This window comes from Marmoricola sp. RAF53 (genome assembly GCF_052114005.1).
In the GTDB taxonomy this organism is placed as follows: Bacteria; Actinomycetota; Actinomycetes; order Propionibacteriales; family Nocardioidaceae; genus Marmoricola.
This window is the reverse complement of record NZ_JBFRDX010000029.1, coordinates 1-44,041: the sequence shown is the minus strand read 5'-3', so window position 1 is coordinate 44,041 and position 44,041 is coordinate 1. Positions and strand designations below refer to the sequence as shown.

The following is a 44,041-nucleotide window of genomic DNA, read 5'->3' as shown; positions in this document are numbered from 1 at the left end:
CGTCCGGTGCGCTCACCGGGTGCCGTCCAGCAGCGCCGCCTCCCCGGCCGCGCGCATCGCGGCCAGCGGGCCCGGCGCCCCGGTCATCAGCGCGACCTGCAGCGCCGCCTGGTGGACCAGCAGGTCGAGCCCCCCGACGACCGTGGCGCCGCGGCGCCGGGCCTCGGTCACCAGCGGGGTCGGCCACGGGTCGTAGAGGACCTCGAAGACCACCGGCGCCGTGACCGTGGCGAGGAGCTCCGGGGTCTGCGCGTCCGCCGGCACGGTCGAGACCAGGACGTCCCCGGTCGCGGGTTCGCCGAGCAGCCCGACCGTGACCGGGAGCTGCGGCGCGTGCCGGTGGACCGCCGCGAGGGTCTCGGCGGCCCGGTCCGGGTTGCGCACCAGCAGCCGCGCCCGGTGGGTCCCGAGCTCGGCCAGGGCGAGCAGCACGGACGCGGCGGTGGCACCGCCGCCGAGCACGACCGCCTCGGTCCAGGGCCCGGAGGACCGCTCGGTGAGCGCCGCGACCGCGCCGGGCACGTCGGTGTTGTGCCCGACCCGGTGGTCGCCGTCGAGGACCACCGTGTTGGCTGCGCCGGAGACCGCGGCCCACGGGTCGAGGTCGGTGAGCAGCGGAAGCACCGCGCGCTTGAGCGGCATCGTCAGGGAGAGCCCGCGCCAGGTCCCGTCGAGGCCCGCCACGAAGTCGGCGAGCCCGTCCTCGGTGACCTCGACGGCCTCGTAGGACCAGTCGAGCCCGCGGGCGGCGTACGCGGCGCGGTGCAGGACCGGGGACAACGAGTGCGCGATCGGCGACCCGAGGACGGCGCAGCGGCGCCCGGTGACGGCCATGGCCCTAGTCGCAGTTCGGCGAGTTCGTCCGGGCGCACCAGGCCCTGAGCTTGGCCACGTTCTGCTGGTGCTCGGCGTAGGTGGCCGCGAACGCGGTCTCCCCGGTCTCGAGGTCGATCGGGACGAAGTAGAGCCAGTCGCCGTCGGCCGGGTTCAGGGCCGCCTCGATCGTCTCCTTGCCGGGCGAGCCGATCGGCCCCGGCGGCAGGCCGGTGTGCACGTAGGTGTTGTACGGCGACGGGTTGTCGCGCTGCGCCTGGGTCGTCCAGACGGTCCCGGAGAGGTTGTTGGCGTAGGCGACGGTGGCGTCGGACTGCAGCGGCATGCCCTGCTCGAGCCGGTTGTAGAAGACCCGGGCGATCTTCGGGTAGTCGGCGCTGCGGGCGCCCTCGTACTCCAGGACGCTGGCCATCGTCATCACCTGCTCGGGGGTGTAGCCGAGCGCCTGGGCGCGCGCGTCCAGGTCGAGGTCGGCCTGGACCTCCTTGGTCTTCGCGACCATCTGGCTGAGCAGGCTCTTGGCGGTCTGCCCGGGCACGACCGTGTACGTCGCCGGGTAGAGATAGCCCTCGAGCTTGCCCTCCGCCTCGGCCGGCAGCCCGAGAGCGGCCGGGTTCTTCAGGGCCGCGCTGACCTGGGCCGCGGTGATGTCGGTGTTCTTGACGATCGCCTTCGTGACGTCCTTGACCCGGGCGCCCTCGGGCAYGGTCACCCGTGCCTGGATCAGGTTGTCGTGGTCGACGAGCACGTCGAGCGCGTCGGAGGCCTTCATCTCCTTCTTCAGCGGGTAGAAGCCGACCTGGATGTCGCGGGACGCCTCGTTGGCCGTCGCGGCGTCGGTGAAGGCGCCGACGCTCTTCACCACGCCGGCCTCCTTGAGGGTCCGGCCGATCGCCGCGGAGGTGTCGCCCTGGTGGACCTCGACGGTGACGCTGCCGTTCCCCGGGCCCGGATAGTCCGGGCTCTCCCCGAGCGCCGACTTCACCCTGTCGACCGCCCAGCCGCCGCCGAACCAGGCCGCCGCCAGCAGCACCACGGCGACCACGAGCAGCGGCAGACAGCCGCGCCAGGAGCTGCGCCGCTTCTCGCCACGGCGGCTGCCGTGCGCGCGCGGGGTGCCGGCTCCGGGCCCGGAGTCACCCACGGGGGCGGGCTGCTCGGGCGCGGGGGCCTCGGACGCCGGGTCCACCAGGACGTGCTCGTCCTCCGGGCCGGTGCCCAGTCCGAACTCGCTCACTGCACTCCTACTCCTCGGCCGTGTCCTGCGGCACGTCGACGGGCTCGCCGGCCACGGCCCCCCGGGCGTGCTCGCTGTCGAGCGCTGCCTGCAGGATCACCACGGCCGCGGCCTGGTCGACCACCGCACGACGCTTCTTGCCCTTCTTACCCCGCTCACGGAGCACCGACTCGGCGGTGACCGTGCTCAGGCGTTCGTCGACCAGGCGGACCGGGAGCGGGGCGACCCGCCGCGCGAGCGCCTGCGCGAACTCTCGCACCCTACCCGCCGCCGGTCCCTCGCCCCCGCTCAACGACCGCGGCAGCCCCACGTAGACGAGCACCGCGTCCAGCTCCGCGGCGATCGCCGCGATCCGGTCCAGGTCCGCGGCCGGCGCCGGTGGATCGGCCGGCGGCACCCGCGGGACTGTCTCCACCGGGCTCGCCAGGATCCGTGACGGGTCGCACGAGGCGACCCCGATCCGGGCGTCGCCGGGGTCGATCCCGAGGCGGACTCCGTGCAGGGGGTCGGTCATCGTGTGCTCGCGGTCAGGACGCGGTGAGCTCGCGGCGGGCCGCGGCCAGCGCCTCGTCGACCTGCGACGCGTCGGTGCCGCCACCCTGCGCGACGTCGTCCTTCCCGCCGCCCTTGCCACCGAGCAGCGTGGCGGCCGCCCGGACCAGCGCGTTCGCGGACACCCCGGCCGCGCGGCCGGCGTCGTTGACGGCGGCGACCAGCGACGGCTTGCCGTCCTGCACGCCGATCACCAGGACGGCGCCCGGACGGTCGGCGGGCAGCCGGCCGCGGACGTCGAGCGCCAGCGTGCGGACGTCGCCACCGCCGGCCCCGTCGACGACCTTGCCGACGAACAGGGTCCCGCCGAGGTCCTCGGCCGCGGCGGCGAGCTCACCGGCGCCGGCCAGGAGCTGGGCCAGGCGGATCCGCTCGACCTCCTTCTCCGCGACCCGCAGCCGGTCGACCAGGTCGCCGACGCGGTCGACCAGGTCGCCGGGCTGGGTCTTGAGCAGACCGGTCAGCTGGGCGACCACGTCGCGCTCCCGGGCCAGGTAGGCGAAGCCCTCCAGGCCGGTCAGCGCCTCCACGCGCCGGTTTCCGGAGCCGACCGAGGACTCGCCGGTCAGCACGATGGTCCCGATCTGCGAGGAGTGGTCGACGTGCGTGCCGCCGCAGAGCTCGCGCGACCACGGGCCGCCGATCTCGACGACGCGCACCTTGGTGTCGTCGTAGGTCTCGCCGAAGAGCGCGATCGCGCCCCATTCCTTCGCCTGGTCCAGGGTCATGTAGTCCCAGGCGACCGGCAGGTCGGCGCGCAGCGCGTTGTTCGCGACCTGCTCCAGGTCGGCGTACTGCTGCGGGCTGAGCGCCTTGGTCCAGCCGAAGTCCAGGCGGAGGTAGCCGGGGCGGTTGTAGGAGCCGGACTGCAGTGCGGTCGGGCCGAGCACCTCGCGGAGCGCGGCGTGCACGACGTGGGTGCCGGAGTGGGCCTGGCGCGCGCCGATCCGCCACTGCGGGTCGACCTTGGCGTGCAGCGGCGCGCCGGAACCCGCCGCGAGCTCGCCGTCGACGACGCGGACCTGGTGGACGACCAGGCCGCGGACCGGGCGCTGCACGTCGAGGACCTCGAGCACGCCGCCGTCGAACTCGATCGTGCCGGCGTCGGCGACCTGACCGCCCGACTCGGCGTAGAACGGGGTCCGGTCGAGCACGAGCTCACCGATCTCGCCGGCGCGCAGCGCCGGTGCCGGCACGCCGCCGGAGAGCAGCGCGAGCGGCTTCGACTCGGTCTCCAGGGCCTCGTAGGCGAGCCACTCGGTCGGACCGTGCTCGTCCAGGATCCCGCGGTAGACGCTGGTGTCGGCGTGCTGGCCCTTCTTCGCCCGGGCGTCGGCCTTGGCGCGCGAGCGCTGCTCGGCCATCAGGGCGCGGAAGCCCTCCTCGTCGACCGCGAGGCCCTTCTCGGCGGCCATCTCCAGGGTCAGGTCGATCGGGAAGCCGTAGGTGTCGTGCAGCGCGAACGCCTTGTCGCCGGTGAGCGTGGTCCGGCCGGCCGACTTCGCCTCGTCCGCGGCCACGTCGAAGATCGTCGTACCGGTCTGCAGTGTCTTGCGGAACGCGTCCTCCTCGGCGTACGCGACCTGGGCGATCCGGTCCCAGTCGCTGGCCAGGTCCGGGTAGCCCGGGGCCATCTTGTCCCGGCTGACCGGGAGCAGCTCCGGCAGCGCCCGGTCCTCGAAGCCGAGCAGGCGCATCGACCGGACCGCACGGCGCAGCAGCCGGCGCAGGACGTAGCCGCGGGACTCGTTGCCCGGGGTGACGCCGTCACCGATCAGCATCATCGAGCTGCGGACGTGGTCGGCGACCACGCGGAACCGGACGTCGTCGACCGGGTCGGCGCCGTACCGGCGGCCGGTCAGCTCCTGGGCGCGCTCGATCACCGGGAACATCGTGTCGATCTCGTACATGTTCGCCTTCTCCTGCAGCAGGAAGGCGACCCGCTCGAGACCCAGGCCGGTGTCGATGTTCTGCTTCGGCAGCGACCCGGCGATGTCGAAGTCCTCCTTGCTCCGGACGGCGCTGAGCTCGTCCTGCATGAAGACCAGGTTCCAGATCTCGAGGTAGCGGTCCTCGGCGCCGAAGTCACCGTCGGCGCCGTACGCCGGCCCGCGGTCGTAGAGGATCTCCGAGCACGGGCCGCCGGGGCCCGGGACGCCCATCGACCAGTAGTTCTCGGTCTTGCCGAGCCGGATGATCCGGTCGTCGGGCAGGCCGGTGGCCTTGCGCCACAGGTCGACCGCCTCCGGGTCGTCGACGTAGACGCTCGGGTAGAGCCGGCTCTCCTCCAGGCCGAAGCCGCCGTCGGCGAGCGGCTTGGTGACCAGGTCCCAGGCGAGCTCGATCGCGCCGGCCTTGAAGTAGTCGCCGAAGGAGAAGTTGCCGCACATCTCGAAGAAGGTGCCGTGCCGGGTGGTCTTGCCGACGTCCTCGATGTCGGGGGTGCGCACGCACTTCTGCACGCTCACCGCGCGGCTGAACGGCGGGGTCTCCTGGCCCAGGAAGTACGGCTTGAACGGCACCATGCCCGCGTTGACGAAGAGCAGGTTCGGGTCGTCGACGAGCAGCGGCGCCGACGGCACGGCCGTGTGGCCGGCTGCTTCGAAGTGCGCGACGAAGCGGCGTCGGATGTCGGCCGAGTTGTACTCCGGGTCCATCAACGGGTGCCTTCCAGTGCAGGGGGGACGGGAGGAGCGGGAGTGTCGACCGGAGCGCCGACCTCGGGGACGGCCGGTTCGGCCGCGTTGAGCTGGAGGGGGCCGTCGAGTGCGTACCCGAGCCGGGCCCGCAGCTCGGTCTCGCGCTCGACCATGCCGGTGCGGACCTCGTCGGCGAAGAGCTGGGCGCCGACACCGAGGCCGGCCACGCGGTCGCGGAAGCCCTCGGGCGTGAACGCCTCGGCGATCCGGCGTACCCGGACCATGGCGTAGACGCCGGCGCCGGCTCCGGCGACGAACCAGAAGCCGCGCCTCATCGGACGGCCTCCTCGCCGACGCGGGCGCGCTCCTCGGCGCGGACGTCGCGGAGGTGCTCGCGGACCAGGCGGCGACGGCGCTTGCGGGCGGCGCGCACCTCGCGCCGCATCTCGAACCAGATCCGGTTGCGCGACTCGGCGGAGAGCGCCCGGCGGACGCCGTGCGAGAACGCCGCGACCTTGACGAGCGGGGCGCCGACGGTGGCGCTCAGGACCAGGCGGTCCGGCACCGCGACCGGATCGGCGGGCAGGTCGGCGTCGAGGACCGACGGGACGCTGCCCGCGTCGGTGATCACGTACGCCGGGACCTCGCGCCGGGTCTTCCGCTGGGCCGGGACCGGGCTCTTCGGGGCCTGCTTCTCGACCGCCTCCCGGGCCGCCAGCCGGGCGTTGGCCTCGTCGAGCCGGGTGCGCAGGTCGTCAGCCTCCCGCTGGGCGGCGTCGAGGAGCTGCACGAGGTCGGCACGGTGCCGGCTGCGGCGCCGGAGCAGCACGACCAGGCCGACGAGCACCAGCATCGCCAGTGCGCCGGCCGCGCCTGCCAGGATCGCCCCGGGGAACTCACCGCCCATGAGAGGTGACCCTACCTGCCGCGGATCCGCCGCCGGATCCGCTCCCAGCGCTCGCGGAAGCCGGCCTCGGCGCCGAGCGCGGTCGGCCGGTAGTACTCGGCGTCGACGACCGGGTCGGGTGCGTACTGCTGCTCGGCGATCCCGAACGGCTCGTCGTGCGAGTACCGGTACGACGTCCCGTGCCCGAGGTCCTTCGACCCCGGGTAGTGCGCGTCCCGCAGGTGCGCCGGGACGGCCCCGATCTTCCCGGACCGGACGTCGGCGATGGCCGCGTCGACGGCCTTGATGACCGAGTTGGACTTCGGGGCCAGGGCGAGCTCGATGGTCGCCTGGGCGAGGTTCAGCCGGGCCTCGGGCATCCCGATGAGCTGCACCGCCTGCGCGGCGGCCACCGCCGTGGTCAGGCCCGACGGGTGCGCCAGGCCGACGTCCTCGCTGGCCAGGATCACCAGCCGGCGGGCGATGAAGCGGGGGTCCTCCCCCGCCTCGATCATCCGGGCCAGGTAGTGCAGCGCCGCGTCGACGTCGGAACCGCGCACCGACTTGATGAACGCGCTGATCACGTCGTAGTGCTGGTCACCCTGGCGGTCGTACCGGACCGCCGCCCGGTCGACCGCGGTCTCCGTGGTGGCCAGGTCGATCTCGACCGGGCCGCCCTCGACACCGGACGCCCCGCGGGACAGGGCTGCCCCGGCGGCCGCCTCCAGGTAGGTCAGCGAGCGGCGGGCGTCGCCGCCGGCCAGCCGGACCAGGTGGTCGCGGGCGTCCTCGTCCAGCGTCACCGCCCCGCCGAGGCCGCGCTCGTCCTTGAGGGCGGCGTCGACCACCGCCCGGATGTCGTCGTCGGTGAGCGGCTCCAGGGTCAGCAGCAGCGACCGGGACAGCAGCGGCGAGATCACCGAGAAGAACGGGTTCTCCGTGGTCGCCGCGACCAGCGTCACCCACCGGTTCTCGACCCCGGGCAGCAGGGCGTCCTGCTGCGCCTTGGTGAACCGGTGCACCTCGTCGACGAAGAGCACCGTCTCCTGCCCGCTCGCGACCAGGCGGGAGCGGGCCGCGTCGATGGCCGCCCGCACCTCCTTGACTCCGGCGGCGACCGCGGAGACCTCGACGAAGACCCGGTTGGTCTGACCGGAGACGATCGCCGCGATGGTCGTCTTGCCCGTCCCCGGCGGTCCCCACAGGAGCAGCGACATCGGCTGGTCGCCCTCGATCAGCCGGCGCAGCGGCGATCCGGTGGCCAGCAGGTGCTGCTGCCCGACGAGCTCGTCGAGCGTGCGCGGACGCATCCGCACCGCGAGCGGTGCGGACGCGTGCGTGTTCCCCGCCAGCGTGCCTCCGCCGGCGGGCGCCGCCGGGGCGGTCTCGAACAACGCGTCGTCCACGAGTCGAGGCTACCGAGCGCCCGAGCTTGCTCGAGGCCGAGTGGCCGAGAACTCGTTGAGGAGCGAAGCGACGATCACGAGTCGAGGCTACCGAGCGCCCGAGCTTGCTCGGGGCCGAGCCCTCAGGAGGTGCCGGTCAGCTTGCCCGTCTTGAGGTCGAGCCAGGTGTCGTCGTACCCGGGCTTGTTGAGCTGGATGTCCGCGACGGCGCCCGGGACGGGTGCGCCCTGCGCGTCCACGCCGCAGACCTCCAGGGTCACCGGGGTGGCCGGGTGCGCGCCGAGCTCGCCGGCGAAGTGGCAGGCGACCTTGTGGCGCGGGCCGATCTGCAGCAGCGGCGGCTCGACCTTCGCGCAGATGTCCTGCGCGAACGAGCAGCGGGTCCGGAACCGGCAGCCCGACGGCGGGTTGATCGGGCTGGGGACGTCGCCCTCCAGCCGGATCCGCTCGCGCCGCCCGCCGATCTGCGCCTGCTTCACGTCCGGGGCCGCCGACAGCAGCGCCTGGGTGTACGGATGGTGCGGGCGCGCGTACAGCGTCTCCCGGTCCGCGATCTCGACGATCTTGCCCAGGTACATGACCGCGATCTCCGGGCAGAAGTGCCGGACGATGGCGAGGTCGTGGGCGATGAAGAGGAAGGCGATGTCGAACTCGCGCTGCAGGTCCTGGAGCAGGTTGATCACCTGCGCCTGGATCGAGACGTCGAGCGCGGAGACCGGCTCGTCGGCGACCAGGAGCTTCGGCTGCAGGGTCAGCGCCCGGGCGATGCCGATGCGCTGGCGCTGACCGCCGGAGAACTCGTGCGGGTAGCGGTTGTAGTGCTCCGGGTTGAGACCGACGATCTCGAGGAGCTCCTTGACCCGGTCCTTGATCTTGTCCTTGGGCATGACGTCGTGGATCAGCAGCGGGGCCGCGACGATCGCGCCGACCGAGTGCCGCGGGTTCAGCGACGTCGCCGGGTCCTGGAAGATCATCTGGATGTCGCGCCGCAGCGGCAGCATCTGGCGCTGCGAGATGTGCGCGATGTCCCGGCCCTCGAACTTGATCGAGCCGCCGGTCGGGTCGTACAGCCGGGTGATCAACCGGCCGGTGGTCGACTTGCCGCACCCGGACTCACCGACGAGGCCGAGCGAGTTGCCGGCCCCGACCTGGAACGACACCCCGTCGACCGCCTGCACGTGCCCGACGGTGCGGTTGATGATCCCGCCCGACTTCACCGGGAAGTACATCTTGAGGTTGTCGACCTCGAGGATCGTCTGCGCGTTCGGGTCCAGCCTGGTCGCCGCGTGGCCCTCGATCACGGGGGCCACGGGCGGGGTCACGTCGGTCTCGACGTCGGTGGTCATCTCGGCCTCGCTCATCGGTTCTCCCCCGGGGTCGTCGCCGCAGCATCCTCGACCAGGTCGGGAGCGATCTCGGGCAGGATCTCCGTCTGGTAGACCGTGGCCGGGTCGGGCAGGTGGCAGCGCTTCACGTGCTCGCCGCCGCTGCTCGCGGGGGTGAGCTCGGGCAGCTGGGTGGTGCACAGGTCGCCGGGCACCTTGGCCCGGTGCGGGCAGCGCGGGTGGAACGCGCAACCGGTCGGCGGGTTGAGCAGGCTCGGCGGGTTGCCCGGGATCGGGATCAGCCGGGCGTCGGTGTCGCCCTCGAGGTCCGGCACGCTGGAGAGCAGGCCCCAGGTGTACGGCATCTCGGGGTGGGTGAGGATCTCCTTGCACGGGCCGTACTCGACGGCGCGGCCCGCGTACATGACCAGCACGTCGTCGGCCATCTCCGCGACGACGCCGAGGTCGTGGGTGATGATCATGATCGCCGAGTTGAACTCGCGCTGCAGGTCCTGGAGCAGGTCCAGGATCTGCGCCTGCACCGTCACGTCCAGGGCCGTGGTCGGCTCGTCGGCGATGAGCAGGCTCGGGTTGTTGATCAGGCTCATCGCGATCATCGCGCGCTGCCGCATGCCGCCGGAGAACTGGTGCGGGTACGCGTCCACGCGGCGGTCCGGCTGCGGGATGCCGACCCGGTCGAGCATCTCGATGGTGCGCGCGCGAGCGGCCTTCTTGCTCACGTCGTTGTGGACCAGGTACGCCTCGCCGATCTGGTCGCCGACGGTGTAGTACGGGTGCATCGCCGACAGCGGGTCCTGGAAGATCATCGCGACGTCGCGACCGCGACGCCAGCGCATCTCCTCGTCGCTGAGCTGGAGCAGGTCGGTCCCCTCGAACATGATCTCGCCGCTGACCTGGGCGTTCGTCCCGCGGTGCAGGCCGAGGATCGTCGAGCTGGACACCGACTTGCCGGAGCCGGACTCGCCGACGATGCCCAGCGTGCTGCCGCCGGAGAGATCGAAGGAGAGGCCGTCGGTGGCCTTCACGATGCCGTCGTCGGTCGGGAAGTGGACCTTCAGGTCCCTGACCGAGAGCAGGGTGTCAGGTTCGGACATGTGAGTCATGGGGTCCCCTCAGCCGACTCGAACGCGCGGGTCGATGAACGCGTAGAGCACGTCCACGATGATGTTGGCCACGATCACGAAGGTGGCGAGCACGACCACCAGGCCGACGAGCAGCGGCAGGTCCTTGTTCACGCTCGCGCTCACCGCCAGGTAGCCGAGGCCGGCGAAGTTGAAGACCGTCTCGGTGATGATCGCGCCACCGAGAAGTCCGGCCAGGTCGAGACCGGCCATCGTGACGAGCGGGGTGAGCGCCGCGCGCATCGTGTGCTTGGAGACCACCTTGCGCTGCGCCAGACCCTTGGCCTTCGCGGTGCGGATGTAGTCCTCGCTGGAGGACTCCAGCACGAAGGCGCGCGTCATCCGGACGTAGCCCGCCATGAAGAACAGCGCGAGCGTGATCGCGGGCAGGATCAGGCCGGTCAGCCAGGACCACGGGTTCTCGGTGAACGGGATGTACTCGGGCGTCGGCACGAGCCCCCACTTGATCGCGACGAACTTGTAGAGGAACAGGCCGACGAAGAAGGTAGGGAACGCGTAGAAGATCAGCGAGACCCCGACGACGCCGCGGTCGATGATCGTGCCCTTCTTGAGGGCCGCCAGAACGCCGAACGCGATACCTCCGGTGATCCAGAGGATGAACGCGACGATCGCCAGCGAGGCCGAGATCGGCAGCGATTTCTTGATCAGGTTCGTGACGGTGTCGTTGAAGTACTTGGAGTAGCCCAGGCACGGGGCCGGGCACTCGACGACGAGCTCGGGGTGGGCCTTGGCCAGCGCCTCGTCCTCGGGGAAGGTGCGGCCCTTGACGACGCCGACGACGAAGTCCTTCCACTGCACGACGATCGGCTTGTCGTACCCCAGGGACTTGTTGGTCTGCTCGATCAGCGCCGGCGAGCAGATCTTGCCGCAGGACTGCCGACCGGGGTCTCCCGGCCCGGAGAAGAACAGCAGGATCGTCACGAAACTCATGACCAGCAGGAGGATGATTCCTGCGAAGCTGCGCCGGACGATGTAGGCGAACACGGTTGCTCCCACCTAGCGGGGACCGGTAGGTCCCGCTGTCGAGATGTTATCTCCGGCGCTGGCCGGACGTAAGGACGTGCGACGTGCCCGGGGTGGGGGTTCGCACCCCCACCCCGGCTGACGGGTGGCTCACTCGTGGTGAGCCACCCGCCTCACGTGTCGGACTTGTCCGATCTAGATCACTTGCTGACGGCGATGGCACCCAGCTCCGGGTAACCGTTCGACGCCGGGCTCTGGATGTAGTCAGCAACCTTCGAGCCGTGCAGGAAGTAGAACCGGGTGATCTCCAGCGGGACGTAGGCAACGTCCTTGCCCAGCTGGTCGTCGAGCTCGGCGTACTTGGCAGCCTGCTCGTTGACGTCGCCCAGAGCGGCGGCCTCGTCGATCAGCTTGTTCGCAGCGTCGCTCTTGTAGTTGCCGTAGTCCTGGCCGTTCGACTCCTTGGTCAGGTTGATCCGGCTGTCGAACAGCGGCGGGATGACCGTCGCGATCGACGGCCAGTCAGCACCCCAGCCACCCCACGTCACGTCGAAGTCCGCGGACGGCTTCTGCACGATGTCGTAGTAGGTGTCGGTCAGCGGGTCCAGGGTGACCTTGAAGCCGGCCTTGTCCCAGCCGTCCTTCAGCGCAGCGGCCTGCTTGTCGGAGGTCGGGGTACCACCGTTGTAGGTGAACTTGATCGGGTACGGCAGCTTCTCGCCCGACTCGGCGAGCAGCTTCTTGGCGCCCTCGATGTCACCGGCCGGCGGCGCGGTGAAGTTCGGGTTGTCCTTGTAACCGATCAGAGCCGGGTTCACGATCGACTTGGCCGGCTTGTAGGCCTTGTCGCCACCACCAGCTGTGATCCAGCCCTCGACGTTGGTCGAGAGCATGAGGGCCTGCCGGACCTTCAGGTTCTTCATCTTGTTGAAGTTCGGCAGCACGTAGTCCACGAACGGCGAGTCGGTCAGCGTGGAGCGCTTCTCGACCTCACCGGTGATCTGCGAGTAGTAGGCCGGCGGGACCACGCGGTCGGTGACGGCGTACTTGTCGTTACCGGCGTCGGCGATCATGCGGTCGGCGATGATCTCGTTGGTCAGACCCTGGGTGAAGACGAACTTGTCCGGCTTCGCGGTGCGGATCTCGTCGGTCGACTTGTCCCACGCGGTGTTGCGCACGAAGGTGCCGCCCTTGGCGACGTCCCACTTGCCCTCGAGCTTGTACGGGCCGCTCGAGAAGACCTCGTAGTTGGACTTGTCGCCCTGGTCCTGGTCCTTGCGGTACGGACCGAAGGAGTTCAGCGACGCGATCGCCAGCGGGAAGTCCGGGAACGGCTTCTTGAAGTTGTAGGTGATCGTGTTGCCGTCGCAGGTGATCGCCTTGTCGAAGTCGGCCGCGTTGTTGTTCTTGTACGGACCGTCGTAGGTCGGCAGACCGGTCTTGGCGTCGGTCGGGACGTCGAGGTAGCCGAGCACGTAGTTCGGGCCACCGATGATGACGTCGGTCGCGAAGGTGCGGGAGACGCCGTACTTGAAGTCCTCACACGTGATCGCCTTGCCGTCCTGCCACTTCACGCCGTCCTTGATCGTGAACTTCCACGTCTTGGCGTCGTTGCTGGACGTACCGGTGTCGGTCGCCAGGTCGGCCTGCGGCTCGACAGCCTTCTGCGGGTCGTCGGTGACCGGGAAGCTGACCAGCTGCCGGTAGACCAGGCGGTTCATGTCGGCGAGGTCGCGCCCGATGTACGTGCGCTGGGGGTCGAGGTGCTCCGCCGGGCGCTTGGTCAGGTAGTAGATGGTGCCACCCGACGACGCGCTCGAGCTGCCTCCGTCGCTGCTGCTGCCGCACGCCGAGAGCGTGCCGGCGACGACAGCGGTCGCCGCGAGAGCGACGGCTGCCTTTCGATACCTGCGCATGTGTTGTCTCCTCCTCTGTGACGCGCCGCAGTCCGGCGTCCACTTCCGGCAACGTTGTGCTGCCGAAGCTTTGGGTGTGGTCCCCGTACGGGACCGGCTATCGATTGCTCTTCGGGTCCAGCGCGTCGCGCAGCCCGTCTCCCAGCAGGTTGAAGCTGACGACGATGACGGCGATCAGCAGTGCTGGGAAGAAGAAGAACGTGAAGTCCGAGACCGAGTAGGCGATGGAGTCGGTGAGGACGTTGCCCAGGGTCGGGGTGGGCGGCTTGACGCTGACGCCGAGGAAGGCGAGAGCAGCCTCGGCCGACACGTAGGCCGGCATGGTCAGCGTGAAGTACACCAGGATCGGCGCCCACAGGTTGGGCAGCAGCTCCTTGAAGTAGATGCGGCGCTTGGAGGCGCCGAGCGCGCGGGCCGCCTCCACGAACTCGCGCTCGCGGATCGAGAGCACCTGACCGCGGACGACGCGGGCGATCGGCGGCCAGCCGAAGAGGCCGAGCACCAGGATCACGTAGACCGACTGCGCGGTGTTGCCCGGCGGGATGTGCAGCGTGTGGGTCAGGAAGTAGATCGCGGTGCCGGACAGCGCGAGCAGCATCAGGGTCTGCGGGAACGACAGCGTCAGGTCGATCGACCGGCCGATCACGCCGTCGACGAACCCGCCGCGGAACCCGGAGATGATGCCGAGCACCGTGCCGAGCACGACCGCGATGATCGTCGCCGCCAGCGCGATCGACAGCGAGTAGGTCAGGCCCAGCCAGAGCCGGGACAGGACGTCGGTGCCGGAACCGGGAACCACGCCGAGCGGGTGCGCCCACGAGATGCCGCCGAGGGCGCCCTTCGGCACACCACCGGCGGACGCGTCGAGCAGCTTGTCGTGGTTGGAGTACGGGTCGAGAACGCCCATCCGCACCAGGATCGGCGCCGCGATCGCCGCCAGGGTGTAGAGCAGGACGACGGTGAACGAGACCATCGAGAGGCGGTCCTTGCGGAACCGACGTACGGCGAGCCGGGTCGGGGAGAGTCCCGCGACCGTGCTGCCTCCCTGAGGCTCCAGCGAGTCGGCCTCGTGCTTGGCCTCGTGACTCGTGAGATCTGTCGCCGAAAGAGACACGTTTCCCTCATCTTCCCGTGGTCCGAGCGTCCAACGCGAGGATCGCCCGCGTCGACCGCGACTCTATGTGACAGTCACCGCATTCCGGGGTCCACATGCGTAACGATCTGGACACGGAGGGCGTCCACGCCCGAGAACGCCCGTGACCGCGCCGTTCAAGGTCACGACGCGGTCACGGGAGGGTCACGAAAAGGTCAGGACGACGGGGTTTCGGCTTCCTTCGGGGTCGGCTTCGCGTCGACTCCGGCCTCCTTGCGCTGCTCCGGCGTGATCGGCGCCGGCGCGGCGGTCAGGGGGTCGTAGCCGCCGCCGCTCTTCGGGAAGGCGATCACGTCGCGGATCGAGTCCGCCTTGGCGAGCAGGGCGCAGATCCGGTCCCAGCCGAGCGCCAGGCCGCCGTGCGGCGGGGCGCCGTACTTGAACGCCTCGAGCAGGAAGCCGAACTTCTCCTCGGCCTCCTCCTCGCCGATGCCCATGATCGCGAAGACCCGCTTCTGGATGTCCTCGCGGTGGATACGGATCGAGCCGCCACCGATCTCGTTGCCGTTGCAGACGATGTCGTAGGCCCAGGCGACGGCGTTCGCCGGGTCGGCGTCGAACGTCTCCAGGTCCTGCGGCGAGGTGAAGGCGTGGTGCACCGCGGTCCAGGCGCCGCTGCCGACGGCGACGTCACCGGAGGCGGTGGCCTCGTCGGCGGGCTCGAAGAGCGGCGCGTCGACGACCCAGAGGAAGCTCCACGCGTCCTCGTCGATGAGGCCGCAGCGCCGGCCGATCTCCAGGCGCGCGGCGCCGAGCAGTGCCCGGCTCGCCTTGACCGCTCCGGCGGCGAAGAAGATGCAGTCCCCCGGGTTCGCGCCGACGTGCGCTGCCAGCCCGGCCGTCTCGGTCTCGGTGAGGTTCTTGGCGACCGGTCCGCCCAGGGTGCCGTCCTCGGCGACCAGGACGTAGGCGAGGCCCTTGGCGCCGCGCTGCTTGGCCCACTCCTGCCAGGCGTCGAGCTGCTTGCGCGGCTGGCTCGCCCCGCCGGGCATGACCACCGCACCGACGTACGGCGCCTGGAAGACCCGGAAGGTGGTGTCGGCGAAGTACTCGGTGCACTCGACGAGCTCCTGGCCCATCCGCAGGTCGGGCTTGTCGGAGCCGAACCGGCGCATCGACTCGGCGTACGTGAGCCGCGGCAGCGGGGTCGGCACCTCGTAGCCGACCAGCGCCCAGAGCGCGGTCAGGATCTCCTCGGTCAGCGCGATCACGTCGTCCTGCTCGACGAAGCTCATCTCGAGGTCGAGCTGGGTGAACTCCGGCTGCCGGTCGGCGCGGAAGTCCTCGTCCCGGTAGCAGCGGGCGATCTGGTAGTACCGCTCCATGCCGGCGACCATGAGAAGCTGCTTGAACAGCTGCGGGCTCTGCGGAAGCGCGTACCAGCTGCCCGGCGCGAGCCGGGCCGGCACCAGGAAGTCGCGCGCGCCCTCCGGCGTCGAGCGGGTCAGCGTCGGCGTCTCGACCTCGACGAAGTCGTGCCGGGCGAGGACCTCGCGGGCCGCCTTGTTGACGTCGCTGCGCAGCCGGAGCGCGGCGTTCGGGCCGGAGCGGCGCAGGTCCAGGTAGCGGTGCTTGAGCCGGGCCTCCTCCCCCACCTCGACGTGGTCGCTGATCGGGAAGGGCAGCGGGGCCGCCTCGCTGAGCACCACCACGTCGGCGGCGACGACCTCGATCTCGCCGGTGGCAAGGTTCGGGTTCTCGTTGCCGGCCTTGCGGGCGGTCACCTCGCCGGTGACCTTGAGGCAGTACTCGGCACGGAGGTGGTGCGCCACGGCCTCGTCCCGGATCACCACCTGGACGACCCCGCTGGCCTCACGCAGGTCGATGAACGCGACGCCTCCGTGATCGCGGCGGTTCGCCACCCAGCCGGCGAGGGTGACGGTCTGGCCGACGTGCTCGGCGCGCAGGGCGCCGGCGTCGTGGGTGCGGATCACTGGTTCTTCTCCTGGTCGACGGTGATGGTGGGGCGGAGGTCCGCCGCGGGCGGCGTCCAGGTGTCCGGGTCGACCGGCACCTGCTCGCCACTGCGGATGTCCTTGATCTGGGGGCCGTCCTCGGTCGAGAACAGCACGTACGGGATGCCGCGCCGCTCGGCGTAGCGGATCTGCTTGCCGAACTTCTGGGCCGTGGCGACCACTTCACACGGGACGCCGTTGCGGCGCAACCGGGTTGCCAGTGCGTCGGAGTCGGCCCGGCTCCCCTCGTCGGTCAGCGCGACCAGCACCACGCTCGGCACCGACCGGTCCGCGACCAGGACGCCCTTGTTGAGCAGCGGCACCAGCAGCCGGCTGAGCCCGAGCGAGATGCCGACCCCCGGGTAGGTGGTCCTCCCGTCGCTGGCCAGGGCGTCGTACCGGCCGCCGGAGCAGATCGAGCCGAGCGACTCGTGCCCGTCCAGCCGGGTCTCGAAGACCGTGCCGGTGTAGTAGTCCAGGCCGCGGGCGATCTTCAGGTCGGCCTCGATGCGTACCTTGTCGCCGACGAGGGGAGCACAGCCGCGGACCAGCGCGGCCAGCTCCTCGAGGCCCTCGTCGAGCAGCGGGTGTTCCACCCCGAGGGCGCGCACCTTGTCCACGAACGTGTCGTCCGCGGTGCAGATCGTCGCCAGCTCCAGGCAGCGGTCGGCCTGGCCCTCGGTGAGCCCCGACCCGACCAGCTGGGTGCGGAGCACGTCGGCGGGCAGCTTGTCGAGCTTGTCGATCAGGCGCATCGTCTCGTCGATGTCGGCGATGCCCAGGCCGGCGTAGAAGCCCTGGATCAGCTTGCGGTTGTTGACCTGCAGCCGGAAGCCCGGCAGGCCGATCCCCTCCGGCGCCGCGAGCCGGCCGAGCGCATCCAGCATGACCCGGGCGACCTCGACGTCGTGGTGGAACGGCAGCTCGCCGGAGCCGACGACGTCGATGTCGGCCTGGGTGAACTCGCGGTAGCGGCCGTCCTGGGGCCGCTCACCGCGCCACGCCTTCTGGATCTGGTAGCGCCGGAACGGGAACTCGAGCTTCCCGGAGTTCTCCAGCACGTAGCGCGCGAACGGCACGGTGAGGTCGAAGTGCAGGCCGAGGGTCGAGTCGCGCTTGTCGTCCTCCTCCTGCAGCCGGCGCAGCAGGTACACCTCCTTGGAGGTGTCCCCCTTGCGCAGCAGCTGGTCGAGGGGCTCGACGGCGCGGGTCTCGATGTTCGCGAAGCCGTGCAGCTCGAAGACCTGCGCGAGGGTCGCGATCACGGACGTCTCGACGAAGCGCTGCGCGGGCAGCAGCTCGGGGTACCCGCTCAGCGGGGTGGGCTTGGCCATCTCTCCTCAGGTCCGTCTCGGGGTCCGTCTTCGGGTCCGTCACAGGCCCCGCGTGACCTGGCCGACGCCCGGCTGGTTTGGCCCAGCACCGTCGAGCAGGTCCAGCAGGAACGGGTTGGTGGCGCGCTCGCGCCCGATCGAGGTCTGCTCGCCGTGGCCCGGGAGCACGACGATGTTGTCGGCCAGCGGCAGCACCTTGTCGCGCAGGCTGCGCAGCATCGTCGGGTGGTCGCCGCCGGGCAGGTCGGTACGGCCGATCGAGCCCGCGAAGAGGAGATCGCCGGAGAACATCAGCGAGTCGATGTCCGCCTCGCCGTACGGGGTGCGGAAGACGACCGAGCCCGCGGTGTGGCCCGGGGTGTGGTCGACGACGAGCTCCAGGCCCGCCAGCTCCAGGGTCTGGCCGTCGGCCAGCTCCTCGACCCGGTCCGGCTCGGCGAACTCGTACTTCCCGCCGAGCATCATCGCCGTGGTCTCCGCGGACATCCCTGCCATCGGGTCGGCGAGCAGGTGCCGGTCGTTCGGGTGGATGTACGCCGTCGCGTCGTACGTGCCGGCGACCGGGGCCACGCACCACATGTGGTCGACGTGCCCGTGGGTGACGAGCACGGAGACCGGCTTGAGCCGGTGTTCGCGGACGACCGCCTCCACGCCCTCGGCGGCGTCCTTGCCCGGATCGATCACGACGCACTCGGCGCCCGCACCGGTCGCCACCACGTAGCAGTTCGTCCCCCAGGGGCCTGCGGGGAATCCAGCGATCAGCACGGCATCTCTTCCTGCGACTTCTGCGACTTCTACGGGGGCGGCGAACGGCCCCCAGCCTACTGTCACTCCTCCGGACCGCTTGCATGCGTACGATGAACCCCGCAGCACGTACTCGACTGACATGACCCGGACAGAAGGGCCGCGAAGTGACCGCGCAGGGGAATCAGGCCGACAGCTTCGGACGCGTCGACGCGGACGGGACCGTCTACGTCCGCGTCGGGGACCAGGAACTGGTCGTCGGGCAGTATCCGGAGGGCACCGCCGAGGAGGCGATGGCCTTCTTCACCAAGCGCTACGACGCGCTCGCGTTCGAGGTCCAGCTCCTCGAGCAGCGGGTCCGCAGCGGCGCGATGTCCCCCGACGACGCCAGCAAGTCGATCGCCCGGGTCGCCGAGCAGCTCGAGGAGCCGCACGCGGTCGGCGACATCACCGCCCTGGTCTCCCGCCTCAACGCCCTCAAGCCGGTGATCGGCATCCAGCGCGAGCAGCGCCGCGAGGACCGCAGCCGCAAGGTCGAGGAGGCCCGCGAGCGCAAGACCGCGATCGTCACCGAGGCCGAGACGATCGCGGCCGGCAAGGACTGGCGCAACGGCGCCAACCGGCTCCGCGACCTGCTCGCGGAGTGGAAGGAGCTCCCGCGTCTGGAGAAGACGGCCGACGACGAGCTCTGGCACCGGTTCTCCGGCGCCCGCACCGCCTACACCCGCGCCCGCAAGTCCCACTTCGCCGAGCTCTCGGAGAAGCGCGAAGGTGCCCGGGTGGTCAAGGAGCGGCTGGCCAAGGAGGCCGAGGCGCTCGCCGGCTCGACCGACTGGGGCGGCACCGCCGCGGCCTTCCGCGGGCTGATGCAGGAGTGGAAGGCGGCCGGTCCGGCGCCCAAGGACGTCGACGACGCCCTGTGGAAGCGGTTCCGCGGCGCCCAGGACGTCTTCTTCGGCGCCCGTGACGCCGCGAACGCCGAGCTCGACCAGGAGTTCGCGGCCAACGCCGAGGTCAAGCAGGCGCTGCTCGTCGAGGCCGAGGCGCTCCTCCCGGTCACCGACCTGGCCGCCGCCAAGCGCGCCTTCCGCGACATCGCGGACCGCTGGGACGCGGCCGGCAAGGTCCCCCGCGACCAGATCAAGACGCTCGAGGGCCGGATGCGCAAGGTCGAGCAGGAGATCCGCGGCCTCGAGGACGCGGAGTGGAAGAAGTCCGACCCGGAGAAGTCGGCCCGCGCCGACGGCATGGTCGGCCAGCTCCAGGAAGCGATCGAGAAGATCGAGGGCGACCTGGAGAAGGCCCGTGCCGCCGGGGACGCGCGCAAGGTGAAGGACCTCGAGGAGAACCTCGAGTCCCGCCGGGCGTTCCTGGAGATGGCCAAGAAGACCGCCAGCGAGTTCGGCGGCTGACCCGAACCGGTTGAACCCGGCCGGATCAACGGCACCGCTAGTGCGTGACCCGGTAGGCGTCGAAGACGCCGTCGATGCTGCGCACCGACTTCAGGATCGCGCCGAGGTGCTTCGGATCACCCATCTCGAAGGTGAACTTGCTCTTCGCGACCCGGTCGCGGCTGGTGCTCAGCGACGCCGACAGGATGTTCACGTGCTGGTCGGAGAGGACCAGGGTGATGTCGGACAGCAGCCGGGCGCGGTCGAGAGCCTCGACCATGATCTGCACCAGGAAGGTCGAGGTGGAGGTCGGCGCCCACTCGACGTCGACCAGGCGCTCGGGCTGGCCCAGCAGCGACGCGGCGTTCGTGCAGTCCTTGCGGTGCACCGACACCCCTGAGCCGCGGGTGACGAACCCGAGGATCTCGTCGCCCGGCACCGGCGTGCAGCACTTCGCCAGCTTGACCAGGGCATCCGCCCCGAGACCGGTGACGATGACTCCGGAGTCACCGGTGCTGGGCTTCGGCCGCCGTGGCCGGGTGATCGTGACGGCCTCGGCCAGGTCCTCGGCGACGCCCTCGTCGCCGCCGAAGATGTCGATCACCTTGCGTACGACGGCCTGGGCGCCGAGGTTGCCCTCGCCCACCGCTGCGTAGAGCGCGGAGACGTCGGCCAACCGCAGGTCGTGCGCGACCTGGGTGAGCGACTCGTGCGTCATCACCCGCTTGAGGGAGACCCCCTCCTTGCGCATCAGCCGGGCGATCTGGTCCTTGCCGTGCTCGATCGCCTCCTCGCGGCGCTCCTTGGTGAACCAGTGCCGGATCTTGCTGCGGGCGCGCGGCGACTTCACGAAGCCGAGCCAGTCGCGGCTCGGGCCGGCGTTGGGCGACTTCGAGGTGAAGACCTCGACGACGTCGCCGTGCTCGAGCTGGGACTCCAGCGGGACGAGGCGCCCGTTCACCCGGGCGCCGATGGTGTGGTGGCCGACCTCGGTGTGGACGGCGTACGCGAAGTCGACCGGCGTCGATCCGGTCGGCAGGCCGATCACGTCGCCGCGCGGCGTGAAGACGTACACCTCGGAGGCGTTGATCTCGAAGCGCAGCGACTCCAGGAACTCCCCCGGGTCCTCGATCTCGCTCTGCCAGTCGAGCAGCTGCCGCACCCACGGCATGTCGCTCTGCGCGGTCTCGGCCAGCGACTTGTCGGTGTCGCGGCCCTCGCGCACGTCCTCCTTGTACTTCCAGTGCGCGGCGACGCCGTACTCGGCGCGACGGTGCATCGCGAACGTGCGGATCTGCATCTCCACCGGCTTGCCCTGCGGGCCGATCACCGTCGTGTGCAGCGACTGGTACATGTTGAACTTCGGCATCGCGACGAAGTCCTTGAAGCGGCCCGGGATCGGGTTCCAGCGGTTGTGCAGCACGCCGAGGACGCCGTAGCAGTCCGGGTCGTTGTCGACGAGGATCCGGATCCCGACCAGGTCGTAGATGTCGGTGAACTCGCGGCCGCCGTGGATCATCTTCTGGTAGATGGAGTAGTAGTGCTTCGGGCGCCCGGTGACCCGCGCCTTGATCTTCGCCGACTTCAGGTCGGTCTCGACCGCGGAGATCACCTGCCGCATGAACTGGTCCCGCGACGGCGCCCGCTCGGCGACCATCCGGACGATCTCGTCGTAGATCTTCGGGTGCAGGGTCGCGAACGCGAGGTCCTCCAGCTCCCACTTGATCGTGTTCATGCCGAGCCGGTGCGCGAGCGGCGCGAAGATCTCCAGCGTCTCGCGCGACTTGCGCTCCTGCGTCTCGGCCTTCACGTAGCGGAGCGTGCGCATGTTGTGCAGCCGGTCGGCGAGCTTGATGACCAGGACGCGGATGTCGCGGCTCATCGCCACGATCATCTTGCGGATCGTCTCGGACTGCGCCGAGTCGCCGTACTTGACCTTGTCGAGCTTGGTGACGCCGTCGACGAGCAGCGCGACCTCGTCGCCGAAGTCGGCGCGCAGCTGGTCCAGCGTGTACGGCGTGTCCTCCACGGTGTCGTGCAGCAGCGAGGCGACCAGGGTCGGCTCGGTCATGCCGATGTCGGCGAGGATCGTGGTCACCGCGAGCGGGTGGGTGATGTACGGGTCACCGCTCTTGCGCATCTGGCCGCGGTGCATCCGCTCGGCGGTGATGTACGCCCGCTCCAGCAGCGCCAGGTCGGCCTTCGGGTGGTTGGCCCGGACCGCGCGGAAGAGCGGCTCGAGCTCGGCGTTGCCGGTCTGCTTGCTGGTGCCGATCCGGGCCAGCCTGGCCCGGACACCGCGCGGTCCCGAGGGTCCTGCCTCGGAGGCCGAGCCGGGTCGCTGAGGGCTCGGCTTCGGCGGGGACTGCCGGGGTTCCGAACCGGAAGTAGGCCCGGACTTGGACCCGGAATTGGGCGCGGGCGACGAACGGTCCGAGAGCGCCCGTTCGTCCGCCATACCGCCAGTCTAGGAGTACCCGCGACGGGCGCGGTCCGGCACCGCGCCGGGGCGGGCCATCCGCGTCAGGTCAGAGCACGCGCAGCGCACGGAGCGGCAGCCCGTCGAGGGCCGCACGGCCGTCCAGGAAGGACAGCTCCATCAGTACGGCGAGCGCGTGCACCTGCGCGCCGCAGCGCTCGACCAGCTGCGCGGTGGCGCGCGCGGTCCCCCCGGTGGCGAGGACGTCGTCGACCAGGAGCACCCGCTCTCCGGGGGCGAGGGCGTCGGTGTGCATCTCGAGCGTCTCGTGGCCGTACTCGAGCGCGTAGCTCACCGAGTACGTCGCCGACGGCAGCTTGCCGGGCTTGCGCACCGGGACGAAGCCGACGCCGAGCGCGAGCGCGACCGGGGCCGCGAGGATGAACCCGCGGGCCTCCATGCCGATGACCTTGTCGACGACGACCGCACCGCTGTCGTCGCGGCCCGCGTCGGCGAGCGCGCGGACGACTGCGGTGAAGCCGGCGTGGTCGTCGAGCAGCGGCGTGATGTCCTTGAACATCACCCCCGGCTTCGGGAAGTCGGGGACGTCGCGGACGAGCCCGTCGATCAGCGCGCCGAGATCCGTGCCGTCCTGCGGGTTCATCGGGTCACTTGCCGCGCTTGGACCGGGGCTGCCGGTTCGGCTGCGGGCGGTGCGCCGACCCGGAGTCCTCGACCGGGGCCTTCGGCGACGGGACCACCCGGCCGCTGCCGGTGGCGGACGGCCGCGAGGCCGGGGCCTGGAAGGGGGCCTGGAGGGGGGCGCTGTCGGCGGGTTCGCCCTCGGCACCCTCCTCCGGGAGGTCCGGTCCGTCGGCGAGCGGCATGCCCTCGCTGAAGGACGGCACGCTGGCGTAGCGGTCGGCGTCGCGACGCTGCCGCGCCTTGGCCCGGGCGGCCTGCTCGCTGATCTCCTTCTCGCCCTGCTTGAGCTGCACGAGCAGCGGCGTGGCGATGAAGATCGACGAGTAGGCGCCGACGGCCATGCCGACGAACAGCGCGAGCGCGAGATCCTTCAGCGGACCGGAGCCGAGCTGGAAGATGCCCACGTAGAGCAGCGCCCCGACCGGGAGCAGCGCGACGATCGAGGTGTTGATCGAGCGCACGAGCGACTGGTTGACCGCGAGGTTCGCGAGCTCGGCGTACGAGCGCCGGCTCTGCCGGAGGTTCTTGGTGTTCTCACGGATCTTGTCGAAGACCACGACGGTGTCGTACAGCGAGAAGCCGAGGATGGTCAGGATGCCGGTGACCGTCGCCGGGGTGACCTCGAATCCGGAGAGCGCGTAGACGCCCACGGTGATGAGGATGTCGTGCGCCAGCGCGACCAGCGCCGCGATCGACATCTTCCACTCGCGGAAGTACGCCCAGATGAAGAGCACGACCAGGATCAGGAAGACGATGAGGCCGGTGATCGCGCGCTTGGCGACCTCCTTGCCCCAGCTGGCGCCGACCTTCTGAACCGAGATCTTCGTGTCGATCTGGCTGTCCGGGATCCCGAGGGTCTCGGCCATCGCCGCGGTGACGGTCTGCTCCTGAGCGCTCGTGAGCGTCTCGGTGGTGACCCGGATCGTGGTCGCGCCCTTGTTGACCTGCGGGTTGGCCGCTTCCTCGACACCGGTCGCCACGACGGCGTCGGCGACCTTGGTGACGTTGTCCTGGTTGGCCTCGCTCGCCGACACCGACGCCGAGATCTCGGTGCCGCCCTCGAACTCGATACCGAGGTTGAGGCCCTTGACCAGCAGACCGGTCACCGAGAGAACCAGGAGGACGCCGGAGATCGAGTACCAGAGCCACTTGCGGCCGACGAAGTCGACCGAGACCTTGCCCTCGTAGAGATCGTTGCCGAGCCTGCTCAGCTTGCCCATCAGGCAACCCCTCCTGCGACGGGCTGCCTGACCGGGGTCGGCTCGTCGATGCCGAGCGACTCCTGGGACAGGCCGGACCACTTGCCGCCGTTGTTGAAGTACGGACGCCGCGCCAGCAGCGTGACCGCCGGCTTGGTGAAGAAGAAGAACACGATGACGTCGATGATCGTGCTCACACCGAGCGCGAACGCGAAGCCGCGGACCGCGCCGATGGCGAAGATGTAGAGCACCACGGCCGCGAGCAGCGAGACGCTGTCCGCCGCCAGGCAGGTGTTCCGGGCCCGGATCCAGCCGGACTCGCAGGCCACCCGCATCGACTTGCCGGTGCGCATCTCGTCACGGATCCGCTCGAAGTAGACGATGAACGAGTCCGCGGTGATACCCACCGCCACGATCAGACCGGCGATACCGGGCAGCGTGAGCGCGAACCCGGCCGCCTTGGCCAGCACCAGCACGGCACCGTAGGTGACCAGACCGGCGACGATCAGCGAGGCCACCACCACGATGCCCAGGCCGCGGTAGTAGATCAGGCAGTAGATCATCACGATGATCAGGCCGATCAGGCCGGCCAGGATGCCCGCACGGAGCTGGTCGCCGGCCAGCGTCGCGCCGACCTCCTCGACCGTGGGCTGGGGGTCGAACTTGATCGGCAGCGCACCGAACTTGAGCGAGTTCGCCAGCGAGCTCGCGGTGTTCTCGTTGAAGTCACCGGTGATCTGGGCCTTGCCGTCCGGGATCACGCCGGTGAAGCCCGGCGCCGAGATGACCTGGCCGTCGAGCACGATCGCGAACCGGCCGCCGTTGTCGAGCAGCTCGCGGCTGACGTTGGCGAAGGTCTTGGTCGGGTCGCCGCCCTTGAGGGCGAGCTCGACCGCCCAGGTGGCCGAGTTCTGCTGCGGCGGGGCAGCACCGGCGCTCTTGAGCTCGGTGCCCTCGATCACCGCGGCCGACAGCAGGTACTTCTGGCCCTCGTCGTCGCAGGCGACCAGCGGCTGCGCCGGGTCGTCGGTCATCGGCGTGGTGGGGATGCCGTCCTTGTCGCAGGTGAAGGTGGCGAACTTCTGCAGCCACTCGTCACCCGGGTTCACCGACCACTTCAGCGGGTCGTCGACGGGAGCGCCCTTGCTGGTGGTGGTCACCGTCGGCGACGGGATCGCGGTCGGGGCGGCCGACGGGCTGGCCGTCGGCGTGGGCGTGGGGGTGGGCGTGGGGGTGGGCGTCACCGCACCGCGGCCGAAGGCCGGCGCCGGGCGCGGCTTCGGGGTCGACGTCGGGCTGGCGGTCGCGTTCGGCCCGGCCTTCTTGCTCGGCGTGGCCGACGGGGTCGCCTTAGCGGTCGGGGACGCGCCCGGGGACGCGCTCGGGGTCGCCGTCACCGGGACGCCGGAGGCGATCACCGGCTGGCCGCCCTGGTGGGCGACGAGCCGGAACCGGAGCTGGGCGGTCCGCTTGACCGCGTCCTCGAGGTTCTTGCGGTTGCTGCCCGGGAACTCCACCACGATGTTCTTGTTGCCCTGGGTGGTCACCTCGGCCTCGACGACACCGCTGCCGTTGACGCGCTTCTCGATGATCGAGGCCGCTTCCTTCAGCTTCTGCTGGTCGACCTTGTCGTTGGTCGCCTGCAGCGTGATCCGGGTACCGCCGGACAGGTCGAGACCCAGCTGGGGCTTCGCGGTCCCTCCGAGCGCGGCGAGCCCGAACAGGGCTCCGACGCACACGAAGAAGATGGTGAGGGTGCGTCCCGGGCGGGACGTCTTCTTGGCCACGGTCCAGCTTCTCCTAGTCCTCAGAGCTCGGCTCTTCAGGCGCTGCCGGCTCCGGCGCGCGACGTACGACGACCTGGCGGGCCACCGTGATGACGGTCTGCGGGGCGATCTCGAGGTGGACGGTCTCCTCGTCCATGTCGATCACGGTCCCGAAGATGCCCGCCGAGATGATCACCTCGTCACCGACCCCGATCTCCTGCTGGAGCTGAGCGACCCGCTGCTGCGAGCGCCGGGTCGGCCGGATGATGATCGCCCAGAACCCGAGCAGGGCGATCACGATCACCACGTACTGCAGGGCGGCGGGCATGGCGATAACTCTCAGGTCGGGTTCGGGTCGGGCAACAGCAGGCGCGTGGAAAAACGCGCGAAGCGCCACCGCCGGTGAAGTGTATAGGCCCGATCCCATGACATCTGTCAAGAACCCCGATCTCGTCCCGGCAATTCCCGGGGCGGCCGCCGCCTCCGCACGCCTGCCCGGACGCATCGTCCCGCCCCGGGCGCGCCGACGTCAGGGCGTGTCGAACAGGGTGTCCGCGTCCGGCGCGGGCCGCGGCGCCTTGAGCCCGAGGTGCTCCCACGCCGCGGGCGTCGCGATCCGGCCGCGTGGGGTGCGGGCGAGCAGGCCCATCCGGACCAGGAACGGCTCGGCCACCTCCTCGACGGTCTCGCGCTCCTCCCCGACCGCGACCGCGATCGTGCTGACCCCGACCGGGCCTCCCCCGAACCGGTTGCAGAGCGCGTCGAGCACGGCCCGGTCGAGCCGGTCGAGGCCGGACTCGTCGACCTCGAACAGGTCCAGCGCCCGGTGCGCGATGTCACGGGTGACATGGCCGTCGGCGCGCACCTGGGCGTAGTCGCGGACCCGGCGCAGCAACCGGTTCGCGATCCGCGGGGTGCCGCGCGAGCGGGAGGCGATCTCGGCGGTGCCCTCGGCGTCGGCGTCGACGTCGAGCAGCCCGGCCGAACGACGCACGATCTGGTCGAGCTCCGCGGGCGCGTAGAACTCCAGGTGCGCGGTGAAGCCGAACCGGTCGCGCAGCGGACCCGGCAGCAGGCCGGCCCGGGTGGTCGCGCCGACCAGGGTGAACGGCGGGATCTCCAGCGGGATCGCGGTCGCCCCCGGGCCCTTGCCGATCACCACGTCGACCCGGAAGTCCTCCATCGCGAGGTAGAGCATCTCCTCGGCCGGCCGCGACATCCGGTGGATCTCGTCGACGAACAGGACGTCGCCCTCGTTGAGGCCGGACAGGATCGCGGCCAGGTCGCCGGCGTGGGTGATCGCCGGGCCGCTGGTCAGTCGCAGCGGTGCCGACATCTCCGCGGCGATGATCATCGCGAGCGTCGTCTTGCCCAGGCCCGGCGGTCCGGAGAGCAGCACGTGGTCGGGCGTGCGCCCGCGGCTGCGGGCCGCCTCGAGCACCAGCGACAGCTGCTCGCGGACCCGGTGCTGGCCGATCACCTCGTCCAGGGAGCGCGGTCGCAGCGCCGCCTCGACGGCCCGCTCGTCGGCGTCGGCGCCGGACTCGGTCAGGGAGGTCGAACGGTCCTCCAGGTAGGCGATCTCCGCGGCGTCGAGCGCCTCGGTGCCGTCGTACGGTGCGTCGGGGCCCACCGGCTCAGGCCTTGCTCAGCGTGCGGAGGGCGAGGCGCAGCAGGGTCGCGACCTCGGGAACGGGCATCGCGTCGGCCTCCGGCGCCACGGCGGTCACGGCCCTGTCGGCCTCCTTGCCGGACCAGCCGAGACCGACGAGACCGCCGTGGACCTGGACCTGCCAGTCCGCCACCGGCGCGGGGGCGGTCGAGCCGTTCACCACCGAACCGGGGGCGCCGATCCGGTCGCGGAGCTCGAGGATGATCCGCTGCGCGCCCTTCTGGCCGATCCCCGGCACGGTGGTCAGCGCCTTCACGTCGTCGTGCGCCACCGCGGCCCGGATCCGCTCGGGCGACAGCACCGCGAGCATCGCCTGGGCCAGCTTCGGTCCGACGCCGCTGGCCGTCTGGACGAGCTCGAACATCTGCTTCTCGTCGTCGTCGGCGAAACCGAAGAGGGTGAGCGAGTCCTCGCGCACCACCATGCTGGTCGGCACCACGAACTCCGCGCCCAGCCGCAGGTCGGCCAGCGTGTTCGGGGTGCAGTGCAGCTCGAGGCCGACTCCCCCGACCTCGACCACCGCGGAGGTGAGCGTGACGGCCGCGACGCGGCCCCGGACGAAGGCGATCATCGGGCAGCTCCTCCAGCCTGGGCGGCGACGGCCGCCTGGATCCGGTTGATCGCGGTGCCACGCCAGATGTGGCAGATCGCGAGGGCGAGCGAGTCGGCGGCGTCGGCCGGCTTCGGGACGGCGTCGAGGCGGAGCAGCCGGGTGACCATCGCCCCGACCTGCGCCTTGTCCGCCCGGCCGTTGCCGGTGACCGCGGCCTTCACCTCGCTCGGGGTGTGCAGGGCGACGGGGATCCCCCGGGACGCGGCGGCGACCAGGGCGAGGCCGCTGACCTGCGCGGTGCCCATCACGGTGCTCACGTTCGCCTGGGAGAAGACCCGCTCGACGGCGACCGCGTCCGGGCGGACCCGGTCGATCCACTCGTCCAGCCCACGCGCCACCAGCAGCAGCCGTTCCTCGATCGGGACCTCGGCCCCGGTGCGCACCACCCCGACGTCGACCAGGCTGAGCGGACGGCCGACCGTCCCCTCGACCACGCCGACACCGCAGCGGGTCAGTCCGGGGTCGATGCCGAGCACGCGCACGGGTGATCACTCTCCTGGGAGTCGTCGGAAACGAACGTATGTTCGGACAACGCTATCCCGTGGCGGCGCGCCGGACGACGCCGACGCGCCGGGAGGAGGGCGCTCAGGCGTCGAGCGACTCCATGACCTCGTCGGAGACGTCGAAGTTCGCGAACACGTTCTGGACGTCGTCCAGGTCCTCGAGCGCCTCGATCAGCCGGAAGACCTTCGCGGCGCCCTCGGCGTCCAGCTCGACCTGCATCGACGGGACGAAGGAGGCGTCGGCCGAGTCGTAGTCCAGGCCGGCCGCCTGGAGCGCGCTGCGGACCGCCACCAGGTCGGTCGCCTCGCTGACGACCTCGAACGCCTCACCGAGGTCGTTGACCTCCTCGGCGCCCGCGTCCAGGGTGGCCTCGAGGACGTCGTCCTCGCTCACGTCCTTGCCGTCCTGCGCCTTCGGCAGCACGACGACGCCCTTGCGGTTGAAGAGGTACGCCACCGAGCCCGGGTCGGCCAGCGAGCCGCCGTTGCGGGAGGTCGCGGTGCGCACCTCCATTGCGGCCCGGTTCTTGTTGTCGGTCAGGCACTCGATCAGGATCGCGACGCCGTTCGGGCCGTAGCCCTCGTACATGATCGTGATGTAGTCCGCGCCGCCGGCCTCGGCGCCGGAACCCCGCTTCACCGCGCGGTCGATGTTGTCCTTGGTGACCGAGGACTTCTTCGCCTTCTGGATGGCGTCGAACAGGGTCGGGTTGCCGGCCGGGTCTCCGCCGCCCATGCGGGCCGCGACCTCGATGTTCTTGATGAGCTTGGTGTTCATCTTGCTGCGCTTGGCGTCGAGGGCAGCCTTCTTGTGCTTCGTGGTTGCCCACTTGGAGTGGCCGGACATCAGCCCACCTTCCCGGTTAGCGCAGTGCTCACTGCGTCTGCAGAACGAGGTCCACGAAGAGCCGGTGGATGCGTACGTCGCTCCCGACCTCGGGGTGGAAGGACGTCGCCATCAGCGGACCCTGGCGGACCGCGACGATCCTACCCGCGGCCTCGCCGGCCTCGACACGGGCGAGCACCTCGACGCCGGCGCCGACCTGCTCGACCCACGGTGCCCGGATGAAGACGGCGTGGACCGGGTCCGGGAGGCCGGCGAACGCGAGGTCGCCCTCGAAGGAGTCGACCTGCCGGCCGAAGGCGTTGCGGCGGACGGTGATGTCGAGGCCGCCGAGCGTCTCCTGGTCGGCGGTGCCTCCGGTGATCCGGTCGGCGAGCATGATCATCCCGGCGCAGGTGCCGAACGCCGGCATGCCGTCCTGGAGGCGCTTCTGCAGCGGCTCGAACAGCTCGAAGGTACGGGCCAGCTTGAACATCGTGGTCGATTCCCCGCCGGGGATGACCAGGCCGTCGCAGCGGTCGAGCTCGGCGGGACGGCGTACGCCGATCGCGTCGACGCCCAGTCCCGCGAGCGCGTGCAGGTGCTCGCGGACGTCGCCCTGGAGGGCGAGGACGCCGATGGTCGGTGCGGAGGTTCTCACGCCGAAAACCCTATCCGGCGGCGGGAGTCCGCCGTCGGCCGGTCAGGGCACCAGGGTGCAGGTCTTGCCGCCCCCGCTGCCGGTGACGAAGTAGTGCGCGGACGCGGCCGAGACGTTGGACCCGCTGATCGCCACGACCCAGATCTCGGCGTCGTAGCCGTTGTACCCGCCGCTGTTGGACGAGTTGTTGCGGATCGTCGGACCGAAGGCGCGCGAGGTCCCGCCGGCCTTGTTCGTCCGGATCTCGAACCCGGTGGTCGGGTTGCCGGGCCCCCAGGTCCAGGTGAGGTTGAGGGCGTTCCCGCCTGGGTTCGTGCAGCCGGTGATCGTGGGGGTCGCGACCGAGGACCACGTCCCCGTGCTGATGCTCGCCCCCGTCACGGCGACCGAGTCGTTCCAGGCCGCCCAGGTCGTCCGGGACCAGCCGGCGACGACCGCGACCACGAGCACGGCCACCACGGAGGCGCCGACGAGACCGTAGCGGTGGCGCCCGCGCGGCCGGTTCTGCTCCGCCTCGGACGCGACCGGCGCGGGTGCGGTCCCGACGACCGGACCCGCGGTCCCGTCGTCGCCGGACGGCCGCCGACGGAAGGCGATCATCAGCATCAGGACGACGTAGCCGCCGAGGAGGTAGCCGCCGATCCCGCCGGAGAACCAGGCCACGACGTAGCCTGCGCCGGGCACCGCGAACCAGAGCCGCGGCGCCGACGTCACGTGGTAGACCTCGTCGTCGGGTGTCGGGTTGTCGTCGCCCTGGAGCCGCAGCGAGGCGCCCTGCTCCCCCGGGCCGATCGCCACGATCCGGTGGGTGATCGTCTTGCCCTGGGCGTTCACGACGGTGACGACGTCGCCGACGCGGAGGTCGGCCGCGTCGGCCTTGCGGGCGAAGCCGAGAGCGCCGGTCGAGACCGCCGGCTCCATCGAGCCGGAGCGGAACACCAGTGGCCGGGCCCCCGTCACCAGCGCCAGCAGCACCAGCACCAGGCAGCACGCGCCGACGACCGCGGTGCCGGTCAGCAGCAGCTGTCCGGCCCGGGTGGTCCAGCGACGTGCGGTCGTGTCGGTCATCGGCGTCACTGGCTCGCGGTGAAGGTGAGGCCGACCGTGGTCGTCTTGCTGGAGTACGTCGTCTGGTCGGCGTTCGGGTCCAGCGTGGCCTGCACGCAGAAGTACTCGGTGGCGCCGGACGCGAGCGGCCGCTGCGCCGAGGAGGAGCCGATGAAGTTGCCGGTGGCGAACCCGGTCGGCAGCCCGGCGATCGCGCTGCCGGCGCAGGTCGCGCCGGAGCCGCCCGCGACCGGCGAGGTCGCGGTGGCGGCGGTGATCTTCACGGTGAGCACGCTGCTCGGGAAGACCGTCCCGCCGACGGCGGCGGTCGCGTAGTAGGTCAGCGGCGAAGCCCCGGTGTTGGACACCTTGAGCACGCCCGCCGTGGTCCCGCCCGGAAGCAGGCCGGAGACGTTGATCTGCGTGAAGGCCACGGCGTCGTCGGTGTCGTCGTTCACCACCAGGTCGATGCTGCCGGTGCTGATCGAGGTGCCGGAGACGGTGACGCTGTCGTTCCAGAGCGCGAAGGTCCCCGTGGCGGCGAGGCCGGCGACGACGCCGAGGCTCAGCAGGGCCCGGGACCGGGTGCTGCGCAGCGGGCTGGTGAGGTCACGCAGGGACATGGGAGGGCCTTTCGTCGGGGGAATCCTTGCGCCGCCGGGCCAGGCCGACGAGCGCGACGCCACCGGCGCAGAGCGCCGCGGCGAGGGCGAGCATGAGCGGGGTGACGACGGTGCCGGTGCCGGGCAGGTCGCCGGCGGCGGCGTGCGGGCCGGCCGTCTCGGTGCCACCGGTGCCGGTGTCCTCCGGAGACGGCGCCAGCACGGTCGAGTCCTGGCTGAGGGTGACGTCGAAGGCGAGGCCGCTCAGGCGCAGGTCCTCGGTCTCGTCGGTCGACGTCGGGTCGAACGCGACCCGGACCGTCACCTTGTGCACCCCGCCGGCGGGAACCGTGAGCTGGGTGACCAGCGGCTGCGTTCCCGGGGTGACGGCGACGAAGGGGCCGCCGTCGAGCTGGGCGGCGACGGCCAGGTCGCCGCTGTCGAGCAGGTCGGTGACCGCACCGGTGCGCATCCTGACGTCGAGGGAGCCGGTCTCGGTCCCGGAGTTGCGGACGTAGAACGACGCCGCCTCGGTGTCGCCGGGGACCCAGTGGAAGGCGGGGTCGAAGAGCGGTCCGGGAAGCGCGGAGCCCCAGGTGCTGCCGTCCGGGCTGAGCTGGAGGTGGTCGGCGGCGGTCGCCGGGCCGGCCCCCACGACGAGCGTGAGGACGGCGAGAACCAGCGACCCGATCCAGGTACGGCGCGTCATCGTGCCGCTCCCACGAGCTCGGAGGGTTCCCCGACCGGACCGGACACCTCTGCGTCCTTGCCGCGGACGCGGTCGCGTGCCGCCCCGGCGAAGGACATGGCGGCGTACCCGAGCAACACCAGCACTGCTCCCATCACGACGATCTGACGAACGTTCCCGTCCACGAGCAGCGACGGGTACGCGAGGTAGGGCACGGCGTACCAGCGGGTGCCGCGGATCTGCTCCGGCCGCACGGTCACCGGGTCCGGGCTGTGGTTGGCGTCGCCCTGCAGCGTGAACCGCAGGTCGCCCGCCACGGTGCGGCCGATCCCGACCACGCGGTGGGTGGCCACGGTCGGGTCGCCCGAGCGGAGCTGGTAGGTGAGCACGTCTCCGACGCGCACCTGCTCCGGCGGGGTGTGCCGGACGACGACCAGGGTTCCCGGCGGCATCGTCGGGCGCATCGAACCGGTGAGGATCGTGTAGGAGTCGGCCCCGGCGAGGCGCGGGACCACGACCCCGAGGGTGAGGACGACGAGGACGAGCCCCGTGGCCAGCAGGGCGATCGCCCTGCCGGCCACGGTGCGCGCGGTGCGCAGGCCCATCACGTCGACTCTCTCCTGGATCCGGATCAGGCGTGGACCTGGGACAGGGTCACCGTGACGTCGCTGAGGCTGCCGGAGGCGTCCTCGTGGTCGGTCACGCCGCTGTTGAAGGTCGCCGTGACGGTGACCGACAGGGTGTCGCCGTCGTTGGCCTCGGTGATCTCGGTGACGGGGTTGCCGCCGACGGTCACGTCGGTGGTGCCGACGGTGAAGGTGCCGGCGAGGCCGCCGGTGACCGAGGAGTCGGTCGCGCCGACGGTGGCGCGCAGGTGGTTGCCCGACGCGGCGATCGTGTAGGTGCAGGTGCGGGACAGCACGTCGCCGGGCACCAGCGGGTCGCCCTCGGTGTAGGTGGCCGGCGCGCTCTCGCCGGAGTCCAGGGTCCAGACGCCGTCGCAGGTCTGGCTCGACAGGTTGAGGTGACCGGCGTTCAGGTCCGAGCCGGCCACGGTGCGGGTCTCGGTCCAGTACGCGAGCGAGCCCGCCCCGCCGAGAAGGAGGGTGCCGGCGGCGGCTGCCGCGAGTGCGCCCTTGGTGGACTTCTTCATGGTGTCTCCTCCAGGAGAGTCGATGGGTTGACCACCCCAGAGAACGACGTCCTGTTCGCGTCGTTACGCCCGAAGCGCACGTAATAGCCCTTCTGGGTAGGGCCTCTCAGCCGAACGTCGGCACCCTTGTCCAGACCGGGAGAAACCGGATTCGGACATACCGCGCGACTACCCGCGAATGCCTGCGAACCGCACCGGGCATGCGGTAAAGGACCGCCGTTTCAGGCCGCGGCTGCGGCCCGGTGGGCCGCCCGGCGGACCGCGGTCGGCCGACGTCGCAGGGCCGGGAGGAGTGCCGGCAGGAAGCAGGCGCCGACGAGGCCGGCCCACCACGAGAACGGCACGCTCGGCTCGAGGGAGACCTGGAAGCGCGACCGCTCCCCGGGCTGCGGCGCGGTGCGCTCCGGGGCCCGCGCCACCACCGAGCCGACCTCGCCGTCGCGGAGCACCACCGCGTCGCCGCTGCCCGTGCTCACCCGGAGCGGGAGCAGCCCGGTCGACACGTACGTCGCCCGCGCGCCGCCGTCGACGGGCACGAACGCGAGCTGGTCGGCCCGGACCAGCGGGCGGTAGACCACCAGGGCCGCCGACACCACCAGCGCGGCCCCGACGAGGGTCACGGGCAGCCGTACGGACCGGTCCCGGAACCTGCTCGCCACGGCGGCGACGAGCAGGGCGCCGAGGAGCAGCACCGGCGCGGCCAGCAGGATCCAGCCGACGCCCTTCCAGGTCATCACCACCCGGCCGTGCACGTCCGCGGCCCGCAGCCGCCACGGGTCCGGCGAGGTGATCCGGCCGCGGGTGGCGAGGGTGCCGTCCGGTTCGATCCGGTCGACGAGGTGGCTGTACGTCGTCGTGTGCCCCGGCGGCGTGAAGGTGATCAGGTCACCGCGCTCCAGCTCGGAGAACGGCGTCGGCGCGACCCAGAGCAGCGAGCCCACCGGCGCGCGGGTACCCATCGACGCGGTCTCCACCCGGACCCAGCGGCCGCCCTGCAGCCACCAGGCGCCGAGCGCGGCGACGGCGGCGAGCAGGACCGCGACGCCGGCCCAGGCGACCACCCGACCCACGCGCCCGGTCACGAGATCACCGCCGCGTCCGCACCGGCCCAGCGCAGGGTCCGCGCCCAGCTGCCGCCGCCCGGCGCCGCCTGCACCCGGTGCTCGAGCGGCAGCCAGAGCCGCAGGCCGGCGACGTAGGAGTTCCAGCTCCCGGCTCGGGTGAGCTGGATCGTCGAGGTCTGGCTGCCGCTCGGGTCGGGAGCGCCGACGGTGTGCCAGGTGCCGTCGGCGAAGGCGGCCAGGGTGGTGCCCGCCGCGGCGACGGTGCCGGCCGGGGAGGTCGTCGTCCAGGCGATCTGGACCATGGTGCACGGCGAGGTCGCCCCGATGACCGGGAGGTTGCCGGCGTACGTGGTGGTGCCGGGGTCGTCGAGCGTCCAGAGGTGGGCGATCCCGCCGAGCCCCTGCACGGCCGTCGAGTACGCAGCCGCGGACGCGGCGCCGTAGAGCGCCGAGCGCGTGCCGGAGCTGACCGAGCCCGCCGCGACGAAGGCGCCCGACAGCGAGCCCGGGAAGGTCGTCGCCGGCGCCCCGGCGACGCCGGAGAAGTCGGCCCAGCCGAGGTGCCAGTAGGCGCTGCCGCCACTGAGCGCGGCGAGACCGAGGCCGGTGACGCCGCTCGCGCCGTCGACGTACAGGGTCGGGGTGGAGACGATGACGGCCGCGATCGAGAGCACCGCGAAGTGCCAGGACCCGTCGTTGTACGCCGCCGCGGAGACGCCGCTGGCGGAGGTGCCCAGCGTGCCGGTGACGCGGAACCGGATCTTGCCGGCGGTGTCCATCCAGATCATCGGGCTGCTCGCCGTCGAGGCGGAGTCGACTGGGCTGACCGCGAGCGACATCAGCGGGCCGCCGCCGGAGTAGCCGTTCGCGACCTTGAACCAGACGCCGAGGCTGTAGCTGCCGCCGAGCAGGGTGCCCGTGTTGGTCCCCCACACGCTGGAGGCGTAGCCGCCGGTGCCGAGCGTGACCGCCGAGGTGGTCCCCCACGGGTCGTTCTGCTGGAAGGAGACCGCGTAGCGCGGGAGCATCGCGGCCGCGGCGTTCTGGGTGTCGGTGAGCCGGACGGGACCGCACCCGGTCGCGCGGAAGTCCGAGACCAGCTGTGCGGCGGTCAGGGTGCCGGTGTTCGTGATCGTGTCGACCGCGGTGACGCCGCCGGCCGTGACGGCACCGCCGGGTGCCGGGGTGCCGGCGCAGGCGAGCGTGCCCGAGGACCGCGGCGTGCTGGCGCAGGACCCGGACGGGTAGCTGTGGGTGAAGGCCAGGCTCGCGTTCGCGGCCTGGTTGGTCGAGTTCGTCACCGACGCGGTGGTCCAGCCGCTCAGCGACGTGCCGGTACCCGCCCACGCCAGCGCGAGCCCGGCGAGGGCGGTGAGGAGGGCCACCCGTCCTGGGGACATCGGCTCAGACGTTCAGGGTCCAGGTCAGCGGCTGGCTGGCGGTGATGCCCTGCGCCAGCACCGACGCGGACGCCGACAGCGCGACGGTGAACCGGCAGGTCCAGGACGCACCGGCGGCGAGCGTGGCGGTCCGGGTCAGGGTGCCGAGGCTCCCGGGCGCGGTGGCGGCGCTGACCAGGTCCGCCCAGGCCGACCCGGCCGCGTAGGTGGCCCCGTTCGAGCAGGAGACGGCCACGGTGAGGTCGCCGCTGGTGCAGACGTTCGCGGCCGGTGGCGTGCCGGACCCGGCTGTCGGCGTCTGGGTGCAGGCCCCCGGGGTGAGCACGAAGGTGGCGGCCGAGGCGGACCCGACGTTGGTGAAGGTGACATCGGTGGTCTGGCTGCCGCCCGGCGCCAGCGGGCTGCTGGTGCCGCCGTACTTGTTGATCGTGCTGCAGGTCGAGGAGTTGCCGACGCCGCTGCTGGACAGGCAGGTCTGCGGCCCCGGTCCGACCTCGCGCAGGATCACCGCCGAGGCGGTCGCCACGGTGTTGGTGTCGTTGGCGATCACGGCGCTGGTCCAGGAGGCGAGCGTCCCGTTGACGCCCAGCACGAGGATCAGCGCGGTCAGCGCGCTCGCGCCCAGGGCCAGGGCCCGCGGGCGTGGCGTCCGCCGGCTTCGTCGGTCGCGGCGGCTGGGTCGGCTGGGTCGGCTGCTGCGGCGCCCGCGGTCGGCGTGGTTCCCGGACATGGCCCGCTCAGCTCGCGTCCAGGGTCCAGGTGACCGGCTGGGACACCTGCGAGCCCGCGTCGGCCGCGGGTGCCGCCGCCGCCAGGGCGGTGGTGAACCGGCAGGTGACCGCGGAGGCCGACGACGCCGCGAGTGCCGGTGCGGCGGTCCAGGACCGGGTCGCGAGCGAGCCGGGTGCGACCGCGRCCTGGCCGAGCGCGGCGACCAGCGCACCGGCGTTGTACGTCGCCCCGGTCGAGCAGCTCACCGCCACGGTGAGGTCGCCGTCGGCGCAGAGGTCGATCCCGCCGGTGCCGTTGGTCGGCGTGCAGGTGCCCGGCGCGTAGCCGAAGACGTTGCCGGCCGCGGTCCCGGGGTTGGTGAAGGTGACGTCGACGACCTCGGAGTCGCCGGGCGACATGGTGAGGTTGCCGCCGTACTTGTTGATCGTCGAGCAGTGCGCGACGGTGTTGCTCGGCTGCGTCGAGGTGTCGCACGTGCTGGTGCCGTCCGTCTCGACCAGCGCGAGGTAGCCGGCGGCGACCCCGGCGGTGTCGTCGTCGTTGGTGATCAGCGCCGAGGTCCACGAGGCCAGCGTCCCGTTGACCGCCAGCAGCAGCAGCGCCGCCGCGGCCGCGCAGGCTCCCCAGAGCGCGGCTGTCCGGCGCCGTTTCCGCTCCGCCGTGGCAGGAGTCGTCGTCTCGTCCATGGTCGTGCCCCCTTGGGAGCCTCTCCCCAGAGGCTCCGTCACCCCACCTGATCGGCCGCGTGCGCGGATTGCTGAGCAAATTGCTCAGACCGAATCGCCGGAGGTGGTCAGTCGGCGCGCAGGGAGCCCAGGATCAGGTCGTCCAGGGAGGTCTTCGGGTCCAGGACGACGCCGCGGTCACGGGCGTGCCCGTCGATCTGGAACCAGACCGAGCGGGTCAGGTGCTGGGCCAGCACCGCGGGCGACGGCACCCGCTCGTCGCGGGCCAGCCAGAACCGCACGGTGCCGACGGCCTGGCCGACGATGCCGAACACCAGCGGGTCCAGGATCTGCTGGTCCTCCGCGGTGAGCTCGACCTCGAGCAGGGACGCGCCGGAGGTGACCAGCATCGTGATCAGCGCGCCGATCTGCTGGGTCGTCTGGAGGACCTCGCCGAGCCGCTCGGCGTCCTGCGACTCGGCGGCGCCGATCCGGTGCAGCGCGGGGTGGGCGTCGGCCCAGGCGACGTACGCCGTGACGATCCGCTCGATGATCTGCTCGATCGACCCGCTGAGCTCGAACTCGGGGACCAGCGTGTCCATCAGCATCTGCAGGATCCGGCGCTGCACGGCACGGTCGAGGTCGGCCCGGTCGGCGAAGTGCCGGTAGAGCACCGCGCGACCCAGCCCGGCCTCCTGGGCGATCTGCCGGACGTGGATCTCCTCCCCCTCCGGCGTCGCCTCGATCACCGCGATCGCCGCGTCGAGGATCTGGCCGCGCCGCTCCTCGCGGTGCGCCGCCCAGCGCTCGTCCCGGCCGTCGGGCGCGCCGGCAGACGTGGGGGCGGGCTTCGGGGTCACACGGTGCACATTAGGGGCTCAGCGCCGGTTCCGGCGGCTCCACGCGCTGCGCCGGACCGGAGCCGGCGCAGCGGTGGCGATCCGGACCATCTCGGCCACGTCGAGCACCTTCACCCGCGGCCGGCCGGCGGCGGCGCCCCGGCGGCGCTCCTCCGCGTCCAGGCGCTGCCAGCCGGCGCGGTCGACGTGACCGGGCACGCGCTCGGCGAGCCAGGCGTCGGTCTCGGCGCGGTCGCCCTCGGGCGCGGCGATCAGGCCGGCCGCGAGATCGTCGAGGAAGGCGGCGACCGACTCCTCGGCGCAGCCCTTGTTGGTCCCGATGAACCCGCTCGGTCCGCGCTTGATCCAGCCGGCGACGTACAGGCCGGGCTCGACCCGGCCGCGGTCGTTCGGGACCGTGCCGGAGGCGTCGTCGAACGGCAGGCCCGGCACCGGACGGCCCCGGTAGCCGACGGCGCGCAGCACCATGCCGGCGGTCAGGACCTCGGTCTCCCCGGTCGGGGTGGCGACGACCCGGCCGTCGACCGCCTCCAGGCGGGTGCGCTCGACCTCCAGCCCGGTGACGGCGTCGTCGGGGCCGCCCAGGACCCGCACCGGTGCGGTGCAGAAGCGGAGCACGATCCGGCGGCGGTCGGGCCGCTGCGGGCGGGCGGCGATCTCGGCGAGCAGGCGGCCCTTCTGGGTCTGCAGGTCCAGCTCGGCTCCGCCGGTCTCCACGACCACGTCCACGTCGGTGAGACCGGCCAGCCCCACCAGCTCGGGAAGCGTGAAGGCGGCCTCGGCCGGACCGCGGCGCCCCAGCACGACGACCTCGCGGACCCGGCTCCCCCGCAGCGTGGCGAGCGGCAGGTCGGCGATGTCGGTCGTGGCCAGCGCGTCGGGGTCCGCGGTGAGCACCCGGGCCACGTCGAGGGCGACGTTGCCGTTGCCGACGACGACGACACGGTCGCCGCCGAGGTCGACAGGCGCGTCCTGGTGGTCCGGGTGGCCGTTGTACCAGCCGACCAGCTCGGTGGCGGCCATGCTCCCGACGAGATCCTCGCCGGGGATGCCGAGCGGCTTGTCGGCCGACGCCCCGACGGCGTAGAGGACGCCGTGGTAGCGCTCGGCGAGCTCGCCGTCGCTCAGGTCGGTGCCGACCTCGACGCCGAGGCGGTAGCGGAAGCCCGGCTGCCCCTCGATCGCCGCGAACAGCCGGCTCACCTGCTTCGTGTGCTGGTGGTCCGGCGCGACGCCGGCACGCGCGAGCCCGTACGGCGTGGGCAGGCGGTCGAACACGTCGACGGTCACGCCGGGGTGCTTGAGCAGCTCGTCGGCGGCGTACAGACCGGCCGGCCCGGAGCCGACGACGGCGACCCGGATCTCGTCGGTGGGCAGCGCCCGCCTGGCCGGGACCTTCGCCAGCGGCGTCCGGTCCTCGTGCGGGTTCTCGGCGTAGTAGAGGCGGTTGAGCTCGATGAACGGCAGCTCGGCGGCGGTCAGGACGGAGTGCGGCTTGAGGGCGTCGACCGGGCAGGCGGTCGCGCAGGCGCCGCAGTCCACGCAGGCGCGCGGGTCGACGTAGACCATCTCGGCCTCGGCGAACCCGGGCTCGCCCGGAGCCGGGTGGATGCAGTTGACCGGGCAGGCCACGACGCAGGAGGCGTCGCTGCAGCAGGACTGGGTGACGACGTAGGGCACGGTGCGTCCTCTCCTCGACCGACCGCGCGGGTCAGGCGGCCGCCGGCTCGCTGCGGTACCGCGAGGACCGGCCGTCGATGCCGAGGGCCCGCCAGACGCGGCGGGAGACGGAGTTCATCAGGCCGAGCTCGTCGGCGAGCATCCGCACGTCGGCGTACACCTCGCGCCGCATCGCGGCACCCTCGGCGCTGTCCCAGAAGACCTCCTTCAGGACCTGCTTCGGGACACCGACGTCGCGGGTCATCTCCTTGCCGGGGACCATGATCGCGTCGCCGAGCAGCCGCATGATGAGCGGGTAGGCGACGGAGAGCGCGAGCTTGTGGAGCCGGCCGGTGTGCGGCACCCGCTGGCGCAGGTACTCGTGCGCGAACGAGATGTGCCGGGCTTCCTCGGCGACGTGGATCTGCATGATCCGCTGGAGCAGCGGGTGCAGCTGGTCGGAGCCGCGCAGGATCGACTTCTGGATGTGGTCGATCGGCTCCTCGCCGGCGAGGACGCCGATGAAGAAGACGTTCGGGAGCGCGCGGGCGGCCAGGGGGAGGAACGGGGCCAGCGCCCGGAAGTGCCAAGGACCGCCGGGCACGTCCTGCCCGCTGCGGTTGGTGAACTCCTGGAACATCTGGGTGTGGTGGGTCTCCTCGGTGGCCTCGTGGGTGCAGTAGCGGAACTCCGGGGAGCCGTTCGGGAGCGCGAGGACGTACTGCATCAGGCCTTGGATCAGGATGTTCTCGAACTGCAGGCCGACCTTGGTGATGTTCGCCTGGCGCCAGATCCCGATCTTGATCTGCTGCTCCAGCGGCTGGGCCCGGTACCAGGGGTGGCGGCCGAGAGCGTCGACGGCGGGCAGCACCCAGCGCGGGTCGTCGTCGCGGATCGCGAAGTCGGGGTTGTCCCAGTCGATGTCGGTGAACGCGTCGAAGTGCTGGTGGACCGAGCCCTCCGAGAGGGTCAGCAGCTTCTCCTCGTAGCTCTGCAGCGCGGTCATCGGTACTCCTCGTGACGTCGTTGTCGGACGTCAGCGAGATTAGTGAGACGCGGTGTCACATGTAAAGCACTACACGTGACTTCGTGTCACAGGTACCGGGATTCACGCGGGCGGTGTGGTCCAGGTCACCCCCGGGGTCAGCCCGGGGTCAGGCGCTCGGCCGGCGCTGCCAGTACGCCGCCACCTCGATCCGGCCCTCGTCGAAGTGCGCGGCCAGCCCCGCGGCCGCGAAGGCTCCCAGGGCGTCCTCGAGGAGGCGGTCCCCCGGTGCGGCGTTCGCCGTCGAGGCGTGCCACAGGTTGACCTCGAGCATGCCCTCGTCGACGGCGTGCCAGATGTCGGTCTCGGTGAACCAGGCGACGCCGACGGGCGCGCGCGACCGGGCTACGTCGCGCGCCGCCCAGTGGTCCGGACAGCCCTGGAGCACCACGAAGCCCCGGCGCTCCAGGTCGGCGAACGCCCGTTGGAGCCGGTCGTGGTCGGTCGTGGGGGGCCAGTCTGCGGCGTCGGCGCGCCAGGCGGAGACCTCTTCGGCGATCCACCGCGACGCCCAGGTGTCCGCGTCGACGTCCCGGTGGTCGGCGCGCAGCGCCTCGGTGACCCGCTCGGTCAGCTCGACCGGCGAGTCGAGGCCCGAGCGCACCAGCGCCCGGACCCAGGACCGCGTCTCTTCGGTGCGGCGCGAGCGCCGCGCCATCACCAGCCGCGTTCGGCGAGCCGGTGCGGCTGCGGGATGTCCTCCACGTTGATGCCGACCATCGCCTCGCCCAGGCCGCGGGAGACCTTGGCGACGACGTCGGGGTCGTCGTGGAAGGTGGTCGCCTTGACGATCGCCGCGGCGCGCTGCTCGGGGTTGCCGGACTTGAAGATGCCCGAGCCGACGAAGACGCCCTCGGCGCCGAGCTGCATCATCATCGCCGCGTCGGCCGGGGTCGCGATGCCGCCGGCGGTGAAGAGCACCACCGGGAGCTTGCCGGCCCGCGCCACCTCGACGACCAGGTCGTAGGGCGCCTGCAGCTCCTTCGCGGCGACGTACAGCTCGTCCTCGCTCAGCGCGCCCAGCCGGCGGATCTCCTTGCGGATGGTGCGCATGTGGGTGACCGCGTTGGACACGTCCCCGGTGCCGGCCTCGCCCTTGGAGCGGATCATCGCCGCGCCCTCGGTGATCCGGCGCAGCGCCTCACCCAGGTTGGTCGCACCGCAGACGAAGGGAACCGTGAAGGCCCACTTGTCGATGTGGTTGGCGTAGTCGGCCGGGGTCAGCACCTCGGACTCGTCGATGTAGTCCACGCCGAGGGACTGCAGGACCTGCGCCTCGGCGAAGTGCCCGATCCGGGCCTTGGCCATCACCGGGATCGAGACGGCCTCGATGATGCCGTCGATCATGTCCGGGTCGCTCATCCGGGAGACGCCGCCCTGGGCGCGGATGTCGGCCGGGACCCGCTCCAGCGCCATCACGGCGACCGCGCCGGCGTCCTCGGCGATCTTGGCCTGCTCGGCGTTGACGACGTCCATGATCACGCCGCCCTTCAGCATCTCGGCCATGCCGCGCTTCACACGCGAGGTGCCGGTGCCGGGGCCAGACTCGTTCAGGGGGGCGTGGTCAGGGGTGAGGTTGTCCGAAGCCATGGGTCGAGTTTAGTGCCGGGCCGCCAGCCGATCACCCCGGGGGGTTGGCCGGTGGACGTGGCTCTCAGGCCTCGGATTCGGTGCGCGCGGCGTCGATCGCGACGGACTGCTGGTGCACGACGGCGACCCGCTGGACCACGGTGATCGTGCTGGCCACCGCCAGCAGCCCGAGGGTCACCGGGATCGCGTACAGCGCGTTCTCCCCGACGCCGGCCATGTTGGCGATGTCGGCCAGCCCGGTGATGACCAGGATCGAGACCAGCCGGTCCGACCGCTCGGCGATGCCCACCTTGGCCTGCATCCCCAGCGACTCCGCGCGGGCCCGGGCGTAGGAGGTCACCGAGCCCATCGACAGGCAGTAGATCGCCAGCGCGGCGAACCAGTCGTCGTCCCCGGGCCCGACGTAGTACATCGCCAGGCCACCGAAGATCGCCGCGTCGCCGATCCGGTCGAGCGTGGAGTCCCAGAACGCGCCGAAGACGGAGACCTGCCCGGAGGTGCGGGCCATGTAGCCGTCGATCATGTCGCTGAACACGAAGGCGGTGATCACCAGGACGCCGGCCAGCAGCTTGCCCTGCGGGAAGAAGATCAGCGCGCCCGCGACGACGCCGAGGGTGCCCACGAACGTCACGGTGTTGGGGCTGATCCCCCACTTGAGGAACAGGTTGCCCAGCGGCGCCCAGACGTTGGTCCAGAACTGACGGAATCTCTCGAGCATGGTGGCAGCAGGCTACCGGTCGAAAAGTTGCAAGGTCCGCCGGGCTCGCGGGTCCTACCGGTGTGCGCCCCACCCCGGAAAGGAGCCGTCGATGCCTCGACACGCCCTACGATCCCCTCGTGACCGATGCGATCACGGGGGGTACGGACGCCGAGCTCGTCGCGCGCGTGCTGCAGGCCGACCGGGAGGCCTYCGCCGTCGTGTACGACCGCTACGGCCCGCGGCTCTTCGACTTCGCCTACTCGATGCTGCGGCACCGGGAGGACGCCTCCGACGCCGTCGCCGACTCGTTCGTGACGTTCGCCGAGCGGCTGTCCCAGCTCCGCGACCCCGACCGGCTCCGGCCCTGGCTGTACGCGATCGTGCGCAGCGAGTGCCTGCGCCGGCTCAAGGCGCGAAGCCGGGTCTCCTACGGCGACGACGAGCAGCTGATCGCCATGGCTGACGACGCGAAGACCCCCGACCAGGAGGCCGAGACCGCCGCGCTGCGCGAGCTCGTCTGGGACGCCGCGGCCGGCCTGGCGGACCGCGACCGGGCGCTCCTCGACCTGCACCTGCGCCAGGGCCTCGAGGGCGCCGAGCTCGGCGAGGCGATGGGCGTGACCGCGCCGAACGCCTACGTGATGCTCAACCGCCTGCGGGGTCAGGTGGACCGCTCGCTCGGAGCGCTGCTGATCGCGCGCCTGGGCCGGGACGACTGCGTGGAGCTGGACCGGGTCCTGCTGGACTGGGACGGCACGTTCTCGCCGCTGGTCCGCAAGCGGGTCGCCCGGCACGTCGACGGTTGCGAGGTCTGCGGCGACCGGCGCAAGCGGATGGTCGCCCCGTGGGCGCTGCTCGCCGCGGTCCCGGTCTTCGTCGCGCCCGCGGCGCTGCGCGACCGGGTGCTCGGGGACACCGAGCTCGTCGCGTACGCCGGCCCGCCGCTCCAGGCGACCGCGCCCGCGGGCCTGCCGGCC

General features: G+C 71.6%; 42 protein-coding genes. 2 read left to right on the top strand and 40 right to left on the bottom strand.

The genetic code is table 11. From position 1 onward, the window contains the following. Window positions 1–12: 12 nt before the first annotated feature. From AB4Y76_RS19155 to AB4Y76_RS19085, 15 genes are all read right to left on the bottom strand, one after another. Entirely contained in the window at window positions 13–834 is an 822-nt protein-coding gene (locus AB4Y76_RS19155) for a shikimate dehydrogenase (protein WP_441928218.1), read from the bottom strand. Window positions 835–838: 4 nt separating this feature from the next. Further along, entirely contained in the window at window positions 839–2,071 is a 1,233-nt protein-coding gene (gene mltG, locus AB4Y76_RS19150; RefSeq protein WP_441928216.1) for an endolytic transglycosylase MltG, read from the bottom strand. A 7-nt stretch (window positions 2,072–2,078) separates the two neighbouring features. Further along, window positions 2,079–2,585 carry a Holliday junction resolvase RuvX gene (ruvX, locus tag AB4Y76_RS19145; RefSeq protein WP_441928214.1) on the bottom strand — a complete coding sequence of 169 codons (507 nt, stop codon included), beginning with the start codon at window positions 2,583–2,585 and terminating at the stop codon, window positions 2,079–2,081. A 13-nt stretch (window positions 2,586–2,598) separates the two neighbouring features. After that, window positions 2,599–5,280: an alanine--tRNA ligase gene (alaS, locus tag AB4Y76_RS19140; protein ID WP_441928212.1), complete on the bottom strand. Its 2,682-nt coding sequence runs from the start codon at window positions 5,278–5,280 to the stop codon at window positions 2,599–2,601. Further along, window positions 5,280–5,597 (bottom strand): DUF6167 family protein, encoded by a 318-nt coding sequence (locus AB4Y76_RS19135; protein WP_441928210.1) that lies wholly within the window; start codon window positions 5,595–5,597, stop codon window positions 5,280–5,282. The genes alaS and AB4Y76_RS19135 overlap by 1 nt, the downstream gene beginning before the upstream one ends. Continuing rightward, entirely contained in the window at window positions 5,594–6,169 is a 576-nt protein-coding gene (locus tag AB4Y76_RS19130; protein WP_441928208.1) for a hypothetical protein, read from the bottom strand. Before AB4Y76_RS19130 ends, AB4Y76_RS19135 begins: the two co-directional genes overlap by 4 nt. A gap of 11 nt (window positions 6,170–6,180) precedes the next feature. After that, window positions 6,181–7,554, bottom strand: coding sequence for a replication-associated recombination protein A (locus AB4Y76_RS19125; RefSeq protein WP_441928206.1), 1,374 nt, complete (start codon window positions 7,552–7,554; stop codon window positions 6,181–6,183). Between the two features lie 122 nt (window positions 7,555–7,676). After that, entirely contained in the window at window positions 7,677–8,915 is a 1,239-nt protein-coding gene (locus AB4Y76_RS19120; protein ID WP_441928204.1) for an ABC transporter ATP-binding protein, read from the bottom strand. Then, window positions 8,912–9,994 (bottom strand): ABC transporter ATP-binding protein, encoded by a 1,083-nt coding sequence (locus tag AB4Y76_RS19115; protein WP_441928202.1) that lies wholly within the window; start codon window positions 9,992–9,994, stop codon window positions 8,912–8,914. Before AB4Y76_RS19115 ends, AB4Y76_RS19120 begins: the two co-directional genes overlap by 4 nt. Window positions 9,995–10,012: 18 nt before the next feature. Next, on the bottom strand, window positions 10,013–11,026 hold the full coding sequence (locus AB4Y76_RS19110; protein ID WP_441928200.1) for an ABC transporter permease: 1,014 nt from the start codon (window positions 11,024–11,026) through the stop codon (window positions 10,013–10,015). Window positions 11,027–11,205: 179 nt separating this feature from the next. After that, window positions 11,206–12,921, bottom strand: coding sequence for an ABC transporter substrate-binding protein (locus tag AB4Y76_RS19105; protein ID WP_441928199.1), 1,716 nt, complete (start codon window positions 12,919–12,921; stop codon window positions 11,206–11,208). 97 nt (window positions 12,922–13,018) lie between these two features. Next, window positions 13,019–14,035, bottom strand: coding sequence for an ABC transporter permease (locus AB4Y76_RS19100; RefSeq protein ID WP_441928197.1), 1,017 nt, complete (start codon window positions 14,033–14,035; stop codon window positions 13,019–13,021). Between the two features lie 194 nt (window positions 14,036–14,229). Beyond that, complete coding sequence (gene aspS, locus AB4Y76_RS19095) at window positions 14,230–16,008, bottom strand: aspartate--tRNA ligase (protein WP_441928195.1); 1,779 nt, start codon at window positions 16,006–16,008, stop codon at window positions 14,230–14,232. Further along, complete coding sequence (hisS, locus tag AB4Y76_RS19090; protein WP_441928193.1) at window positions 16,005–17,363, bottom strand: histidine--tRNA ligase; 1,359 nt, start codon at window positions 17,361–17,363, stop codon at window positions 16,005–16,007. Before hisS ends, aspS begins: the two co-directional genes overlap by 4 nt. 39 nt (window positions 17,364–17,402) lie before the next feature. Continuing rightward, complete coding sequence (locus AB4Y76_RS19085; RefSeq protein ID WP_441928191.1) at window positions 17,403–18,128, bottom strand: MBL fold metallo-hydrolase; 726 nt, start codon at window positions 18,126–18,128, stop codon at window positions 17,403–17,405. 146 nt (window positions 18,129–18,274) lie between these two features. Between AB4Y76_RS19085 and AB4Y76_RS19080 the strand changes: the two genes are divergently transcribed. Beyond that, window positions 18,275–19,519 (top strand): DUF349 domain-containing protein, encoded by a 1,245-nt coding sequence (locus AB4Y76_RS19080; RefSeq protein ID WP_441928189.1) that lies wholly within the window; start codon window positions 18,275–18,277, stop codon window positions 19,517–19,519. Between the two features lie 37 nt (window positions 19,520–19,556). Here AB4Y76_RS19080 and AB4Y76_RS19075 read toward each other — a convergent pair whose 3' ends face one another. From AB4Y76_RS19075 to pgsA, 25 genes are all read right to left on the bottom strand, one after another. Then, window positions 19,557–21,956, bottom strand: coding sequence for a RelA/SpoT family protein (locus tag AB4Y76_RS19075; RefSeq protein WP_441928187.1), 2,400 nt, complete (start codon window positions 21,954–21,956; stop codon window positions 19,557–19,559). Between the two features lie 70 nt (window positions 21,957–22,026). Continuing rightward, entirely contained in the window at window positions 22,027–22,581 is a 555-nt protein-coding gene (locus AB4Y76_RS19070; protein ID WP_441928185.1) for an adenine phosphoribosyltransferase, read from the bottom strand. A 4-nt stretch (window positions 22,582–22,585) separates the two neighbouring features. Next, window positions 22,586–23,842, bottom strand: a complete 1,257-nt coding sequence (gene secF / locus AB4Y76_RS19065) for a protein translocase subunit SecF (RefSeq protein WP_441928183.1) — start codon at window positions 23,840–23,842, stop codon at window positions 22,586–22,588. Next, window positions 23,842–25,608, bottom strand: coding sequence for a protein translocase subunit SecD (gene secD, locus AB4Y76_RS19060; RefSeq protein ID WP_441928181.1), 1,767 nt, complete (start codon window positions 25,606–25,608; stop codon window positions 23,842–23,844). The genes secF and secD overlap by 1 nt, the downstream gene beginning before the upstream one ends. Before the next feature lie 13 nt (window positions 25,609–25,621). Continuing rightward, window positions 25,622–25,915 (bottom strand): preprotein translocase subunit YajC, encoded by a 294-nt coding sequence (yajC, locus tag AB4Y76_RS19055; protein WP_441928179.1) that lies wholly within the window; start codon window positions 25,913–25,915, stop codon window positions 25,622–25,624. A 201-nt stretch (window positions 25,916–26,116) separates the two neighbouring features. Beyond that, the gene (gene ruvB, locus AB4Y76_RS19050) at window positions 26,117–27,169 is read right to left on the bottom strand and encodes a Holliday junction branch migration DNA helicase RuvB (protein WP_441928220.1); all 1,053 of its coding nucleotides are present in this window, start codon (window positions 27,167–27,169) and stop codon (window positions 26,117–26,119) included. Between the two features lie 55 nt (window positions 27,170–27,224). Then, window positions 27,225–27,830 carry a Holliday junction branch migration protein RuvA gene (gene ruvA, locus AB4Y76_RS19045; RefSeq protein ID WP_441928177.1) on the bottom strand — a complete coding sequence of 202 codons (606 nt, stop codon included), beginning with the start codon at window positions 27,828–27,830 and terminating at the stop codon, window positions 27,225–27,227. Beyond that, the gene (ruvC, locus tag AB4Y76_RS19040) at window positions 27,827–28,354 is read right to left on the bottom strand and encodes a crossover junction endodeoxyribonuclease RuvC (RefSeq protein WP_441928175.1); all 528 of its coding nucleotides are present in this window, start codon (window positions 28,352–28,354) and stop codon (window positions 27,827–27,829) included. The genes ruvA and ruvC overlap by 4 nt, the downstream gene beginning before the upstream one ends. A gap of 103 nt (window positions 28,355–28,457) precedes the next feature. Beyond that, complete coding sequence (locus AB4Y76_RS19035) at window positions 28,458–29,222, bottom strand: YebC/PmpR family DNA-binding transcriptional regulator (RefSeq protein ID WP_441928173.1); 765 nt, start codon at window positions 29,220–29,222, stop codon at window positions 28,458–28,460. Window positions 29,223–29,250: 28 nt separating this feature from the next. After that, the gene (gene pdxT, locus AB4Y76_RS19030) at window positions 29,251–29,859 is read right to left on the bottom strand and encodes a pyridoxal 5'-phosphate synthase glutaminase subunit PdxT (RefSeq protein ID WP_441928171.1); all 609 of its coding nucleotides are present in this window, start codon (window positions 29,857–29,859) and stop codon (window positions 29,251–29,253) included. 42 nt (window positions 29,860–29,901) lie between these two features. Then, entirely contained in the window at window positions 29,902–30,927 is a 1,026-nt protein-coding gene (locus tag AB4Y76_RS19025; protein ID WP_441928170.1) for a signal peptidase I, read from the bottom strand. Between the two features lie 5 nt (window positions 30,928–30,932). Continuing rightward, window positions 30,933–31,529 carry a SipW-dependent-type signal peptide-containing protein gene (locus AB4Y76_RS19020; RefSeq protein WP_441928168.1) on the bottom strand — a complete coding sequence of 199 codons (597 nt, stop codon included), beginning with the start codon at window positions 31,527–31,529 and terminating at the stop codon, window positions 30,933–30,935. After that, entirely contained in the window at window positions 31,516–32,217 is a 702-nt protein-coding gene (locus AB4Y76_RS19015) for a hypothetical protein (protein WP_441928166.1), read from the bottom strand. Before AB4Y76_RS19015 ends, AB4Y76_RS19020 begins: the two co-directional genes overlap by 14 nt. Next, window positions 32,214–32,801: a signal peptidase I gene (locus AB4Y76_RS19010; protein WP_441928165.1), complete on the bottom strand. Its 588-nt coding sequence runs from the start codon at window positions 32,799–32,801 to the stop codon at window positions 32,214–32,216. Before AB4Y76_RS19010 ends, AB4Y76_RS19015 begins: the two co-directional genes overlap by 4 nt. 26 nt (window positions 32,802–32,827) lie before the next feature. Further along, on the bottom strand, window positions 32,828–33,349 hold the full coding sequence (locus AB4Y76_RS19005; protein WP_441928163.1) for an alternate-type signal peptide domain-containing protein: 522 nt from the start codon (window positions 33,347–33,349) through the stop codon (window positions 32,828–32,830). A gap of 221 nt (window positions 33,350–33,570) precedes the next feature. Then, window positions 33,571–34,431 (bottom strand): hypothetical protein, encoded by an 861-nt coding sequence (locus AB4Y76_RS19000; RefSeq protein ID WP_441928161.1) that lies wholly within the window; start codon window positions 34,429–34,431, stop codon window positions 33,571–33,573. Beyond that, entirely contained in the window at window positions 34,428–35,798 is a 1,371-nt protein-coding gene (locus AB4Y76_RS18995; protein ID WP_441928159.1) for a hypothetical protein, read from the bottom strand. The genes AB4Y76_RS19000 and AB4Y76_RS18995 overlap by 4 nt, the downstream gene beginning before the upstream one ends. Window positions 35,799–35,817: 19 nt before the next feature. Further along, window positions 35,818–36,543, bottom strand: a complete 726-nt coding sequence (locus AB4Y76_RS18990; RefSeq protein WP_441928157.1) for a hypothetical protein — start codon at window positions 36,541–36,543, stop codon at window positions 35,818–35,820. A gap of 7 nt (window positions 36,544–36,550) precedes the next feature. Then, a complete protein-coding gene (locus AB4Y76_RS18985) occupies window positions 36,551–37,231 on the bottom strand; it encodes a hypothetical protein (RefSeq protein WP_441928155.1) in 681 nt (226 codons plus the stop codon). A 107-nt stretch (window positions 37,232–37,338) separates the two neighbouring features. Beyond that, on the bottom strand, window positions 37,339–38,070 hold the full coding sequence (locus AB4Y76_RS18980; RefSeq protein WP_441928153.1) for a TetR/AcrR family transcriptional regulator: 732 nt from the start codon (window positions 38,068–38,070) through the stop codon (window positions 37,339–37,341). 18 nt (window positions 38,071–38,088) lie between these two features. Then, window positions 38,089–39,750, bottom strand: a complete 1,662-nt coding sequence (locus AB4Y76_RS18975) for an FAD-dependent oxidoreductase (RefSeq protein ID WP_441928151.1) — start codon at window positions 39,748–39,750, stop codon at window positions 38,089–38,091. Between the two features lie 31 nt (window positions 39,751–39,781). Beyond that, the gene (locus tag AB4Y76_RS18970) at window positions 39,782–40,735 is read right to left on the bottom strand and encodes an AurF N-oxygenase family protein (protein WP_441928149.1); all 954 of its coding nucleotides are present in this window, start codon (window positions 40,733–40,735) and stop codon (window positions 39,782–39,784) included. Between the two features lie 148 nt (window positions 40,736–40,883). Beyond that, complete coding sequence (locus tag AB4Y76_RS18965; protein WP_441928147.1) at window positions 40,884–41,432, bottom strand: DUF6891 domain-containing protein; 549 nt, start codon at window positions 41,430–41,432, stop codon at window positions 40,884–40,886. Further along, window positions 41,432–42,364, bottom strand: coding sequence for a pyridoxal 5'-phosphate synthase lyase subunit PdxS (gene pdxS, locus AB4Y76_RS18960; RefSeq protein WP_441928145.1), 933 nt, complete (start codon window positions 42,362–42,364; stop codon window positions 41,432–41,434). The genes AB4Y76_RS18965 and pdxS overlap by 1 nt, the downstream gene beginning before the upstream one ends. A gap of 64 nt (window positions 42,365–42,428) precedes the next feature. Next, complete coding sequence (gene pgsA / locus AB4Y76_RS18955; protein WP_441928143.1) at window positions 42,429–43,082, bottom strand: phosphatidylinositol phosphate synthase; 654 nt, start codon at window positions 43,080–43,082, stop codon at window positions 42,429–42,431. A 119-nt stretch (window positions 43,083–43,201) separates the two neighbouring features. Here pgsA and AB4Y76_RS18950 point away from each other — a divergent pair. Further along, window positions 43,202–44,041 (top strand): RNA polymerase sigma factor (locus AB4Y76_RS18950; protein ID WP_441928141.1); only part of this gene is annotated, 840 nt, incomplete at its 3' end.

Coding starts and splice junctions, on each gene's coding strand:
- AB4Y76_RS19135 (WP_441928210.1), bottom strand. CDS start 5,597: ATGAGGCGCGGCTTCTGGTTCGTCGCCGGAGCCGGCGCCGGCGTCTAC.
- AB4Y76_RS19075 (WP_441928187.1), bottom strand. CDS start 21,956: ATGGCGGACGAACGGGCGCTCTCGGACCGTTCGTCGCCCGCGCCCAAT.
- AB4Y76_RS19105 (WP_441928199.1), bottom strand. CDS start 12,921: ATGCGCAGGTATCGAAAGGCAGCCGTCGCTCTCGCGGCGACCGCTGTC.
- AB4Y76_RS18970 (WP_441928149.1), bottom strand. CDS start 40,735: ATGACCGCGCTGCAGAGCTACGAGGAGAAGCTGCTGACCCTCTCGGAG.
- ruvA (WP_441928177.1), bottom strand. CDS start 27,830: ATGATCGCCTTCGTCCGGGGCCGCGTCGCGGCCGTCACGCTCACCTCC.
- ruvX (WP_441928214.1), bottom strand. CDS start 2,585: ATGACCGACCCCCTGCACGGAGTCCGCCTCGGGATCGACCCCGGCGAC.
- AB4Y76_RS19115 (WP_441928202.1), bottom strand. CDS start 9,994: ATGTCCGAACCTGACACCCTGCTCTCGGTCAGGGACCTGAAGGTCCAC.
- AB4Y76_RS19155 (WP_441928218.1), bottom strand. CDS start 834: ATGGCCGTCACCGGGCGCCGCTGCGCCGTCCTCGGGTCGCCGATCGCG.
- hisS (WP_441928193.1), bottom strand. CDS start 17,363: ATGGCCAAGCCCACCCCGCTGAGCGGGTACCCCGAGCTGCTGCCCGCG.
- AB4Y76_RS19035 (WP_441928173.1), bottom strand. CDS start 29,222: ATGTCCGGCCACTCCAAGTGGGCAACCACGAAGCACAAGAAGGCTGCC.
- AB4Y76_RS19005 (WP_441928163.1), bottom strand. CDS start 33,349: ATGAAGAAGTCCACCAAGGGCGCACTCGCGGCAGCCGCCGCCGGCACC.
- AB4Y76_RS19025 (WP_441928170.1), bottom strand. CDS start 30,927: ATGACCGACACGACCGCACGTCGCTGGACCACCCGGGCCGGACAGCTG.
- AB4Y76_RS19120 (WP_441928204.1), bottom strand. CDS start 8,915: ATGAGCGAGGCCGAGATGACCACCGACGTCGAGACCGACGTGACCCCG.
- pdxS (WP_441928145.1), bottom strand. CDS start 42,364: ATGGCTTCGGACAACCTCACCCCTGACCACGCCCCCCTGAACGAGTCT.
- AB4Y76_RS19015 (WP_441928166.1), bottom strand. CDS start 32,217: ATGACGCGCCGTACCTGGATCGGGTCGCTGGTTCTCGCCGTCCTCACG.
- AB4Y76_RS19010 (WP_441928165.1), bottom strand. CDS start 32,801: ATGGGCCTGCGCACCGCGCGCACCGTGGCCGGCAGGGCGATCGCCCTG.
- secF (WP_441928183.1), bottom strand. CDS start 23,842: ATGGGCAAGCTGAGCAGGCTCGGCAACGATCTCTACGAGGGCAAGGTC.
- AB4Y76_RS19130 (WP_441928208.1), bottom strand. CDS start 6,169: ATGGGCGGTGAGTTCCCCGGGGCGATCCTGGCAGGCGCGGCCGGCGCA.
- AB4Y76_RS19020 (WP_441928168.1), bottom strand. CDS start 31,529: ATGTCCCTGCGTGACCTCACCAGCCCGCTGCGCAGCACCCGGTCCCGG.
- alaS (WP_441928212.1), bottom strand. CDS start 5,280: ATGGACCCGGAGTACAACTCGGCCGACATCCGACGCCGCTTCGTCGCG.
- pgsA (WP_441928143.1), bottom strand. CDS start 43,082: ATGCTCGAGAGATTCCGTCAGTTCTGGACCAACGTCTGGGCGCCGCTG.
- AB4Y76_RS18990 (WP_441928157.1), bottom strand. CDS start 36,543: ATGTCCGGGAACCACGCCGACCGCGGGCGCCGCAGCAGCCGACCCAGC.
- AB4Y76_RS19070 (WP_441928185.1), bottom strand. CDS start 22,581: ATGAACCCGCAGGACGGCACGGATCTCGGCGCGCTGATCGACGGGCTC.
- yajC (WP_441928179.1), bottom strand. CDS start 25,915: ATGCCCGCCGCCCTGCAGTACGTGGTGATCGTGATCGCCCTGCTCGGG.
- AB4Y76_RS18965 (WP_441928147.1), bottom strand. CDS start 41,432: ATGGCGCGGCGCTCGCGCCGCACCGAAGAGACGCGGTCCTGGGTCCGG.